The following is a 56,457-nucleotide window of genomic DNA, read 5'->3' as shown; positions in this document are numbered from 1 at the left end:
GTCGGTCGGACTGCCCGGCTCTGCGCACGGCGGGACCGGGCGACGCGGCCGGCCGGGGTTGGCTGGTCGGTGTCGGCGAGCCGATCGCTGCCCCCGCGCTCGATCCGGCCGGGGCAACCGTGGTGGGTGAGCAGGCCGTGGTGGTGCTCGACGGAGTGGTGGTGGGTCGGTCGGCGCGTACGGGCGCGGAGTTGTGGCGGTCCGCCGACCTCGGTGCGGCACGGGTCCTGGCCGCGCAGCCTGGTCGGGTGCACCTGCTGACCGACGCCAACGAGCTGGTGACGCTGGACCCGGCGACCGGTGGGCGGCTGTCCCGCTTCTCGCTCAACGTCGGACGGGACGGGACGGGCTGGGTGCCCGGGGCGGTGGGGGCGGTGGGCGGCTATGTCGCGGTGGAACGACTCCGCAGGCCGGTCGATCCTGCCGCTGACGACCGGCGCTACTACCTGACGGCGGAAGCGGTGATCCTGGCCGCCACCTGATCGTGGTGTCTCCGGCACCCGCAGAGCTGAACCCTTCATACCCTTTGTTGGTCAAAGGTATGTTTTTCACGGTTCAGGTTTCCTCGGGAAGGGTCGGCGCATGGGCAGGACAGCAGCCAACTACCTCGTGGGTGGCGCACTCGCCGCCGCGGCGAGTCTCGCGCTGGCGCTTCCGCCGGTGCTCAACGCCGATCCCGCGTCGGCGCGCGGGTTCGGTGCCGCCCGGGTCGCGCCCTCGGCGGACACCGGCGTCACCTTCGAGATCCTGCCGGCGTCACCGACGCCCACGCCGACACAACCCCCGCCGCCCACGCCCACCCCCACGCAACCCACGCCGGCACCACCCCAGCCGACGCCCAGCCACGGCGGCCGACTGCCGGTCACCGGTTCCGGCGGGTCGACGTTGCTGCTCACCGGGCTGGGCGTGACCCTGCTGATCGTCGGTGGGTTCGCCGCCCGCCGCAGGCGGGCCTGACGTCCGCCTGCCGTCGGTGCGTCACCCGGCCGCCGTGTGGTGTCAGCGTCCGGCCGGGACCCGCTCCCGTGGCCTGCCGGTGGGGGGTCGACGGGACTGGCGAGAGCGGCGGACCAGCACCGCGAGGCCGGCGAGGAGCAGTAGGCCGGCGACGGCCGCCGTCACGGTCCAGCCGGATGTCATCCGGGAGATGACGTTGCCCCGCTTGCCCACCTGACCCGCGTCGGGAAACTCGATCTGCGCGCTGATGCTGCGCTTCACCAGCCCGCTCTCCAGTTTCACCTCGATCTTCCAGGGCCCGTTCGGCAAGGCGGCCGGCAGCCGGGCGATGACCTGCCCGGAGCCACCCGGCGGTAGCGTGATGCCCTGCCCGACCTGGAAGGGGCCGGCTCGGCTGCCGGCTGGTCCGTCGCTGAGGGTGACCGAGCCGGTCAGGTCGATGGCGCGGCCGCCGGTGTTGGTGACCTGGGCGGTCACCGAGGGCTCACCCGCGGGGCTGCGGGCCGGGCGAAGCTCGCCGATCGAGAAGTCCGAGACTGGCTCGCCACCGGGTCCGACGTCGAGGTACATGCGAACGCCGACCCGGTGGATCTGGATGACCTCCCCGCCGGCCCGGGGCGCGGAGGTTGCGGACGCCCAGATCACGCCGTACCGCTCGCCCCGCGAGGCGGCTGCCGGCACCGCGACGGTCGCCAGGACCCGGGCCTCACCCCACGCCTCCACCTCGACGGTCGACGTGTCGAGGGTGATCCAGGAGGTCAGCTCGTTGGACGCGCGGCCCTCACCGAACGTGAACTCCGAACCCCGCACGCTCGCCGCCGCCGCGTACACGTCGATGCGGCGGGCCTCGTCGGTGCGATTGCTGATCAGCAGTTGCCGTTTGACGGTGGTGCCCGGCGGCAGGTGATCGACGATGTAGCGCAACGCCCGGGGGTCGTCGCGGCGGTTGCTCGGGGCCTCCAACAGCCGGATTCCGAGGCGGTCGTCGGCGTCTGGCTCGGCCGCGCCGGCCCGGGTCGACAGACCCGGACCGGCGAGGACGAGCAGCGCCAGCGCGACCGCGACGGTCGACCGGCCGTGGCGGCTAGGCCACCGAATGCGTCACCGTCCCGGTGTAGACGCCCGCGATGCTGTCGAGGGGCACGTTGACGACCAGGGTGGGGTTCCAGGTCGCCGTGTTGCCACCCGTGCCGCCCCCGTGGGTGAACGCGGTGAGCGGGGTGACGCTGCTCAGTGGTGCGGCGGCGCCGGCGTTGGCCTGACCGGGCGTGAAGGTGCCGGTGCCGGTGGTCGCGGTGGCCGGGCCGGACCAGTAGTTGATCTCCTCTGGAAGGACCGTCTCGGGAGGACTGCCGCCGCCGGTCTGGAAGACGCTCGCGGTCACCGAGGCGACCCAGGAGGCGTCCGTCGCTCCCCGGGAGTCGGTGACCGTGACCGGGCCGAGTTGGCCGGTGATGGTGCCCCCGGGCGCGCCGGTGCCCAGGTCGGCGGTGGCCGGCGCGTCGATGTCGAGGGTGCCGGCGAGCACCTCGAAGGTGACGGTGGTGGTGTCTGTCGGCGCGGCGGTGGCCGGTGCGGCGAGGAAGCCCACCATCGCGGCGGCGGCCACCCCGGCGAGACAGATCTTGGCAGTACGCACTGTTTGTTACCCCGTTTTCTCGAAGTGAGCCGGTGTGATTCCTCGACACAACCAGCTACTTCGGAAGATAGGGCAGTAAGCGGACTTAAGCGGACAAACAGAGCTTATGACCCGATTGAGTCAGGTCAGTGCCGACTCCGCGGCGGCCAGGAACGCGTCGTTCTCGGCCGGGGTGCCGATGGTGACCCGGACCCCGTCCCCGGCGAACGGTCGCACGATCACCCCGCGTGCCTCGCACGCCTTGCCGAACGCCACGGCCCGCTCGCCCAGCGGCAGCCAGACGAAGTTGGCCTGGCTCGTCGGCACCTCGGGCACGAACTTGCGCAGCGCCTCGGTGACCCGGTCCCGCTCGGCGACGACCAGGGCGCAGCGACGCTCCATCTCCGTCACCTGACCCAGCGCGGCGAGCGCTCCGGCCTGGGCCGCCGTGCTGCTGGAGAACGGGGTCGCCACCTTGCGGATGGCCGCGGCCACCACCGGCTGGGCAACCAGCCAACCCATCCGCAGGCCGGCCAGACCCCACGCCTTGGACAAAGTGCGCAACACCGCCACGTTCGGTCGGTCCAGGTAGTCGAGACCGTCCGGCACCTCCGCGTCGGTGACGAACTCCCGGTACGCCTCGTCGATCACCACCAGCACGTCGTCCGGCACCGCGTCGAGGAACCGGTCCAACTCGGCCCGGCGCACGGCCGTACCGGTGGGGTTGTTCGGGTTGCAGACGAAGATCACCCGGGTCCGTTCGGTCACCGCCGCGGCCATCGCCGCCAGGTCGTGCCCGTGCCCGGCGTCGTTGGGCACCCGCACGCTCGTCGCGCCGCTGGTCGCCACGATGATCGGGTACGCCTCGAAGGACCGCCACGAGTACAGCACCTCGTCGCCGGGCAGGCAGGTGGCCCGCACCAGGTGCTCGGCGAGCGCCACGGACCCGCAGCCGGTGGCGATCCGGTCGGCGTGCACCCCGTACCGCTCGGCCAGCGCGTCCCGCAGCGCGACCACGCCCATGTCCGGGTAGCGGTGCGAGGTGGTGATCGCCTCGGTGACCGCCTCCACCACGCCCGGCAGCGGCCCGTACGGCACCTCGTTGCTGGCCAGCTTGATGGCCTCCGGCAGGCCCAACTCCCGGGCCAGGTCGGCGGGACTGCGGCCCGGCACGTAGTTGGGTAGCGCGTCCAGGTCGGCGCGGGTCAGCCGCAGCGCCGGCTGGTGACGTCCGGAGTCGGTCATGGGGTGTCTCCCGGGGGCTGGTTACGGTCGTTCGAGGGGGTGGAAGCGACGCCGTGCGGAACTTCGACGACGACTGTCTGCGCGCGCTTGTCGTGCAGCGCCTGGCGCAGCGGGTGGTCGAAGAGCGGCGAGAGGGCGTCGACGAGTTGCAGCACCAGACCGATTCCGGCGCAGTACCAGAACAGCGTCGGCAGACCCAGCAGACTCCACCGGCTCAGCGACCGAACCATGCCCAGCGGCTGGTCAGCGGCGATCGGCACCGCTCGGATCCGCATCAGCCGCTTGCCGACGGTCTGCCCGTTGGCGGCCATGGCCGGCACCTCGTACGCCAGCCAGAGCGCCGCGGCGATCAGCAGGATCACCAGCAGGAGCGAGTTGGCCTGCTCGCCGGGCAACGGCAGGCCCTCCGCGGAGGTCTCGCCCCGCTCCGCCCGCCGGAAGATCTCCCGCCAGTACGGGGCCCACTCCTGCGCCCAACGCCAGACGAACCAGCCGTTGGCCACGATGTTCAGCGCGAAGACGATGCCGAAGTCGATCAGCCGAGCAACGAACCGGCGGCCGTAACCGGCCAGCACGAAGCCGTGCGGACGTGGCTCGGGCGGTCGCATCGACCAACCGGGGTGCCCAGGCGGCGGCGCCCAGCCAGGTTGGCCACCGGGAGGCACCCAGCCCGGCGGACCGCCCTGCGGACCCCAACCAGGAGGGCCGGCAGCCGGTCCCGAGCCTGGGTCGGCGCCCGACTGCGGGCCGTACCCCGGTGGGGGGCCGTACCCCGGTGGCGGGCCGTACCCCGGTGGGGGACCCGGTTGCGGCGGCCCGCCGGAGACGACGGTCGCCGGGTCCGGGGTGCCCGACGCCGCGGGCGCGACCGGGGTGACCGGCGCGGGCGGCGGCTCGACCGGCGGAGGGCCGTCCGGCGGAACGGCGTCGACGGGAATGGGCGCGCCGAGCCACCCCTCGCCGTCCCAGTAACGCCTGGTGTCGGTGTCGGCCGGGTCCACGTACCAGCCGGGTTGAACGCTCACGCCGCCGCTCCGCTTCGCTGCGCGCCGGCGCGAGGCGCCACGCTCCTGAGCCTGCTGGTTCGCTCACTGCGCTCGCTCACGCCGCCGCTCCGCTTCGCTGCCTGCTGTTTCGGTCGTTGCGCTCGCTCACGAGGACACCTTAACGACGACCGTGTCGGCGAACTTGTCGTGGAGGCACTGCTGCCACGGCTTGTCCCAGAGCTGCCACAACCCGTCGACGTAGGCACCCCCCGGGACCAACGAACCCCCCAGGTACTGCACGAGCCAGCGCCGGCCGGCCATCCGTCGGTCCAGCGTGCGGCTCGGGTCGATCGGCACCACGCGCAGATTCAGCACCTTCTTGCCGAGCGTCTGACCACCGCGCTTGAGGTACTCCACGTGGTAGAGCCAGTAGAGCCCGAGCGTCACGACGAGGAGCCCGAGCTGCAGCAGCAGGATCGGCAGGAGGAACTCGACGAAGAAGGTCGCCGTGTCGGGTTCCACAAGTGAGCCGTCCGGGTGGGTCCGGGTCATCTCGGTGAACATCCGCCACCAGAGGATGAAGAAGACCGGCAGGAACAGCACCAGCGACACGGCGCTGACCAGCGCCGTGTCGATCAACCAGGCCAGCAGCCGGTCGGCGAAACTCGCGAGCGGCTGACCGCCCGGGCTCAGCGGCGGAGGCAGCGGGCCGGGTGGTCCGGCGTGCCACGGTGGCGGGGCGTAGCCGGGTGGGGCGTACTGCGGCGGCGCCGCGTACCCGTGGGGGTGTGGTCCGGGCGGCGGCGCTACGCCGCCGGCGGCGGGCTGAGGCCCACCGACCGGCGGCGTCGGGTACGACGGAGGCTGCGTCACGCCCGCAAGTGTTACAGGTTGCCGCGGGCTTCCTGCTCCCGCTCGATCGCCTGGAACAGCGCCTTGAAGTTGCCCTTGCCGAAACCGAGCGAGCCGTGCCGCTCGATCAGCTCGAAGAAGACCGTGGGACGGTCCTGCACCGGCTTGGTGAAGATCTGGAGCAGGTAGCCGTCCTCGTCCCGGTCGACCAGGATCTTGCGGGCCTTCAGCTCCTCGATCGGCACCCGCACCTTGCCGATGCGGGCGCGCAGCTCGGGATCCTCGTAGTACGAGTCCGGCGTGTCCAGGAACTCCACGCCGGCGGCCCGCATCGCGTCGACGCTGGCCAGGATGTCGTTGGTGGCGACGGCGATGTGCTGCGCCCCGGGGCCCTGGTAGAACTCCAGGTACTCGTCGATCTGGGACTTCTTGCGGGCGATCGCCGGCTCGTTGAGCGGGAACTTCACCTTGCGGGTGCCGTTCGCGACGACCTTGCTCATCAGCGCCGAGTAGTCGGTGGCGATGTCGTCGCCGACGAACTCCGCCATGTTGGAGAAGCCCATGACCCGCTTGTAGAACTCGACCCACTCGTCCATCCGGCCCAGCTCCACGTTGCCGACCACGTGGTCGACGGCCTGGAAGAAGCGCTTCGGCTGGATGCCGGCGGCGATCATCGGCTGCCGGTCCACGATCGGGCCGCGAGCGGCGAAGCCGGGCAGGAACGGGCCGGTGTAGCGGGACCTGTCGACGAGCGTGTGCCGGGTGTCGCCGTACGCGGCGATGGCGGCCATCCGGACCGTGCCGTGCTCGTCGGTCACCTCGTGCGGCTCCACGACGCTGGCGGCGCCCTGCGCGATGGCGTGCGCGTACGCGGCGTCCACGTCCGGGACCTCCAGCGCGATGTCGCTGATCCCGTCGCTGTGCTTCGCCACGTGCTCGGCGCCGTCGGCGTCCGGGCGCACCGCGCCGGTCAGCACGAACCGGGCCGAGCCGCTGGTCAGCACGTACTGGGCGTGGTCCCGGTAACCCTGCTCGGGGCCGCGGTACGCCACGCAGGTCATGCCGAACGCGGTGGAGTAGTAGTGCGCGGCCTGCTTGGCGTTGCCGACCAGGAAGTGCACGTGGTCGAGGCCCCGGACCGGGAACGGGTCGTGGCTGATGTCGTGGTCGACAGCGCCGACGAGCCGGTCGATGTCGACGTCCTCGGTCGACTGGGGTCGGTCGATCGCCTGGGTCATGATGGCCTCCCTCGCGTACCGGCCGGCCTCGTGGGCCGGTTGTGACCGAAGGATCGCGGTGCGGGCATCGGCTGGGCAACTGTCCGGGTAAATGCTGGTCAGGTTGCGCATTCGGTATGGTCTGGGTCCATGAATGGTGAGCAGAATGTACAGCTCGACGTCCTCGACGTTCGCTTGATCGAACTGCTCGCCCAGGAGCCCCGGATCGGGGTGCTGGAGTGCTCCCGCCGGCTCGGGGTTGCCCGGGGCACCGTGCAGGCCCGGCTGGACAAGCTCGTCGAGCGGCGGGTCATCGTGGGCTTCGGCCCGGAGATCGCACCGGCCGCGATCGGGTTCGGGGTGACCAGCTTCGTCACCCTGGAGATCAGCCAGCGGCACGGCCACGACCCGGTCACCGCCCACCTCGCCGCCATCCCCGAGGTGCTGGAGGCGCACACCATCACCGGCTCCAGCGACCTGCTCTGCCGGATCGTGGCCCGCTCCAACACCGACCTGCAACGGGTCATCGACCAGATCGTCTCGTCCGCCGGCATCACCCGGGCCTCGACGATCATCGCGTTGGCCGAGCAGATCCCCTATCGCACGCTGCCGCTGGTGCGCAGCGCCGTGCGGGCGTCCTCGTAACACCTTCGCGCGCAGAAAGCGCGGCGACACGGCGGCGCGGGCGTACGGAAGATCCGTGATCGTGGCTACGGTGTGCGGGTGGCGAAGGGGAGCGTGCGCGGCGGGCTGCTGCTCGGCCTCGCCGTGGTCGTCGCGCTCGCCGCGACCGGCGTGTGGAATCCCTTCCCCGGCCTGTGGGACTGGGTGGACCGCAGCGAACCCATCTCCGAGCCGGACGTGGTCTGGCAGCAACGGATCGGCGGCACACCGCGCAGCGTGACCATCGCCGGCGACGCCGTCGTGGTCGAGCAGCGCACCCGGGTGGAGGCCCGCAGCCTCGCCACCGGCGCGCAGCTCTGGGAACGCAAGGCGGACTGGTCGGCGGTCGCGGGCGGCGACCGGGACGCGGTCGTCGCCGTGGGCAAGCTCCTGGTCAAGGGGTACGAGCTGCTCGACCCGGTGACCGGGGCGACCCGGCGACGTGACGGCGACGCGGTGGCCGTCTGGACGTACCGCAACCTGCTCCTCGACGCCCGCTGCACGGAAGCCACCGACTGCACCCTGAGCGCCTGGGACCCACGCGGCACCGCGCCACTCTGGACAGCCTTCCTGCCCGGGGTGCACAGCGGCCTGCTCGCCGACAACCCGGGTCTGCGCGGCACCCGCCGGCTCACCGCCACCCGGGTCGACGACGGGGTGGCCGGGGCGGAACGAGCGCCACCACTGCTCGGCTTCCCGGTGGACGGTCGGGTGCACGTCGTCGACACCGCCACCGGTCGCGTGTTGCAGAACGTCGAACCTGGGCGGGACGAGCGGCTGTCCGTGGTGGGCGGCCGGATGCTGCGGATCGCCGCCCGATCCCAGGACGGCACCTGTTACTTCGCCATCTCCGCCCGGGACCCGGCGACCGGGCAGGAGGCCTGGCAGCGGGCCGGGGTCAACCTGCGGACCGCCGACAGTGCCGGCTGCGTGCAGCGCGAAGACCCGCAGGGTGCGCGGAACGTGCTGATCGGTGTCGGCCCGGACAGCCGCGAGGCCGTCGTCGACGGGTACGACGGTCGGCTGCTCTGGGTCGGCGAAGCGGGCACCAAGCTGATCGCCGTCGACGACCGCTACGCGGTGTTCCGCGCCGCCGACAAACGTTCCGTGGTCGCCCGTCAGCTCGGCACCGACCGGGTGCTGTGGACGCGGCCCGCCAGCGGCAAGGCCGGTGCCGCGCTGACCCCGTACGCGGCGGTGGTCGCGGACGAGAAGCCGTCCCGGTTGGCCGCGGTCGACCCGCGCAACGGCCGGGAGTTGGCAGTGCTGCGCACCTCGGCGAACGCCCTCGCGGTCGGGTCGCAGGGCATGATCATTGGTGAGGGACGTGAGATCGGCTACGTCCGCTTCGGCGCTGGCGGGGGCACACCGGCCCGCCCGCCCGGCGACGGCGGGACCCCCGGTCCGGGCGGCACCGGCCCCGGCGCGCCGAACAACGGCGACTGCGGACCGAAGGGGGAACTCTGCCCCGAACCGGACGGCGGCAAGGACGGCTGAGGGCCTGGTCGTCCGATCGCTGAGCGGGCGGCGGGACCGCGGGATGAGAGCGGCGTCCCAGGACCCGCCCGGCGGGTGGGAGTGATCGACCGGTCTGCCCTAGGCTTGCCGCTCATGAGCAGTGCCGCCGCATTCTCGTACGCCCCCCTGCTGCCGACCGGCCCCGACCAGACGGACTATCGCCTGGTCACCGACGAGGGCGTCGACGTCGTACACGGCCCGGGAGGCCGCCGGTTCCTCACCGTGGAGCCGTCCGCGCTCACCGCGCTGACCGCCGAGGCGATGCACGACATCGCGCACTACCTCCGCCCTGCGCACCTGGCCCAGCTCCGGGCGATCATCGACGACCCGGCCGCCTCGCCGAACGATCGGTTCGTCGCGCTGGACCTGCTGCGCAACGCCAACATCGCCGCCGGCGGGGTGCTGCCGATGTGCCAGGACACCGGCACCGCGATCGTGATGGGCAAGCGCGGCCGGCACGTGCTCACCGACGGCGCCGACGCCGAGGCCATCTCCCGGGGCGTCTACCAGGCCTACACGAAGCTCAACCTGCGGTACTCCCAACTCGCCCCGCTGACCATGTGGGACGAACGCAACACCGGCAGCAACCTGCCGGCCCAGGTCGAGTTGTACGCCGAGGACCCGGACGGGCACCCCGACGCGTACAAGTTCCTGTTCATGGCCAAGGGTGGCGGCTCGGCCAACAAGTCGTACCTGTACCAGGAGACCAAGGCGCTGCTCAACCCGACGCGGATGATGCAGTTCCTGGAGGAGAAGCTGCGGCTGATCGGCACCGCCGCCTGCCCGCCGTACCACCTGGCCATCGTCATCGGCGGCACCTCCGCCGAGTACGCCCTGAAGACCGCGAAGTACGCCAGCGCGAAGTATCTCGACGCGCTGCCGACCTCCGGCTCGATGAGCGCGCACGGCTTCCGTGACCTGGAGCTGGAGGCGGAGGTGTTGGAGCTGACCCGCAACTTCGGCATCGGCGCGCAGTTCGGCGGCCGGTACTTCTGCCACGACGTACGGGTGGTCCGGCTGCCCCGGCACGGCGCGTCCTGCCCGGTGGCGATCGCCGTCTCCTGTTCGGCGGACCGGCAGGCGGTTGCGAAGATCACCCCGTCGGGCGTGTGGCTGGAACGACTCGAAACCGACCCGGCGCGGTTCCTGCCCGATGTCACCGACGACGCGCTCGACGCCGAACTGGTCGTCCGGGTCGACCTGAACCGGCCGATGGACGAGATCCGCGCCGAGCTGTCCAAGTACCCGGTGAAGACCCGGCTGTCGCTGTCCGGCCCGCTCGTGGTGGCCCGGGACATCGCGCACGCCAAGATCGCCGAGCGGCTGGACGCCGGTGAGCCGATGCCGCAGTACCTTCGCGACCACGCCGTCTACTACGCCGGGCCGGCGAAGACCCCCGAGGGCTACGCTTCCGGCTCCTTCGGTCCGACCACTGCCGGCCGGATGGACGCCTACGTGGAGAAGTTCCAGGCCGCGGGCGGTTCCCAGGTGATGCTCGCCAAGGGCAACCGGTCCGGCCAGGTGACCCGTTCCTGCCAGCAGCACGGCGGCTTCTACCTCGGCTCGATCGGCGGCCCCGCGGCCCGCCTCGCCCAGGACTGCATCAAGCACGTCGAGGTCCTCGAATACGCGGAGCTGGGCATGGAGGCGGTCTGGAAGATCGAGGTGGAGGACTTCCCCGCCTTCATCGTTGTCGACGACAAGGGCAACGACTTCTTCGCCGAGGTCACCAAGCCGGTGCTCACCGTCGGCCGCCGCTGACCCCACCGGCACGGCAAGGGGCGTCGAGCGAATCCGCTCGACGCCCCTTCTGTCGCCCGTGCTGTAACCGACATCGGTGCGCCCGCCCCACCGTGGGGCAGCGGGGCGTGCGCACCGCCCCCGTCGGATGCCGTCACCGACAACTCGGGAGTGAGTGTCCGATGGACCGCTGCCGATCCGCTCTCACATCGCTATCGCCTGACTGAGCCGATCTGTCACCGCCGGACTACGCTGCTGAAAGTCGGGCCACTGAGGCGGGGGAGCAGATGCGGTTCGGGATCCTGGGGCCTCTGCGGGTCGGCGGTGGCGAGAGCACTGTCACCGCTGGTCGAGACCGGATCGTGCTCGCCATGCTGCTGTTGCGGGCCGGCCGGCTCGTGCCTGTCGAAGAGCTGGTCGACGCGGTGTGGGAGGAACGCCCCCCGGCCACCGCCCGGGCCCAGTTGCAGACCTGTGTGTCGCGGTTGCGACGCCGGTTCGCCGAGCTTGGGCTGGCACCGGAGGCCATCGTCACCGATCCGGCGGGGTACGGCGTCCGCACCGGGCCGGACGACCTGGACGTCGAGGTCTTCGCCCGGGGTGTGGAGACGGCCCGGGCCAGCGCGGAGGCCGGTCGCCTGGACGACGCGCGGACGGAATACCGCGGTGCCCTGGCGCTCTGGCGAGGACCGGCGCTCGGCGGTATCCCGAGCCGGAGCATCCGCCGCCGCGCGCAGGCCCTCGACGAGCAGCGCCTGACCGCGGTGGAGGAGTGCGTCGACGTCGAGTTGCGTCTCGGCCGAGGCGCCGAGTTGATCGACGAACTCGCCGAGAGCATCGACCAGCATCCGCTGCGAGAGCGACTGCGCGGCCAACTGATGCTCGCCCTCTCCTCGGTCGGTCGACAGGCCGACGCGCTCGCGGTCTACCGGGAGGGTCGGCGGTTCTACGCCGACGAACTGGGCATCGAGCCGGGCGCCGAGCTCCAGAAGCTGCATCAACGCGTACTCGCCGGCGATCTTGTCCTGGCCGGTCGGGCGTCGTCGCCGATCCAGCCGGTCCGCTCGCTGCCCCGGGCGATCGGCGACTTCACCGGTCGGCAGCAGACGCTGGCCCGCCTCCGGAAGGACGTGGAGGCCGGCGCGCGAATCCAACTCATCGACGGAATGGCCGGCAGCGGCAAGACCACCCTCGCGGTGCACGTCGCCACCGCGCTGGCCGACGACTACCCGGACGCCCAGCTCTACATCGACCTGCACGGGCACAGTGAGCGCACCCCACTGACACCGGCCGCGGCGGTGGCCACGCTGCTGCGGCAGCTCGGCCTGCCCGCCGAGCGGGTGCCGACGAACCAGGACGACCGGTTGGCGCTCTGGCGCACCGAGTTGGCCGGCCGACGGGCACTGCTGGTGCTGGACAACGCGGCCACCGCCGACCAGGTGACACCCCTGCTGCCCAACGGCTCGCGCTGCCTGGTCCTGATCACCAGCCGTCGCCGGTTGGTCGGGGTGGACGAGGGGCGACCGTCGTCGTTGCCCGTGCTCGACACGGACGAGGCGATCGAGCTGCTCGGCCACGTGGTCGGCGTCGACCGGGTGGCGGCCGAGCCGGAGGCGGCCACCGAGGTCGTCCGCCGTTGCGGCCACCTGCCACTCGCCATCCGGCTGGCCGGTGCCCGACTGGCGCACCGGCCCCGTTGGCGCATCGCCGACCTGGCCGAGCGGCTGACGAGCCGACCCGATCCGTTGGCCGAGTTCGAGGCGGGCGAGCGGTCCGTCGGTCGGGCCTTCGCCCTGTCGTACGCCCAGGTGTCACCGGTGGCGCAGCGTGCGTTCCGGCTGCTCGGCCTGCACCCGGGGGTACGGTTCGACAACTCGGTCGCCGCCGTCCTCGCCGAGCTGCCCCTGCCCGACGCCCAGGATCTGCTCGACGAGTTGGTCGACGCGAACCTGGTCGAGGAGGCCGAGCCGGGTCGGTACCGGTTGCACGACCTGGTCCGGGAGTACGCGCGGACCCTGGTGTCCGAGCCGGGCCGGGAAGTCGAGCGGCGGCACGGGATCGAACGGCTGCTCGACCACCACCTGCACGTCGCCACGGCGATCGCCCGCAAGAAGGAGCTCTCCTCGCTCCACTCGCTGATCGTGGTGGCGGAACCGCTCCGCCCCGACCTGGTCGCGCTCGTCGCCGCGCAGGGCCAGGCCTGGCTCGACGAGAACCTGGCCGTGTGGACCGCCCTGGTCCGGCTGGCGGAGACCGAGGCATTCCTTGGCTACTGCTGGCAGTTGACGAGGGCGTGCTGGTACGCCCAGTTCGAGGGCGGTCGGCTGGACGAGCTGATCGAGACACACACCATCGGCCTGCGCGCCGCCGAGGCGCTGGGCGACGACCGGGCAGTGGCGACGATGCTCAACTATCTGGCCTCGGCCCACTACCGACTGGGCAATTTTCCCGAGTCGATCCGGGTCATGGAGAGGTCGCTCGAAATCTTCCGCCGGCTGGGTCTGCGCAGCGGGTTCCGCAACTCGCTCGGCAACCTGGGCAGCTCGTACGCCGCCAACTTCGAGTTCCGCCGCGCCCGGGAGTGCTTCGACGAGGCCCGCGCGGTGGCGACGCGGATGCGCGACAAGGAGGCGCTGACGAACGAACTCAACAACCTGTCGATGACCCTGCTGCTGTGGGGACGGCACGACGAGGCGCTGCGCATGGCTCGACGGCACCTGAGCATCGCTCGCGAGGTCGGCGACCCGCGCCGGCTCGGCAACGCCCTCGGGCATCTCGGGATGATCCGGCATCGGATGGGTGACGTGGGACCGGCCAGCCGGTTGCTGCGGGTGGCCCTGCGTTTCAAGCGGCAGATGGGCAACCGGTTCGGTGAGGGTGAGGTGTTGAACGAGATCGGGATGATCGAACGGGAGGCCGGGCGCCCGGAGAAAGCCGCCGACCTGCACCGCGCGGCACTCGTCGCGATGACCGAGGTGGGGGACCGCGTCGCCCAGTGCGGCTCGCGCAACCTGCTGGCCCGGGCCATCCTGGACCAGGGGGACGTGACGAGCGCACTCGACCTGCATCGCCGGGTGCTCGCCGATGCCACCGGGCTGGGAGCCCGTAACGAGCAGGGCCGGGCGCTGGCAGGCATCGCCCGGTGCCTGCTGCCGACCGACCCGGCGGCGGCGCGCGCACACCTGACCCGGGCGCTGTTCCTGTTTCGGCAGATCGAGTCGCCGGACCAGCACGAGGTGGCCAGCCTGCTCGCCGAGTTGGGCTGACGGATCATCTGCGAGTCGGCGACGGGCGCGGCAGGATGGTAAGTGTGACGACTCCAGAGGCGACCGGTTACCGGATCGAACGCGACTCGATGGGCGAGGTGGAGGTGCCCGCCGAGGCGCTGTGGCGGGCACAGACCCAGCGTGCGGTACAGAATTTCCCAATCTCCGGCCGCGGCATCGAGCCGGCCCAGATCAAGGCCCTCGCCCAGATCAAGGGCGCGGCGGCCGAGGTCAACGGCGAGTTGGGCGTGATCGAGGCCAACGTGGCCGCCGCCATCGCCGCGGCCGCCGCGCACGTGGCCGATGGCGGTTACGACGACCAGTTCCCGGTGGACGTGTTCCAGACCGGATCGGGCACCTCGTCGAACATGAACGCCAACGAGGTGATCGCCACGCTCGCGGGCCGGGAACTGGGCTCACCGGTACACCCGAACGATCACGTCAACGCCTCCCAGTCGAGCAACGACGTCTTCCCGTCCTCGATCCACCTGGCCGCCACGCAGTTCATCGTGGAGGATCTGCTGCCGTCGCTGGGCCACCTGGCCTCGGCTCTGGAGGCCAAGGCGGCGGAGTTCGAGACCGTGGTCAAGGCCGGGCGCACCCACCTGATGGACGCCACCCCGGTCACCCTGGGCCAGGAGTTCGGTGGGTACGCCGCCCAGGTTCGCTACGGCATGGACCGGCTGGAGGGCGCGTTGCCCCGACTGGCCGAGCTGCCACTGGGTGGCACCGCAGTCGGCACCGGGATCAACACCCCGCTCGGCTTCGCCGCCGCCGTGATCGGCAAGCTACGTGAGTCGACGGGGCTGCCCCTGTCCGAGGCGCGCAACCACTTCGAGGCGCAGGGTGCCCGGGACGCCCTGGTGGAGACGTCGGGGCAACTGCGGACCGTGGCGGTCGGTCTTTACAAGATCGCCAACGACATCCGGTGGATGGGTTCCGGTCCGCGTGCCGGCCTCCGCGAACTGCGTATCCCCGATCTCCAGCCCGGCTCGTCGATCATGCCCGGCAAGGTCAACCCGGTGGTCGCCGAGGCGATGCGGCAGGTGTGCGCACAGGTGATCGGCAACGACGCGACGGTCGGCTTCGCCGGCTCCCAGGGCGACTTCGAGCTGAACGTGATGCTCCCCGTGATGGGCCGCAACCTGCTGGAGTCGATCCGGCTGCTCTCCGCGGTGAGCCGACTGTTCGCCGACCGGCTGGTGGTCGGCCTGGTCGCGGACGCCGAGGTCTGCCTGGCGTACGCCGAAGGCTCACCGTCGATCGTCACCCCGCTCAACCGCTACCTGGGGTACGACGAGGCCGCCTCGATCGCCAAGGAGGCGCTGGCCAAGCAGACCTCGATCCGCGAGGTGGTGATCTCCCGGGGGCACGTCGACTCCGGCAAGCTCACCGAGACCCAACTCGACGAGACGCTTGACCTGCTCCGGATGACCCACCCCTGACCTCCGGCCGGTCCGGCTCAGCGGGCGTCGCGTGGCCTGGCCCAGCCGAGGAAGCGGGTGAAGAGCGCCGCCGGGTCCGGGCCGTCGTACGGGTTGAGTCGGTACAGGTCCGCAGCCGCCTCGTGCAGGACCGCGCACAGGTAGACGCTCAACCCGACCCGGTCGTGGGCGTACTCCTGGCGGAGGGTGAGCCGTGCGACCGGGCACGGCCAGGGTGCGGCGCAGACCCGGCACAGCCAGAGCGGGCGCAGGGCCAGGTGCGGTCGACGTGGAGTCGCGGCAGTCGTGGCGCGGTCGTCCGGGGCGGTCCGGGACATGCTGAGGCCCTCCTTGTCGGGCTGTGCCGGGGCGGGCCAAGATCGCGCTCGCTCCTGGATGTGGTTGCTCCCGCACCTCAGGACCCCACTGCTTCCACGATCGAGCACGATCTTGCGGGTCGGTCGGGGTGGACGGCGTGATTGGGGTCTGGGAGGTGGGACCGCCCGGCACGGGGGAGCGGGCGGTCCCGTGCGGCGCCGACTGGCCCGGGGGACGGGGAGCGGCGTCGCACTTCACAGTCTGGTGATCAGACGACTACGGTCGGAAGGGTTTGGCCGCGTCGTCAGAGCCGCCCTGCGTCGGGTGGCGTCGCCGCTGGCGGCCGACTGGAGTTGATCGTCAGCGGGGTGGAGGGCGGCAGGCATGGCCGATGGGCAGATGACGGCGGCGGCGTTCCTGGTCGCGGAGCTGCGTCGGGCGCGGGCTCGGCGGGGCTGGAGTCAGGACGAGTTGGCCAAGGCGGTCAACTACTCCGCGTCGATGGTCAGCGCCATCGAGCTGGGCCAGCAAGCGCCCACCACCAAGTACCTGGAACTCGTCGACCGCGCCCTGGACACCGGCGGCCTGTTCGGCCGAATGGCCACCAAGCTGGTCAGCCTGGACCGGGCACAGCCCTGGCTACGCGGTTGGCAGACGATCTTCGAGCAGGCGCGGGCGGTTCGGTTGTACGAGCACCTCTACGTGCCGGGTCTCTTCCAGACGGAGGACTACGCGCGTGCGGTCTTCGAGGCGGGTGGCCTGCTCGCTCCCGACGAGGTTGAACGGCGACTGATCGCCCGGATGGAGCGTCAGGAGGTGCTGCACAGCGAGCGTGCGCCGCAGATCGTGGCGGTGCTGGACGAGGCGGTGCTGCGGCGACGGGTGGGCGGGCGAAAGGTGATGCGCGACCAGACGCTGCACCTGGTCGGCATCGCCACCGGGCACCCGCGGATGCGGCTGCACGTGGTGCCGCGATCCGCCGATGAATATCCGGGGCTCGGCGGACCGTTTGCGCTTGCTGCCCTGCCCGATGGCACCGAACTGGCCTATCTGGAGTGCCAGGTCCGCGGCCAGGAGCTGGACCAGCCGCGGGATCTGTTGCGGTTGCAGCGGGTCTGGGAGGCTACCTTGGGCGAGGCCCTGCCCCCGCAGGCGTCCATCGAGTTGATGAACGAGGTGGCCGAGTGGTGGAGCTGACCGGCGCTCGCTGGCGCAAGAGTAGTCGCAGCAACCAGGACAACTTTTGCGTCGAGGTGGCGACGAATATGGGGGACGTGGTCGGGGTGCGCGACAGTAAGGACTCGGACGGGCCCGTGCTCGTTGTCGACGCGTACTCCTGGCGGCTCTTCGTGGTCGCGCCCCCGCGCTGACGCGACCACCTTGCCCGCGACGGTGGTCGCGGGGTTCTGGCCGCAACTTCACCGATGTTGCTGTCTCGTGGTGGCCTGAGGCAGCAAGTTCCCCGATGTTGCGCGGATCTTGGGCTGGGCGGTGGGGGTAAACGGCTCGACGGTGGTGAGGGGCGGCGGGATGATCCCGTCATGAGTGACCTGCCTCGGACCGAGCGGTTGTGGTTTCGGCGGCTGACCATGGCTGACGTCGACCTGTTGGTCGAGTTGGACAGCGATCCTGAGGTGATGCGGTTCCTCAGCGGTGGTGTCGCCACGCCACTGGCCACGGTCCGCGACGAGCAGTTGCCCCGGCTCCTCGGCCAGTACGAGCGGCATCCCGGCCTGGGTCGCTGGGCGGCGCTCGACCGGGAGAGCGGCGACTTCCTGGGCTGGTTCGCGCTCGACCCTTCGGCGGACGGCACCGAGGCCGAGTTGGGCTACCGGCTGCGCCGCTCGACGTGGGGTCGGGGGCTGGCTACCGAGGGGTCGCGGGCGCTGGTCCGGTACGCCTTCGACACCGTCGGGGTGCGGCGGGTCCGGGCCGAGACGATGGCCGTCAACGAACGCTCGCGGCGGGTGCTGACCAAGGCGGGTCTGCGCCATGTGCGGACCTTCCACCTCCAGTGGGACGACCCGATTCCGGGGACCGAGCAGGGCGAGGTGGAGTACGAGTTGCGGGCCGAGGAGTGGGCGGCCACCGCTCAGGAGCGACCGGTGGCCCGACGGGCGCGGTAGGCGGTCACCGCGGCGCGGTTGCCGCAGCCGGCCTCGCAGAACCGCCGGGACCGGTTGCGGGACAGGTCGACGACGACGTTGTCGCAGTCCGGGTACTCGCAGATCCGCAGTCGGCTCAGCTCGCCCATCCGGACCAGGTCGGCGATCGCCATCGCCGCCTCCACCGCGATCCGGGTGGCCAGCGGGGCGTCGCGGGGCACGGCGTGCAGATGGTACGGCTCGTCGTCGTGCTCGATGAGCTGCGGCAGCGCGCGGTGCTCCAACAGCAGGCCGTTGACGATGGCGACGATCTCGGGCGGCTCGGCGTCCCAGATGCGGCGCAGCCCGGGCCGCAACCGCTGGACGGCGCGTAGCTCGGCGTCGGTGTGCTCGTGCCGCCCACTGTAGGAGTGGCGGACGAAGAACGCGTCCAGCGCGGCAACGTCGGGCAGCAGTTCGCCGGACCGACCTGCCGTGTTCACAAGCGCGGCGGCAGCGATCAGGGAACACTCGGTGTCATGAGCAAAGAGCATCTTGACTCCTGTCAGAGCTTCCGCCTAGCGTCATCAGCACAAGGATAGTTTGCTCATGACACGGTGCCGACCCGAGGAGCGCGACATGCACTCACGACCTGCCGCCGGGGCCGCGTTGGCGCTGCTCTCCGCAGTCACCTTCGCCACCTCGGGCACCTTCGCGCGATCACTCATCGAGGCCGGCTGGTCGGCCGAGTCGGCAGTGATCGCCCGGGTCGGCATCGCCGCCCTGGTGCTGGCGATCCCTGCCCTGCTCGCGATGCGGGGGAGGTGGGCCGTCCTGCGCAGCAACGCCACGTCCATCGGGCTCTTCGGGCTCCTCGGCGTGGCGCTGGCCCAGGTCTGCTACTTCAACGCCGTGCGCTACCTGCCGGTCGGTGTCGCGCTGTTGCTCGAATACCTGGGCATCATCCTCGTCGTGGGGTGGATGTGGCTGCGGCACGGGCAACGACCCCGCCGGCTCACCGTGGCCGGGTCGGTAGCCGCCCTGATCGGACTGGCGTTCGTGCTCGACCTCGCTGGCACCGCCGACTTCCACCCGGTAGGTGTGCTCTGGGGGCTGGGCGCGGCATTCGGCCTGGCCGGGTACTTCGTGCTCGCCGGACGGGTCGACCCCCGGCTGCCCTCGGTCGCCATGGCCAGCGGCGGAATGGCCGTCGGTGCCGTCGTGCTGCTCCTCATCGGGCTGACCGGTCTGCTGCCGCTGCGCGCCACCTTCGGCGAGGTCACCTTCGCCGGGCAGTCCACCAGTTGGTTGCTGCCCATCGCCGGGCTTTCGCTGGTGGCCGCCGTCATCGCGTACCTGGCCGGCATCGCCGGCAACCGGATCCTCGGCCCCCGGCTGTCGTCGTTCGTCGGGCTGACCGAGGTGCTCTTCGCGGTGCTGATCGCCTGGCTGTTCCTGGACGAGTTGCCCACCGGCTGGCAGCTCCTCGGCGGCGCGATGATCGTCGCCGGGGTCGCGCTGGTCCGACTCGACGAGCTGCGCAGGACTCCATCAGCGTCCGCGTCCGACCCAACCGAGCCGGCGCTGGCGCTCGACGGTCGGTGAGACAGTGGGCAGCGTGCTGACCACAGTGGTGTTCGACGCCGACGAAACTCTGCTCGACCTGCGCCCCGCGGTGACCGGCGGGCTGGTGGCCGTCCTCGACGAGATGCGACGGCGTACCCCTGCGGCGACCGAGGTGACGCTCGCCGAACTCGAATCGGACTGGGACGCGGTCTTCGGTGACCTGTCGGCTGCCCCGGTCATGGAGATCCGCCGCGCCGCACTGGCCCGGTCGCTGGCCCGCGCCGGCCTGAACGACGACCTGGACGACATCGCCGACCTCTTCTTCGACCGCCGGTTCGCCCTCACCAGACCCTTCCCGGACGTGCCAGCGGCTCTGGCCACGCTGCGCTCCCGGTACGCCCTGGGCTTCGCCACCAACGGCAACAGCCGCGCCGAGCGCTGCGGGCTCACCGGAGAGTTCGCCTTCGAGGTGTACGCCCACCAGAACGGCCTGCCCAAGAAGCCGGCCCCGGAGTTCTACGCGGCGGTGGTCGCCGCAGCCGGGGTGCTAGCCGGGCAGATCGTGTACGTCGGGGACTCGTGGGAGCACGATGTGGTGGCACCCCGGCGGGCGGGCTTGCGATCGGTGTGGGTGAACCGGCACGGGCTGCCTCGTCCGCACGGTCACCTGCCCGACGCCGAGGTGTCCAGCCTGGCCGACCTGCCAGCCGCGCTCGCCAGCCTGCCAGCCGGGCTGACCGACGTGCCGGCCGAGCCGGCCGGGCTGACCGATGTGCCGGCCGTGCCGGCCGGGCTGACCGATGTGCCGGCCGTGCCGGCCGGGCTGACCGATGTGCCGGCCGTGCCGGCCGGGCTGCGGGCTTGATCGACTCGGTTTTCCTGAAGACGGGGTGTCGAGGTGCGGTGGAAGGCGCGGTTTGCAGGAACCCGAGATGATCATGATCATGTGGACGATCCCCGTCGCCATCCGCGGCTGACCAGCGCGTCCCGCACCTCCCGAAGCACCGCCGGGAACTCGCCGTGCAGCCGTCGGCTGGTCACGTGCAGGACCAGCCAACCCGCGTTGACCAGCAGGTTTAGTCGACGGCGGTCGCGGTGCAGTTGCTCTGCGTCGGAGTGCCACTTCCCGTCGTACTCCACCGCCACCCGATATTGCGGCCAGGCCAGATCGGGGTGCAGGACAACGCCGATGGGTAGGCGTACCGGATGTTGAACCACGGGGCGCGGCAGCCCGCCCAGCACCAACCGCACGCGTAGGTGCGACTCCGGTGGAGATTCGGCTCCGCCGTCGGCCAGGTCGAAGACCCAGCGCGCTCGTCGCCCACCAGGCCGGTCGGCGTTGCGGGCAGCCAGTGCGGCCAGGGTGTAGCGATCGGCCAGCCCCTGCCCGAGCAGCGAGTCGACGATGGCGACGGCCCGAACCGGATCGAGCCAGACAGCCGTTTCCCAGGCGGCCCGCCCAGGGTCGGACCGGGGGATGGGGGCATCCTGCTCTCGGGACCCGATTGTGCTGGCCGCCGCCCACCCAACGCCCGGCCGGGCCGTCACGATTGCCCCTGCTCTGATGGACGCTGCCGCCGGGCGGGACAGTTGTCGGGCTGGGCGTGGTGACGTTCCGCCGGCAGGCGGGCGCCCTGCTCCCATAGGTCGCGCCGCATCACGTGGCCGTCCTGCGTCCGGCGGCCGGCTCGCGTCTGGCGGCCGGCTCGCGTCTGGCGGCCGGCTCGCGTCTGGCGGCCGGCTCGTGTCTGGCGGCTGGCTCGTGTCTGGCGGCCGTCCTGCGTCTGGCGGCTGGCTCGCGTCTGGCGGCCGTCCTGCGTCTGGCGGCTGGCTCGTGTCTGGCGGCCGTCCTGCGGCTGATGGTCGTCTTGTGCCTGGCAGTCGCCGTGTCGTTGGTGGGGGTGTGGCCGGCTCTGGGGTGCCGCTCGCCGTGAGTGGGGTGAGGGCGTTGACGTGCACGCTGAGGCCGCGCTGTGGGCCGACCCGCAGTGATCGGGGCACGAGGACGTGCACGTCGTCGGTGAAACTCGCGGCGTGTTGGACGCCGTGCAGGTAGGCGGCCGACGGGCCGCCGACGACCACTCCGGGCGGTAGCCGGAGGAGTGCGGCGCGACACGCGAGGGCGTGGTCCCGCTCCAGCCGCGCATCGGCGTAGATGTCGTGGCGCAACCGCACCCAGGCGGAGTTGCGCAGCTGATGTTCGGTAAGCAGGCCGTCTCGGACGGCGTCGGAGCCGCGGAAGACCTGCCAGGTCAGGGCATCGGGGCGATGCGGACGTGGTGGCATGCCCAGCAGCCTGCCGACCACCGACTGGCCACCGAAACCCCTGTGGACAACCCGGCCCGCGCGTGCCGCCGGACCTGTGGACAACCACGAATCCGCCTGCCGATTGTGCTATGGCCCCGGCCGGATCGACCGACACCTGAGTCATTTGGACCGCCCGCCGGCGATGATCCACTCGCGTTCCTGAAAGTCGGGCGGTCGTTGGCCTTGAGACACCGCGACTTTCATGAACCCGAGTTGATCAATGGCAGTGCGGGGTCGGGTGCGAGGTGGTGGGGCGGCATAGGGGGCGGCGGTCGGGATCAGCTCAGGGCGGTGGTGATGGCTGTGGCGGCGGCCAGCACCTGGGGGCCGATCTTGTCGACGTCCAGTGGGGCGAGCGCGACCACGCCGACGCTGGCCTCCAATCCGGGTACGCCGAGCACCGGTGCGGCCACCCCGTACGCCCCGGCCTGCAACTCCCCGCTGCTGCTCACCGGCGTCGCCTCCCCGGCTCGGCCGGCCAGGATGGCTCGGCCCGCCGCCCCTCGGTCCAGCGGGTGCCGTGCCCCGGCGCGGTACGCGACGTGGAACGACGTCCAGGTTGGCTCGACCACGGCCAGGGCGACGCCCTCGCCCCCCTCGACGACGGTCAGATGTGCGGTTGCGCCGGCCTGCTCGGCGAGGCGGCGTAGCGCGGGCAGGGCACCTTCAGCGAGCAGCGGCTGGGCGCGTCGGGCCAGGTGCAGCAATCCGGCGCCGAGGCGCAGTCGGCCGTCGCCGTCGCGGCGCAGCATGCCGTGCCCGGTGAGTGGGCCGACCAGCCGGTAGACGGCGGCCCGGCCGATGCCGAGCCGGTTGGCGGCCTCGGTGACGGTGAGGCCGCCCGAGGCGTCGGCAACCAGGTGTAGCAGCCGTAACCCTCGGTCGAGGGTCTGCGACATCTCCCCGGGGCGTCCCGCCACGGCATCGGCACGCCCGACCGCGCTGGCTTGTCCGACCGCGCTGGCTTGTCCGACCGCGCTGCCTTGTCCGACCGCGCCGGCTTGCCCCGGCACAGCGTCGGTGGGGGCTGGAGTCTCGCCGGAGCGTGCGGTCGCGTCCACGCCTGGCAGCGTACGACCCGGCACCGGCAGGTCCGGACAGGCACGGACAGCTACCCTTGTACGGTGACACTACGCCTGTATGACACCGCCACCCGATCGGTGCGGGACTTCGTCCCCCGGGAAGCCGGCAAGGTGGGGGTCTACCTGTGTGGTCTCACCCTCCAGTCTCCGCCGCACATCGGTCATCTTCGCTCCGGCGTCAACTATGACGTGCTGCGACGGTGGCTGCAGGCCGCCGGCTACGAGGTCACCTTCATCCGCAACCTGACCGACATCGACGACAAGCTCCTGGTCAAGTCGGGCGAGCAGGGGCGACCGTTCTGGTCGATCGCGTACGCGAACGAGCTGCTCCTGGCCGAGTCGTACCGGGCGTTGAACGTACTGCCGCCCACCTATGAGCCGCGCGCCACCGGGCACATTCCGGAGATGCACGAGCTGATCACCAAGTTGATCGCCGACGGGCACGCGTACCCGGCCACCGACGGCTCCGGCGACGTCTACTTCGACGTGGCGTCCTGGCCGGCGTACGGGTCGCTGTCGGGCCAGTCTCCGGACGCGATGCAGTCGGCCGGGGACGCCCCCGACCGGGGCAAGCGGGACCCGCGCGACTTCGCGCTCTGGAAGGGCGCCAAACCGGACGAGCCGGCGGACGCCTACTGGCCGTCGCCGTGGGGTCTCGGCCGCCCGGGTTGGCACATCGAGTGCTCGGCGATGTGCTGGCGGTATCTCGGTCCGGAGTTCGACATCCACGGCGGCGGGCTGGACCTGACGTTCCCGCACCACGAGAACGAGATCGCCCAGTCCAAGGCCGCCGGTCTGCCGTTCGCCCGCTACTGGGTGCACCACGGTCTGCTGAGCATCGGCGGGGCGAAGATGGGCAAGTCGGCCGGCAATGCGCTCGACCTGGCGTACGTGGACGCGCTCGGGGTGCGGCCGGTCGAGCTGCGTTACTACTATGCCGCCGCGCACTACCGCTCGCTGATCGACTACTCGGAGGACTCGCTCCGCGACGCCGCGACCGCGTACCGCCGGATCGAGGGTTTCGTGCAGCGGGCGGCCGAGCGGGTCGGCGTCGGCCAGCCCGGCGAGCTGCCCGGCGGCTTCGTCGCGGCGATGGACGACGACCTCAACACGTCCGCCGCGCTGGCCGTGCTGCAACAGCACATTCGGGACGGCAACACCGCGCTGAGCGTCGGCGACGATGTGACCGTCCGCACCACCCTGGCCGCGGTGCGGGCGATGCTGGATATCCTCGGGGTCGACCCTCTCAGCCCGGCCTGGACCGGTGGTGGCCGCACGGATGATCTACGTGCCGTGGTGGACTCCCTGATCGCGTTGGCCCTGGAGCAACGCGCGCAGGCCCGGGGCCGCAAGGACTGGGCTGCCGCCGACGCGGTACGGGACCAGCTCAAGCTGGCCGGTGTGGTGGTCGAGGACACCCCCCAGGGCCCCCGTTGGACTATTGGAGAGCAGGACTGATGGCCGGCAACTCGCAGCGCCGTGGCCGGCGACTGACGTCGAAGGCAGGCGCCCCCAAGGGCACCGGCGGCAAGAACAAGGACTCGTTGGCCGGGCGGGGGCGCACCCTGCCCGCCGACGAGCGGCCGTGGCACAAGGGCTACTCGGGCACCGAGAAGCTGCCCCAGCGCACCGCCTGGAAGCAGGACAAGGAGCGTCGCGCGGCGGCTGAGGAGGGGCGCGCCCCCAAGATCGGTCAGCCGGGCAGCAAGGACACGACCTGGGGCCGGGGCGGCGGTCGGGGCGTACCGGGCGGCCGGGGTGCCGCCACCGGTAGGGGTGCCACCGGCGGCCGGGGTGCCACCGGCGGTCGAGGCGGCCCTCGGGTCGCGCCGGGACGCAAGTCCAACCCGAGCAAGGACACGCCGGAGCTGCTGGTCGGGCGCAACCCGGTGCTGGAGGCGCTGCGCGCCCAGGTGCCGGCGACTGCGCTCTACACCGCGCAGGGCATCGACATGGACGACCGGATCAACGAGATCATCCGGACTGCCGCCGACCGGGGCATCGCCAACCTGGAGATCAGCCGGGCCGAGCTGGACCGGATGACCGGCGGGGTGCTGCACCAGGGCGTCGGGTTGCAGGTGCCGCCATTCGCGTACCAGCCGTTCGAGGACATGGTCGCCGCCGCCCTGGAGCAGCAGGCCCCGCTGCTCGTCGCGCTGGACGGTGTCACCGACCCGCGCAACCTGGGCGCCGTGATCCGCTCGGCCGCCGCGTTCGGCGCGCAGGGTGTCTTCGTACCCGAGCGTCGTGCCGCCGGGATCACCGCGACCGCCTGGCGGACCAGCGCCGGCGCGGCCGCGCGGGTGCCCGTGGCGCAGGTGACCAACCTGACCCGGTCGCTGAAGGCGTGCCGGGACGCCGGCTTCATGGTGGTCGGCCTGGACGCCGACGGTGACACCGACCTGTACGACCTGGAGGCCGCCGTCGGTCCGCTGGTGGTCGTGGTCGGATCCGAGGGTCGCGGGCTGTCCCGCCTGGTCGGGGAGACCTGCGACCTCACCGTCAGCATCCCGATGATCTCCGAGGTCGAGTCGCTGAACGCCAGCGTGGCCGCCGCGGTCACCCTCGCCGAGGTCGCCCGCCGCCGCTCGGTCGAGCTGTAACGACGTCGACGAGGCCCCCTTCCGCCCGGTGCGGGAGGGGGCCTCGCCGTCAGATCTGCCGGGTCCAGGAGACGAAGAGCAGCGCCCCCGCGAGCGCCATCAGCAGGGTGGCCGGGAGTAACCAGCGCGGACCTCGCTCCCCGTCCAGGCGCCGGGTCAGCCGTTGGTGCACGGCGGCGATCCCGATCAGCGCGGCCAGGCCGGCGGCAGCGATCGGCAGGCCGACGAGGAAGTGCACCAGCCACGCGCCGGCCCGGGTCGGACCACCCCAGGCATCGTCGTACGGCCCGGAGACCACCACGCCGTAGAGCACGCCACGCAGCACCAGCAGCAGTTGGACGCCGAGCGGCAGCAGGGCCACCGCGCCGAGGAGCAGGCTGAGCAGCGCGTGGCCCAGCACCGCGACCGGGCCGGGTCGTCGGCCGGGCACGGGCGTCGGGGGTGCGCCGAGCAGTCCGGTACGCAGGGACCGCCACCGCGCGACGGCGGCACCGGCCCCGCCCCACGGGGTCGTCACCAGCGCGAACAGGGCGACCGGCACCAGCGTCGCGCAGTAGACGAGGCTGCGGCCGGCCAGGCGGACCAGCAGGTACGACCGGGAACTGTTGATCGGTTGAGCGGTGGCGGACACGGCGTCTCCTCGGGTCGGGCGTGCCGCGAGGTTACGAGCGCGACCCGCCGTGCCGAGTCACCCCAGAGAGCCACATCCGCGCTGGCTCCCCGGGGTGAAGAGCCACCACCGGTACGACGACAGGGGCAGCCCGCCGAAGCGGACCGCCCCTGTCGGTTGCGCGTTACGTCAGATCCGGCCGCCGGTGGCGGCGTGGAAGACGTGGCTGCGGCCGGTACGCGGCTTGACGAACACGGTGTCACCCATGTTCGGCATGGTGCGCCGGTCCGTGCGGACGACGAAGCGCTCCGAGCTGCCACCGAGTGCGGCGTGGCCGTAGACGTTGGCGTCCGAGCCGAGGTCCTCGACCAGCTCGACCACGACCGGCATGCCACCCTCGGTCGGGCTGACCAGGTCGCAGTCCTCCGGGCGGAAGCCCACGGTCACCTTGCCGTCGCCACCCTCGGCGCGGGCCGCCGCGACCTGCTCGCGGGTCAGCGGGATGTTCAGCTCGGCGAACTCGGCGCCCTGCTCGTTCAGCGCCACGGTCTTGATGTTCATGGCCGGGGAACCCATGAAGCCGGCGACGAACACGTTCGCCGGGGTGTCGTAGAGCGCGCGGGGGGTGTCCACCTGCTGGAGGACACCGTCGAGCAGCACGGCGACGCGGTGACCCATGGTCATGGCCTCGACCTGGTCGTGCGTGACGTAGACCGTGGTGACGCCCAGCTTGGCCTGCAGGGACGCGATCTGGGTACGGGTCTGCACACGCAGCTTGGCGTCGAGGTTCGACAGCGGCTCGTCCATGAGGAAGACCTGCGGCTCGCGGACGATCGCGCGGCCCATCGCGACACGCTGACGCTGACCACCGGAGAGCGCCTTCGGCTTACGGCTGAGGTATTCCTCCAGCTGCAGCAGGGCTGCCGCTTCCTTGACCCGCCGGTCGATCTCCGACTTGGAGGTCTTGCGCAGCTTGAGGGCGAACGCCATGTTCTCGTACACCGTCATGTGCGGGTAGAGCGCGTAGTTCTGGAAGACCATCGCGATGTCACGGGCCTTCGGGGGAAGGTGGGTGACGTCACGCTGGTCGATGTAGATCGACCCGGCGTCCACGTCCTCCAGGCCAGCGAGCATCCGCAGGCTCGTGGACTTGCCGCAACCGGAGGGGCCGACCAGGACGAGGAACTCGCCGTCGCCGATCTCGAGGTTGAGCTCGTTGACGGCGGGACGCTCTTGGCCCGGGTAGACCCGGGATGCCTTGGAATAGGTGACCGTAGCCATGGTGAAGCGCTTCCTTTCACCGGCAGGAACGTGCCGGACGATCCGAGTGAAGGAGCGACCGGCACGTATCCGTGCCGGTCAGCGGACGGCGGCTCGGCGCGCGAGGGCGCCGGGCTGTCTCCCGTGTCAGTGAACCGTAAACGGGTTTCCCCCTGCTGCCAAGGCAGGACGGCACCCAACCTGGCCCACGTCCTACGCATTTCGGGCAGTCGGGCACGCTCAACCATCAACCGACACGCCCGTGCACCCTTGCGCGTCGGCTTGTTGACGTTTCCAATGCTCGGGAGGCCTCGCGAGCGGGATATCCGGACGTCACTCGCTATGCTGACCTCGACGCACGCGCCCCTGTAGCTCAGCTGGCCAGAGCACTCGCCTTGTAAGCGAGATGTCGCCGGTTCGATCCCGGCCGGGGGCTCCAATTCCATCAGGCATTTCCCGAGGGGCACTGCCGCGAGGCGGCCGGTGGACAGCATCGGTCTGCTGCCGTTCCTGGTGTCCGAGGAAGGTGAGCCAGGGCAACTCGGGCAGCGGCAAGATCACCTCCGAGTCCTCGGTCATGGCGTTCTGCTCGTGGAGCTGCCCGGCAGCCTTCTGCCCGGCGACCCGCCGCACGATGTGCTGTCGCCGTAGTGCGCCATCGTCCGAGTCGAGATCCGGTGTCAAGGCAGCCTTGACGTGGCGTGCGGACTGGAGCAACTTTCCCTATGAACGGGACGCTGGTAGGCGGATCGGTTGGTGACGAATGCCAGGTAAGTTACAAACGCCCAAATGGTCCATCTCGGCTAACGCTTGAAGTGATATTGTTCAATCGAGTAGTAAGTGTGCGCGGTCTGTGCGGAAATCGGGAAAGATGCTGGAGGTGAAATGGCCATCGCGCAACGCGACCCCGAGGACGATGCTATCGCCCAGCAGCGAATTGTATCTCGATCATTCTTGTTTGTTTATGTGCCTTTGATCTTCATCGTCATCTTGTCCGCCAACTTGGCGTGGGTAGTTTATCGCCAAAATTCAAACAGCCCACAGGCTTCGGATGCCGGCATGAAGTTCTTGAGCATTGATGCGAGCGCGAGTCTACTCGCCTTGGCGGTTGGATTGCTGTTAACTCGATTGCAATGGGCTAGCGCAAATCGTCCCTCTATGGCCTTTGCGATCGATGATGAAGGGGCGCAGTTCAGTAAGGACAGCACGTCTTGGAGGATCTGGCTACACAACGGCGGGCCGGGCCACGCAGTTATCCGCGACTTCCGTTACACGATCAGATTTGTCGGTCAGCCCGCTTCCACGCTGTGCCGCCTTTCGGAGATCAACCAAGCCCTTGCCTCCAGAGGCCTTGTAGATGGCCGGGACTACTTCATCAGATGGCTTGAGCGGGGCGCTCCCAGTCCTCCCATCGGGCACTATGACCAGGGATTGAAAGTTGCCTGGTTTAGCCTAGAGGCGCTTGCGGAGCTTGCGGAGTTCAACATCCACATCACCTTGGTGGACGGGGCGGGCGACGTCCATGCGGTGGATCTGTTTGCTATCGACAAAATGCCGAGTGTTGCAGTAAGGCGATTCATGGAGTTGCGAAATTCGAAGACGGTAACTCCGTAACACTCCCTGCCGATGCTCGCCACTAACGCCGTTGCTCAAGATCCTAGGTTCTCGCTCGACGGGTTTGTTGATCTTCTAATTCGACGCAACACGCAGGTCGGTACAACGTGACAACGGGTCACCCTGCCTGCATCGACCGTGGCTATGCCAGTCAAATTGGGTGACTAGCTTGACAGTCCCGGGGTAGGGACGTCGGATTTCGGTGGCGCTCACGAGCAGGTCATATTTCCCTTGTGTAGCAGTAAGCTGCTGAAGATGGCCGGCAACTAAGCGCAGCAACGATGCCAGGTAAGCAGTCCGGGCCAGCCCTTTGTCTTCCGGCTGGCAACGCGTTGTCTTTGTCGGTTCGCTCCGAGGGGCAGCCCGGCGTCGGCCAGAGCGCCGGCGGTAGCCTGGGCACCGGCAGCGAGCGGAGCGGGGGCGGCCGATGAGTCGCGCAGTGGAGGAGTCGAACCGGGCGATGCTGCGTGCTCGGGACGCGATGGACCGGGCGTACGCCAAGCCGCTGGACATCCCCGCGCTGGCCCGCATCGCGTACGTCTCCGAGTCGCACTTCATCCGCACCTTCCGGGCCACGTTCGGTGAGACCCCGCACCGTTACCTGCAACGCCGCCGGGTGGAGCGGGCGATGATGTTGCTGGTGGAGTCCGATCGGGACGTGACGGACATCTGCTACGCCGTCGGCTTCAGCAGCCTGGGCACGTTCAGCCGGACATTCCGTCAGATCGTCGGCGAGTCACCCTCGGATTTCCGGCGGCACCGCGTCGCGCCGGGCAACGTGCCGTCGTGCTTCGCCAAGGCTTGGACCCGACCAAGTAGTTTTGGATAAGCAGCAGGTCACGGGCGCCCTCTAGCGTCATGGGCATGACGATGAACGCGATCAGCCGCTCCCAGATCTACGTCCTCGACCAGGACGAGGCGCTCGATTTCTACGTGAACAAGCTCGGCATGGAGGTCAACACCGACCAGGATCTCGGCTTCATGCGGTGGCTGACGGTCAACCTGCCCGGCGACCCGGAGCGAGAGATCCTGCTGGAGAAGCCGGGCGCACCGGCGCTGGACCCGGCCACCGCCGAGCAGGTCCGCGAGCTACTCACCAAGGGCGCCCTGGGTGGGTACCTCTTCATGACCACCGACGACGCCCACAAGACGCACGAGGAACTCGTGGCGAAGGGCGTCGAGATCACCGACGAGCCGACCGAGCGCCCGTACGGGATCGACTTCGGCATCCGGGACCCGTTCGGCAACCGGATCCGCATCGGCCAGATGTTCCCGCGCGCGTAGGGGGAGCGGACGCGAGCGGCGTCCGGCCGGGTCGACTGGGCTGACGGCCGCAGGACGGGGAGGTGCGCGGTGGAGCCCGCACCTCCCGGTGTGTTGGGGTGGGCGGCATGCTGACCCGCCTGCTGTACCTCGCCCGACACGCCGAGCAGGACCTGACCGCCGTGCGGGAGTCGGATGCCGGAGAGCCGGACACGGGCCTGACGGAGCGCGGCCGGCAGCAGGCCGAGCTGCTCGGCGAGCGCCTGCGGGGCCGCCGGTTCGCCGCCGTCCACCATGGGCCGTTGCGCCGGGCCGCGCAGACCGCCGAGCTGGTCGCCGGGTCGCTGCCCGAGATCCCGGTGTACGCGTCGGAGCTGGCCGGCGACCACCTCCCACACGACACGGACCCGGCCGGCCTGCCGCCCGCGTACGCCAAGTTTCTGGCGCAGTTTTCGGCGGCCGAACGGGTCGGCGGGCCGCGGGTGACGGCGGCGGCCGTGCGGCGGTTCGCCGGCCCGGTTCCAGGGGAGGCCCCCGACGGCGAGCCGGTCCGCGAGCTGGTCGTGACGCACAGCTTCCTGATCGCCTGGCTGGTGCGGCACGCGCTCGACGCGCCGGAGCGGCGTTGGCTGGGCTTGAACCTGCACAACGCGGGCCTGACCGTGATCCGGTACGGCCCGGCCGGCCCGCCGAATCTGATCGCCGTCAACGACGTGGCCCATCTTCCGCCGGAGTTGCGGGGCACCGGCCTGCCCCCGGACTACCTGGTCTGAGTGCCGGTTGCCTGCAGGAGCAGCTTGACCAGGGCCTGGGTGGCCGGCGGTGGGGCGGCGTCGGCCGGGCAGTCGACGTAGCCGGTCTCGATGCCGCCCACGGTGAGGCGGTAGCTGAACGCGTCCGAGCAGGTGGTCGAGCGGGTCGGCTGCCGTGCCTCGGCGGCCAGTCGGGGGTCGGCGGCCAGTCCCGTCAGGCGGCCGAGGTCGGCGGGGGTGAGCTGGCCGGTACGTCGACTGCCGGCCCGGTCGACCGCGGTCCACCGACCGTCCGGCTCGACGGTCACGGCGTCACCGCGGCCGGCGAAGCCGCCGGAGGTTCGCAACATGACCTGGGTGGGTGTGCCGCTCGTCGCGGGGCCGCCGGTGGGGGCGACGGTCGGCGGCGGGGTGGCGGTGTCGGCCGGGCCGGGAGCGGTGGTGGTCGGGGTGGTGGGAGCTCGGTCGACGCCTGTGCAACCGGTCAGGAGCGCGGCCAGGAGTGCGACCGTGACAGCACTCGTCGATGCGGGTCTCATGTCCGTCGGACGCGCGACTCCAACCGCTGGTTCCCCATCCGAGTCTGCGCCGTTCCGCAATCTTGGACACAGCCCGCCCGCGCTAACGGAAACTATCCAAGATTGCTTCGTCAGCGCGCCTGCGGCGGGCCTGACCGATCGTCTTCGCTATCGTCGCCGCAGCGGCGCGCGGCGCGGGCGGCCGGACCGGCGCGCGGCGCTGGCGGCGTCGCTCCACGGTGGCGCGGAAGGAGCGGACGTGTCGGACGCGGAGTTGACCGTCGAGGTGACCGGGCCGGTCGCGACGGTGGTGATCCACAACCCGGCCCGGCGCAACGCGATGACCGCCGCCATGTGGCGTCAGCTCCCGGAGTTGCTCGACCGGCTGGAACCCGACCCCGACGTGCGGGCGCTGGTGCTCACCGGCGCGGGCGACGCCTTCTGCGCCGGTGCGGACCTGGGTGATCTGTCCGAGCTGCTGGACGCCGGCGACGCCAGCATCGCGGTGGCCGCCGAGGAACGGTTGGCCGGCTTCGCGAAGCCGACCGTCGCGGCCATCCGGGGTGCCTGCGTCGGCGGTGGTGCTCAGCTCGCGGTCGCCTGTGACCTGCGGATCGCGGCGCAGGACGCCCGTTTCGGCGTACCCCCGGCCCGGCTCGGTCTGGTCTATCCGGCACCGACGACCCGCCGGCTGGCCCGGCTCGTCGGCCCGTCCGCCGCCAAGTTCCTGCTGTTCACCGCCGAGCTGATCGACGCCGAGCGGGCCCTGCGGGTCGGCCTGGTCGACGAGGTGCTGCCACCGGACCGGCTCGCCGCGCGGGTGGACGAGTTGACCGCGATGATCGCCCAACGGTCGGCGCTGAGCGTCGCCGCGGCGAAGGAGATCATCGACGACCGGGCCGGGGCGGCCCGGATCGCCTGGTGGCATCGGAAGGTGCTGACCACCGGCGAGGCCCGCGAGGGGGTCGCGGCGATGGCCGAGCGGCGTGCGCCGCGCTTCGCCTGGCGGCCGCCGAGCGACGACTGAGTGCGCGGGCTACCGGCGGGGAGGGGGTGGTCCGCTGCCGGCCGGTACGGCAGGCTGTCCGTCGTGCAGCGTGATCAGTTGCTTGCGGGCCGCTATCGGCTCCTGGAGCGTCTCGGCAGTGGCGGAATGTCGGTGGTGCACCGGGCGTACGACGAGGTGCTCGAACGAGATGTCGCGGTGAAGGTGCTCGTCGCCTCGGACACCTTCGCTCGGCAGCGGATCCGCGCCGAGGCCAAGGCGGCTGCCCGACTGTCGCATCCGCACGTCACCGGCGTGTACGACTACGGCGAGTCGCCCGTGGACGGTTCGCCGGTCCCGTTCGTGGTGATGGAGTTGCTCGGCGGTCTCACTCTCGAACAACGGCTGGCGACCGGGCCGCTGCCGCCGCGTGCCGGCTTACGGGTCTGCGCCGAGGTGGCCTCCGCTCTCACGGCCGCGCACGTACAGGGGTTGGTGCACCGGGACATCAAGCCGAGCAACGTGATGCTCACGCCGACCGGCGCGAAGGTGCTCGACTTCGGCATCGCGGCCGTCGCCGGCGAGTCGGAGATCGACTTCGAGGGGCGGCTGCTGGGCACTCCGGCCTATCTCGCCCCGGAGCGACTGGAGGCCGGCGAGGTGCTGCCGGCCTGCGACGTGTACGCCCTGGGCCTGCTGCTGCACCGGGTGCTCACCGGCGGGCTGCCGTGGTCGGCCGAGACGCAGACCGGGATGCTCCGCGCGCACACGCACGTCGAGCCGGACCCGCTGCCGGAGATCGACGGCGTGCCGCCCGAGGTCCACCGGCTCTACCGCTGGTGTCTGGCCCGCGACCCCGCCGACCGGCCGCCGGCGGCCGAGGCGGCCCGCATCCTGCTCGCCGCCATGACCGGAGCGACGTCCGAGGAAACGGGCGTCACCGCGGCACCGGGGGTCGGCTCAGAGGAAACGGGCGTAACGGCGGCGCCGGAGGCCGGCTCAGCCGAGCCGACCGACACCGCGACCGCCGACTCGGCCGCTCCGACGAGACGCCTGTCGTGGCGTCGGCGTCGTCGTCGGGCCATCCTGGCGGTCGGCGGCGCGGTGCTCACCGCGATCACGATGGCCGGGTCGCTCGGCGACTTCGGCAATCGTCGACCGGGGGAGGGTCCTCCCCCGACCGGCCGGGGCCCGGGCACCACCGCCGTGGGGATGTCACGCGCCCCGGAGCCGGCCGACGAGATCACGACCGGGCCGTCCGCCGTCCCGCCGGCCCAGGACACCGCGGCTGCTGCCCGGACCGGCCCCCCGACCGGTCCGGGCCCGACGGCGACCCCCGCCCCGACAGCGGCCCCGACCGCCACCGCGCCCGGCCCCACGCCGACCACGCCCGGCCCGGCCGCGTCGACGCCCACCCTTTCCGCGGACGTGCCCGTGCAGGCGCAAGGAGGGACGATCACCGTCCGCTGCGTGGGGAAGTCCGCCGAGGTGCTCGCGGTGGCACTCGCGCCCGGATTTCGGGCGGAGGCCTACGACCCGGGCCCGGCGAAGCAGATCCGGGTCGAGTTGACCTCCACCGAGCACCGCAGCGAGATCCGGGTGAACTGCCCCGACGGCCGCCCGAACCCGCAGGTGAAGGAACGCGCCGCCTGACCCGGGGGCCGACGGGTGCCGCGCTCCGGGACGTGCCCGGGACGCGGCCCCCCGTTCCCGCCGGCCGGTCCGTCACCGCCCGGCGAGCGCTCCCCAGCCCGGGTTCACCGGCTCCCGGCGCAGCGGCATGCCCGCCTCCGCCGGCGTCCGGTCACCCTTGCGCTGGTTGCACCCGTAGCAGGCGGCGGTGGTGTTCCGCCAGGTGTTCCGGCCGCCGCGCGAGCGGGGCAGGATGTGGTCGATGGTGGAGGCCGCCCCACCGCAGTACGCGCAGCAGCGGTCGTCGCGGCGCATGACCCCGGCGCGGGACCAGGCCGGCCCGGCGCTGAACCTCCACCTGGTGACGACGTAGCGGACCAGCCGCACCACCCGGGGCATCGGGAAGACGCCGATTACCTGGTCCGGCTCGGCCTCGTGGATCTCGGCGACCCGGCGGCAGAGCATCCGGACGGCATGTTGAACGGTGACCCGGTGCAGCGGGCCGAGGTCGGCGTTGATGACGAGGACGGCGTCCACCGGGGCTCCTTTCACGATGGTGACGGACAGCGAAGAGCCGCCCGGTCCGGTTGGTGGACGGGGCGGCTCGGCGCGTACGGGTACGCGTCAGTCGGGCCGGCCCGCCCGGGGACCTTCCGCTCGGCAGCCGTCGCCGGGCAGCGTCGACGGCACGGTGCTGACGTGCGACATCGTCATGATCTGCTCCCGCGGCGGTGGTTGACCTTGCCTGATCACGGTAGGTCCGGGCGGGTGAGGGGGGCAACGTATTTCGATCGGCCGCCCGGCTCCTCCGGGCGGCGGGGACGGCGGGTCCGGGGTGCGACGACCGCCGTGCGCCGGGCGGCGGTCAGCGGCCGGTCCAGCCGCAGGGCCATGCGCGCGGTGAGTTCGCTGTCCAGCAGGGGCCGGTTGACCTCGCCGGCGACCGCCAGCGCCGGCCCGGAGACCGACCGCCAGATCGCGGCCAGGCCGGCGCCGAGACCCACCAGGGCTACGGTGGCCCGGGTGGTGGGTGAGCCGGCGGCCGCGGCGGCGCTCACGCCGACCACCGCGAAGAGCACCAGCAGCAGGGGTACGAGCACGGGCCAGAAGATGCCCCGCGCCGCCTGCGCCACCAGCCGCCGATCCCGGATGATCAGGTTCCGGGCGATCACCGCGTAGTCCTCCTCGTCGAGCAGGTCGCGGGGGTGCAGGCCGCCGGTGAGCACGTCCCGCCAGAGGTCACCCTGGCCCCGCAGGGCCCGGCTCAGCTCGGCGGGCGCCGGTTCGGCCGGGTCCCCGTGGCCGGCCCGGTCCACCGCGGTCGCCCAGGCGGCCAGCGACCGGCGCACCACTGCGGCCGAGTACGGCGGCAGCACGCTGGCCAACTCGTCCAGCCAGCGGCTGATCTGGATCTGCCGCCCCCCGAACTGCTTCAGCAACTGGGCGGCGTCGCCGGCTCGGACGGTGTCGGCCACTGATCGGCCCAGCCGGTAGGCCAGCCCGACCCGGTGGTTGGTGGCCATCGCCCAGCGCAGCACCTCGACGTTGAGGTCGTCGAGGGCGAGCAGCAGTGGTACCGGATCGGCCGGGTCGGGCCGACCCGGGTCGGGCAGCAGGGTCCGGGCGGCGGACGTGTCGGGCACCGCCCCGGTGTGCCGGGTGAGTTCGGCGATCTGGGCCAGCGCGACGTCCACCCCGTCGAGGTACATGCGCATCCGCCGGTGGGCGGACATCTCGGTGAGGTTGGAGAGCTTGGCCGGCGGTACGGATGGTCGGGCCTCGACGGGGGCGCCGAACTCGGTGTGCTGCCCGTGGTGGTAGGCGTCCGCCATCCACCAGCCCAGGCGCAGTGCGGTGACGATGCAGGCGCGTTCGTCGCGGATCAGTGGGTACGCGTCGTCGCGGCCGATCTCGCCGATTGGTGGGCGGTTCTCCGCGCCGGCGCGGTGCAGTGGCGACATCCCCCGCTGCCCTCCCGCCCGGTCGATCGACGGTTGATCAACCAAGCGTACGACAGCGCACCGATGCTTATGTTGTGTTTTGTCGGTTTGGGGTGCCGCGACCGGCCAGCAACCCCCGAGGCCGGATCGACCGCACCGGCTCCGCCGCGCCGCCCTCCGCACGCAGGATGTGGTTCGCGGCGACGATGCCCGTCGCCGCGGAGCGTTCCATCAACGCGCTCGGGAAGTCCGTGGCGATGCCGTCACCGGCCAGGTAGAGGCCGGACGCGTCGGTGCGTACCCCCGGTCGCCACGCGTGGCTGCCCGGCGTGAACGCCGGCGCCTGCGCCTCCACCCGGGCCCGCAGCTCGCGGACCCGCAGGTCGCCGGCCTCCGGCCAGAGCGCGACCAGCTCGCAGCGCATCCGCTCGGCCAACTCCTCGGCCGGCACCCCCGGCTCGCAGGCGTACGCGTGCAGCTCGATGATCGACCCACCGGTCTGTCGCGCCCAGCGCCGCGACTCGTTCTCCAGCCGGTGGTAGAGCGTCACCGAATCCAGCGTGGGCTGGCGGGACACGCCGCTGAACACCGCCCGCTCGGCGGCCACGTCCCCGTCGCACCAGTACCGGGCCACCGCGTACGGCGGGCCGGGGCGGCCGAAGGCGGGCATCCGGGCGGCCAGCTCCGGTGCCTGCTCGACCAGGTCGGGGGAGGCCGCGACAAGCGCCGCGAGCGCCGGCGGGTCGACGGCCAGCACGACGTGACCCGCCGGATGACTGCCGCCGTCGGTGGTCGTCACCCGCCAGCCCTCGGCGTCCCGGTGCACCCCGGTCGCGGCGCAACCGGTGCGGACCCGACCGCCGTGCTTCTCGACGTGCCGGGTCAGCGGCTCCCAGATCGCCGTGGCGTAGTCCTCGTCCGGGCAGTCGAACGCCAACCCCTCCGGGTTGCCGAGCAGATAGAAGTGGAACTGGGCGACCATCTCGGCGGCCGACATCTCCGCCTCGTGGTTGAAGAACGAGTGCGAGAAGACCTCGAACAGCATCGCCCTCGCCCGGTCCGGTAGCCGCAGCGACGCCAACAGTTCGTCGGCCGTGGTGTCGTCCAACTCGGCGTAGGTGCGCACCGGGTCGTAGGTGAGCAGCGGCAGCGCGGCGTCCCGGTCCATCAGGCGCAGGTCGCCCAGGCGCAGGCTGGGGCTGCGCAACAGCAGCGCGAGCAGGTTCGCCGGCGGTGCGGGCGGCAGCCTGCCGAACTCCTCGGTCGGCCACTGCGCACTGAGGATCGGGTAACCCGGAATGGGCTTGAGGAAGCCCAGGTCGGGATCGATCCGGCGGAGGATGGACCGCCAGTTGTAGTACTGCCGGAAGAACGCGTGGAAACCGTGCTCGTTCTGCTGGCTGCCCTCGGCCAGCGCCTCCGGCCAGGCGCCCAGTCGGCCGCCGAGCGTCGGTGCCGCCTCCAGCACCGTGACCGCCACGCCCCGCTCGGCGAGCACCACCGCCGCCGACATGCCGGCGATGCCGCCACCCACCACCACCGCCGCGCTCGGTCGCGGCACGCGGTCCGCGCCACCGCCGCCCGGGTCCACCAGATGTTGGCGTACGCCGATGAGCCGACCCGCCACTTGCGACAGCGCCATGGACACCTACCTCTCTCTGCCCAGTCTCCTCTACGCGAGGCAGCGGCGCGCGCGGTCCGAGGCGGGCCAGACGTACTCCAGGTCCGGCGGAACGTCGTCACCGAAGAGGGGCCGGTAGTGCTCGGGATCCTTGCGGACCAGCGACGAGCGGTGGCTCAGGTGCAGGTCGTCGCGACCCAGCCACGGCGGCAGCTCACCAGCCTCGGCCAGCTCGTCCTGGGTCCGTACGACGCCGGCCCCACAGGCGGCCGCGAGGTCCACGGTCATCGTGGTGGCGCAGGTGTCCGCCCGCCCCGGCTCGGTCCACACGGCGCACATGTCCAGCCCGTAGCGGGTCAGCGCCTCCTCGTACCCGGCCCACATCTTCACCGCCGGGTGGTTACGCCAGCCGTACCCGGGTCGGGTGAGCCCCCGCAGCACCTGGATGGCCTCCACCCGCTGTTTGCCCAGCCGCTTCTGGTCCAGCGTGCGGGCGCTGGCCAGGAAGTCCGGGTACGGGAGGAACGTCTGCATGCGGCTGCACTACCCGTCGCGGGAGCCGGCATGCCTGGGCGCGGGATGATCCGGACGGGGTCGCCCACCGTGGCCGTGCTGATTACGATCCGGGCATGGCGGAGCCGTGGCGGGACCGGGCGCGACGGGCGGTCGAGTGGAACTGGCGGCTACGGTCGGTAGGTGATCCGCGCCCGCACTACGTGATCTGCGGGAAGGACGCGCTCGCCTACTACGTGGCCCGGGCGATGCTCGAATCCGAGCTGCCGGCCGGCGGGGCGCGGGTGACGGTCGTGGTGCCGGAGCGTTACCGCAGCAACGGCCCGGACGTGGCGGGGTTGCGCGGTCTTCGGGTGGTCCGCTCGGATCGGCTGGACGTGGCCACCTTCGAGGCCGCCGGCCTGGCCGGGGCGACCGGGCTGGCCCTGCTGCACCAGGACGACGTCGGCAACCTGCACGCGGCGCTCTGCGCGCAGGCCGTCGATCAGCAGGTCCGCCAGGTGCTGCGGATGTTCAACGGCACCCTCGCCGACGGTGTGCGCAAGCTGATCAGGGCCCCGGTCGAGGTGCTCTCCGACGCCGAGATGGCCGCGCCGGCCTTCGTGGCCGCCGCGCTCGGCGAGGTCGACCCCAGTTCCTTCCAACATCGGGACAAGACGCTCCGGGTGGCGCGGCGCGCCGACGTCCGCCCGCAGGACGTGGTCTGCGCCCTGGCCCACCTCACCGAGGCGCAGGGGGTGGAGCTGCTGCCGGCCGAACAGGCCGGCGCGGACCTGGTGCTCGCCGAGGCGACCGGTCAGCCGCCGGGCACCGAGGTCGCCGCCCGTCGGCTGGTCCGGGCCCGCCAGCGACGTCGTCCGGTCACGGTGCTGCTGGGAGCGGTACGCGGCTTCGCCACCCGCAAGATCGGCGTCGCGGTGATGTTGGTGCTCGCGGTGATCGCGGTGCTGGGGGCGCTGATCTCCCGCACCGAGGAAGCCTCCCCACTGGAAGCCCTGTACCTGACCCTGGTCACCACGCTCAGCGGCGCCGACCCGGACACCACCAAGTCAGCCGGCGCGCAGATCATGCAGGTGGTGCTCAACCTGGCCGGCTTGGCGCTGATCCCGCTGATCACCGCCGTCGTGGTGGACGGCATCGTCAACGCCCGGCTGGCCCTGCACACCGGCCGGGTGCAGCCCGCGCGGGCCGGGCACGTCGTACTGGTCGGCCTGGGCAACGTCGGCACCCGCGTCATGGCGCAGCTCCGCGAGTACGACGTCGAGGTGGTGGCGATCGACAAGGATCCGGAGCCGCGCGGTGGTGCCCTGGCACGTCAGCTGGGGGTGCCGCTGATCGTCGGTGACGCCGCGCTGCCGGAGACGCTGGCCGCCGCGTCGGTTGTCGACTGTCAGGCGCTTGTGGTGGCGTCCACCGACGACGTGGCCAACCTGGAGGCTGCGCTCGCTGCCCGCGACCTCCGCGCCGACCTGCGCGTGGTGCTGCGGCTCTTCGACGGTGACTTCGCCGAACGGGTGGAGGAGACCTTCGCCCTCGGGGTGTCCCGCTCGGTCTCCTACCTGGCCGCCCCGGCCTTCATCGGGGCGCTCACCGAACGCGCGGTGATCACCACGATCCCCGTCGACCGGCACGCGCTGCCGGTCGCCGAGGTGCCGGTCGCCGCCGGCTCCGAGCTGGACGGCCGACCGCTGGGTGTGGCCAACCGGGACGGGCAGGTCCGGCTGATCGCCCGCACCCCGGCGGGCGGCACCAAGACGATCTGGTGGAAGGACCTCGACCCCCGACAGGTGATCTTCGCGGGTGACCGGTTGACGGTGGTTGCCCGTCGGCGCGGCCTGGACTGGCTGACCAGGCAGTGCGCCCCGCCCGCCCCGGGCAGGGTGCCCGTGCCATCGGGTCACGTCGGGTCGATGCCGCGCGGTGTACCCACCCCGTCCGGTGCCATTTCGGCTGGTCGCGCCGTCGGCGGGGAGTCGTCCGCGCCCGCGGTGTTTTCCGGAACGCCGGCGGCGCCTACCGATCAGGAGGTCGCCGCCTCGGCACCCGGCGCTGCCCACCCGGTGCCGACCTCGCCGTCGCCGGCGGACGATGGCCCGGTGCCTCCGGCCCGAGGCGCGGGGGCGGAGCACCGACCGAGCGAATCGTAGTAACCAGCAACTACGGCCAGAGCGACAGCGGCAGGGACGACTCGACCAGCGCCCCAGTTACCTGGTCGAGCGGTATACCTGTGAGTCATAACTATGACTCACAGGTATACCGCTCAGCAGCACGAACGCGGGCCGGCACGATGGCGGGCCAGTTGGCCGCGCCGGCTTGCCCGGGGGCACGTGGTGCGGGACTTCGACCGCTCTCGGCGGCGAGCGAGCTTCGACGGCCAGCGGCTTCGTCGGTCGTTGCCACTGAGTGACAATCAGTGCCATGCGTTTCCGCGTCCTGGGGCCGACCCAGGTGTTGCTGGCCGACGGGCGTGAGATTCCCGTCGGCGGTCCGCGGCTGCGCGCGCTACTGGCGCTGCTGCTGCTCGACGCGGGCCGGGTGGTGTCCGCCGAGCGGCTGATCGACGGTCTGTACGGCGAGCACCCGCCGCGGGGGGCCGCCAACGCGCTCCAGTCCCTGGTGTCGCGCCTGCGTCAGGCGCTGCCCGCCGAGCACACCCCCGTCGAGTTCCACCCGGCCGGTTACCGGCTCGCCGTGGATCCCGCGGACGTCGACGCGTACCGGTTCGAGCGGCTCACCGAGGCTGGGCGTCGCGCGCTCGCCGGCGGTGACCAGCCGCGCGCGGCGGCCGTGTTGCGCGAGGCGCTGGAGCTGTGGCGCGGTCCCGCCCTGGCCGACGTCATCGACGTGGCTGGCGTACCCGCGCAGGCGGCCCGGCTGGACGAGCTGCGGCTGGCCGCCACCGAAGACCGGATCGAGGCGGAGTTGGCGCTGGGCGGGCACGCCGAGCTGGTCCCGGAGCTGCGGCAGCTCGTCGTGGCGCAACCGCTGCGGGAGCGACCGCGAGGCCAACTCATGCGCGCCCTGTCCGCGCAGGGCAGGCCGGCCGAGGCGCTGGCCGAGTTCGAGGACGCCAGACGCAGCCTGGCCGAGCAGCTCGGGGTCGACCCGTCGGCGGCGCTGGCCGCGATCCACCTGGCCGTGCTGCGCGGCGACGACAGCTCTGCCGTGCTGCGCGGCGACGAGAGTTCCGCCGTGCGTCCGACGACCGAGCGGGCGCTGCCGAGCCAGCTCACCACGTTCGTCGGGCGGGAGGAGGAGCTCAAGCGCGTTGGGGAGTTGCTCGGCGAGCGCAGACTGGTCACCCTCACCGGCCCCGGGGGAGCGGGCAAGACCCGGCTGGCCATCGAGGCGGCGGGCCGCGCGGACGGCGAGGTCTGTTTCGTCGAGCTGGCCGGGCTGGCCGACGGGTCGGACGTACCGCAGGCGGTGCTGAGCGCGCTCGGTCTGCGGGACGCGGGTCTGCGGGCCCCGGCTGAGCCGGGCCGACAGTCCACCGACCGGCTGGTCGAGGCGCTTGCCGAGCGGCGGCTGCTGCTGGTGCTCGACAACTGCGAGCACGTCATCGCGGACGCGGCCCGGCTCGCCGCACGACTGCTGGGCGCGTGCCCGGCGCTGCGGGTGCTCGCCACGAGTCGCGAGCCGCTCGGGCTGGCCGGCGAGGCGTTGTGCCAGTTGTCCGGGCTGACCCTGCCGCCAACGGACACGTCGACGGAGGATGCGGACGACTACGCGGCGGTCAGCCTCTTCGTGCAACGGGCGGCTGACGTCGCACCCGACTTCACCGTCACACCGGCCAACGTCGACGTGGTGCTGCGGATCTGCCGTACCCTCGACGGCCTGCCGTTGGCGATCGAGTTGGCCGCCGCGCGGCTGCGGGCGTTGCCCGTCGCCGAGGTGGCCGCCCGTCTCGACGACCGGTTCCGGTTGTTGTCCATGGGCAGCCGGGCCGCGTCGCCCCGACACCGCACCCTCCGGGCCGTGGTCGAGTGGAGCTGGGACCTGCTCGACGACGCCGAACGGAGACTGGCCCGCCGACTGACCGTCTTCGCGGGAGGCGCGACGCTGGAGGCCGCCGGGAGCGTCACGGGCGTTCCCAGCGCCGAGTTCGTCGACGCGCTCAGCGGTCTGGCCGACAAGTCCTTCGTGGAGTTGAGCGGCGGCCGTTACCGGATGCTCGAAACGGTGCGCGCCTTCTGCGCCGAACGTCTCGCCGAAGCCGGCGAGGCCGACCAGCTACGCCGTGCGCACACCGCGTACTTCCTGGAGTTCGCCTGGACCGCCAGCGACCACCTCCGGCAGGTCGAGCAGTTGCACTGGCTGCGGCGGCTCGACGCCGAGCGGGACAACCTGCACGCGGCGCTGCGCCGTTCCACCGCGGCCGGTGACGCGCCCGAGGCGGCCGGGCTGGTCGCGGCCCTGTCGTTCTACTGGTGGCTGCGTGGCATGCGGGGGGAAGCGGCCCGGTTGGCCGCCGCCGTCCTCGACCTGCTGGGGGACGAAGCGCCGTCCGGGCTGCACGAGGAGTTCGCGCTCTGCGTCTACAACACCTCGCTCGCCGGCGCCGGCCACCTGCCGTCGCTCGGCACCCAGCGGTCCGTGATCCGCAGCCTCGACCGGCCACCTCGACAACCGTTCCTGCTGTACCTGTCGGGGATCTCGACCGGGCCGCCTCCCGGCGGCGCCGACCACGTCGAGGAGCTGATGCGGGAGCTGCGGCAGCTGGTCGGCCCGGACGTGTGGATCAACGCGCTCGGCGCGATGGGGAACGGCTCGGCGCTGATGTGGAGTGGCGAGTGGGACCGGGCCAGGGCCGCGCTGAACACCGCGCTCGACGACTTCCGGAGCACCGGGGACCGGTGGGGCTGCATGATCACGCTCGGTGCGCTCGGTGAACTGGCTGCCTGGCAGGGTGACCCGGAGACGGCGGGCGCCCACATGGACGAGGCCATGGGACTGGTCGAGGAGCTCGGGTCGGCCGTCGACCAGGCCGACATGCTGCGGACCAGGGGCGAGATCCGGCTGCGGGCCGGTGACCTCACCGGGGCGCGGGACGACTTCGCCGGTGCGCTGCTCCTGGCGCAGCGCAGCGGCGCTCCCGAGTTCGTGGCCAGTGCCCGTCTCGGCCTCGCCCAGGTGGCCCGGCTGCGCGGCGACCTGGTCGAGGCGAGACGGTTCTGCGAGGAGGCCCTGGTGGGTGGGCTCACCGGGTGGTACGTCGGCGAGGCCACCCGAGCGGAGATCATCTTGGCCCTCGACGAGATCACCAAGGCGGAGCGGGCCGGAGCGGCGGGCCGGCCCGGTGCGCCGCCGTCAGCGGACGGTGCGTGATCCGTCAGCGCCCGACCGCACCCTGGCGGCATGACGACATTCGACGTGACAGCCGAGGGGCTGGGCAAGCGGTACGGCCCAACGCGGGCACTGGACACCTTCGACCTGGCCGTACCGACCGGCACGGTGTACGGACTGCTGGGGCCGAACGGCGCCGGGAAGACGACTGCCGTACGGATCCTGACCACGCTGCTGCGCTTCGACGCCGGCCGGGCCACCGTGGCGGGGTTCGACGTGCGGCGTCAGCCGGACGAGGTGCGTGCCCGGATCGCGTTGACCGGTCAGTACGCCGCGGTCGACGAGATCCTCAGTGGCCGGCAGAACCTGGAGTTGTTCGGCCGGCTGTTCCGGCTGGGTCGGCGGGCGGCCCGCCAACGCGCCGACGAACTGCTGGAACGGTTCGGGCTGGACGAGGCGGCGAGTCGGTCGGCCGGTGAGTACTCGGGTGGGATGCGCCGCCGGTTGGACCTCGCGGCCAGCCTGATCCGTACACCGCGGGTGCTCTTCCTCGACGAGCCGACCACCGGCCTGGACCCGCGTAGCCGCAACCAGGTGTGGGACCTGGTCCGTGGCCTGGTCGCGGACGGGACCACGGTCCTGCTCACCACGCAGTACCTGGAGGAGGCCGACCAGCTCGCCGACCGGATCTCGGTGATCGACGCCGGTCGGGTCGTCGCCGAGGGGTCGCCGGACGAGCTGAAGTCGATGACCGGCGGCGACCGGATCGAGGTGGTGGTGCGGGATGCGGCCGACCTGACCCGGGCTGCCCGCATCGTCGCGTCGATCTGTGCCGCGGAGCCGGAGCGCGATCCGGAGGTGCGGCGGCTCAGCGTGCCGGTGGCCGACCGGGTCGCCGGGCTCATCGACGTGGTGCGGGCGTTGGACGAGGCCGGTGTCGCGGTGGAGGACATCGGCCTGCGGCGCGCGACGTTGGATGAGGCGTTCCTGTATCTGACCGGGCACCGACCGGACGAGGCCCGCGAGCCCGTCGGCGTTGGCGGAAAGGCGGACGTGGCATGACGGCTGCGGTGACCGACGGCTGGACGATGACCAGGCGGAACATGATCCACGTGATCCGCGCACCGGAGGAGCTGATCCTCTACTTCTCGCTGCCGATCATGTTCGTGCTGGTCTTCGGGTACGTGTTCGGCAGCGGCATGCAGGTGGCGGGTGGTGGCAACTACCGCGAGTTCCTGCTGCCCGGGGTCTTCGTGATGACGATGCTGTACGGCCTCGGCGCCACCGCGACCGGCGTGGCGCTGGATCTCAGCCGGGGTGTCGTCGACCGGTTCCGGTCGATGCCGATGGCCCGGTCCGCCCTGATGACCGGCCGCAGTGCCGCCGACCTGCTCCGCGCCCTGCTGGAGATGTCCACCCTGCTGGTTTGCGGCCTGCTCGTCGGGTGGCAGTGGCGGCAGGGTGTCGGCAAGGCGTTGCTCGCGGTCGGGCTTCTCCTGCTGCTCCGGATCGCGATCACCTGGGTCGGGATCTACCTGGCGCTGCTGGTTCGCAACCCGGACACGGTCGGCGTGATCGTCTTCCCGGCGGCGTTTCCGTTGAGCGCGATCTCGAATGTCTTCGTGTCGCCCGAGTTGATGCCGTCGTTCATCGGGACGATCTCGGAGTGGAACCCGTTGTCGGCCACCGTCGCGGCGATCCGCGAGCTGTTCGGCAACCCGGGCCTGGGTGGCGACTCCTGGCCGGCGGAGCACGCCGTGCTGTTGGCGGTGCTGTGGCCGGTGCTGCTGATCGCGACGTTCGCGCCGCTCGCGGTGGGACGGTACCGGCGGCTGAGCCGCTGACCCCTGGCCGCCGGTGGCCTGCTCAGGTCACCGGCGGGCGGGGCGCAGCGCGTACCAGGCGGCACCGGCGGCCAGCACGCCGAAGCCGGCGAGGACGCTGCCGGTCGGCAGGTTGACCGCGAGCAGCAGACACCCGAGCAGCCCCACCCCGGCGAGTACCTGTACGGGCAGCCGCCGGCCCGGCTCCCGGCCCAGTGTCAGCGCCGCCGCGTTGGTGATCGCGTAGTAGACCAGCACGGTGCAACTGGAGAAGCCGATGGCACCGCGCACGTCGCCGAGCAGCACCACCACGATCACCACGGCGGCGACCGCCAACTCGGCCCGGTGCGGCACCCGGTGCACCTGGTGCACGGCGGCCAGCGCGCCGGGCAGGTCACGACGGCGGGCCATCGCCAGGGTGGTCCGGCCGACCCCGGCGACCAGGGAGAGCAGGACACCGACGACCGCGATGGTGGCCCCGGCGCGGACCACCCAGGCCAGGCCGGGCAGCCCGGCGGCGGTCACCACGTCGACCAGGGGCGCCGCGGAACCGGCCAGCCGGTCGGCGCCGAGCACACCGAGTGCGATCACGGCCAGCACCAGGTAGCTCGCGAGCACCACCCCGAGCGCCAGCGGCACCGCCCGGGGGATGGTCCGCTGCGGGTCGCGGACCTCCTCGCCGAGCGTGGCGATCCGCGCGTACCCGGCGAACGCGAAGAACAGCAGCCCGGCGGCGGTGACCACGCCCCGGGCGGAGCCGCCGGGCTCGCCGAGCCGTTCCAGGTGCACCGGCCCGCCCACCAGGCCGACCGCCGCGACCAGGGCCAGCACCGCGAGTACCAGCGCGACCAGGGCTCGGGTCACGGTGGCCGTCTTGCCGATGCCCCGCAGGTTCACCGCGGTCACCGCGAGCACCGCGCCGACGGCGACCAGTCGGGCCTGCCCCGGCCACAGGTACGCCCCGATGGTCAACGCCATCGCCGCACAGCTCGCCGTCTTGCCGACCACGAAGCCCCAGCCGGCCAGGAAGCCGGCGAACGGCCCGAGGCGCTCCCGGCCGTAGACGTAGGTGCCGCCGGACTCCGGGTAGCGGGCCGCGAGCCGCGCCGAGCTGGTCGCGTTGCAGAAGGCGATGAACCCCGCCAGCACCAGCGCGGGCAGCAGTCCGGCGCCCCCTGCCGCCGCCGTGGCCGGGCCGAAGACCACGAAGACGCCCGCGCCGAGCATCGAGCCCAACCCGATGACAACCGCATCGGGTACGCCGAGCCGCCGCGACAGTTGATCCACAGCCCGAAACCTAGGGGTACGAGGTGAACGGCCGGTCCCAGGCGCGTAGCCGGCCGGGGAGCGGCACGTCGTCCCACGGCACCCGGTGCAGCAGCCGGTCCAGGAACAGCCCGATCAGCAGGGCTGCCACGCCGTCGGTGAGCCAGTGGAAGTTCAGGTAGGTGGTGGTGACCAGCAGGATGGCCGGCGGGGCGAACCGGATCAGCCGGTGCACCCTCGGGTGCAGTCGCCCAGCCGTCAGCGCGGTCAGCAGGACGGCTATCACCCCGTACCAGAGGATCGCGTTGACGACGTGCCCGGACGGGTAGGACAGGTCGTACTCGGTGGGCGGCAGGTCGTTGAAGATCCGAACCGACTGGGTCGGCGGCAGATCGGAGCTGGGCGCGGCCCGGTCGGTCAGGACCTTGAGTGGCCCGACCGTCAGGTAGAGCAGCACGAAGGCTCCCGCCACCAGCAGCAGCGGCCGCACGGTGCGGCCCCGCCAGGCCACCGCCACGGCGAGCGCTCCGGCGAGGGGCGTCAACAGCCAGCCCCCCTGGCCGATGAGGTTGAACGCCCGTGCCGTCCAGTAGATCGGTGCCGGGTGGTGGGCATACGCCCATTCCCGGACCGCCAGGTCCAGCCCGAGCAACGCACCTGTGGCGAGGGCCACGGTCACCGCACCGAATCCGACCAGCAGCAGGGCGTCGAACCACCAGCCGGCCGGGCGGACGGGCCGTAGCCGCAGGTCACGTCGTACCGCCGTGGGTTTGAGCACGCGACCACGCTACCGGCCCGGCGCGAGGCCGGGGTGTTCGGCGCTGTGTGCCCAACCACGATGTGAGGCGGATGTGGGGGGCGAGGCGTCATGCTTGTGCCCGTGCGGATCACGTCTGCCCTCGTGGACCCGGCGCTGCTCGACCTGCCCTGGTCGACACCGCTGGAGGAGTGGCCTGCCCAACACCTGGTGGCTCTGCCGCAGGGCATCTCCCGACACATCGTCCGGTTCGTCCGGCTTGGCGACTACGTCTACGCGTTCAAGGAGACCCGCGAACGGATCGCCGAGCGGGAGTACGACCTGCTCCGGGCCCTGGAACGGATCGACTTCCCGTCGGTCGAGGCGGTGGCCGTCGTCGCCGACCGGCAGGCCGAGGACGGGGAACCCCTCGAATCGGTGCTGATCACCCGGCACCTGCAGTTCTCCCTGCCGTACCGGGCGCTGTTCTCGCACACCCTGCGGCCGGAGACGATGAGCCGCCTGCTCGACGCGCTGGCCGCGCTGATCGTGCGGATGCACCTCACCGGCTTCTTCTGGGGTGACTGCTCGCTGTCGAACACGCTGTTCCGGCGGGACGCTGGCGCGTTCGCCGCCTACCTGGTGGACGCGGAGACGGGCGCGTTGCACAACTCGCTCTCCAACGGTCAGCGCGGTGAGGACCTGGAGATCGCCCGGGTGAACATCTTCGGCGAGGCGTTGGACCTGCAGGCCGCCGGACTGCTGCACGAGTCCATCGACCCCGAGGTGGTCTGCGAGGAGGTCGTGCAGCGCTACGAGCGGCTCTGGCACGAGATCACCTACGAGCAGGCGGTCGAGCGGGAGGCCCGCCACGACATCGAGGGTCGGATCCGCCGCCTCAACGAGTTGGGCTTCGACGTGGCCGAGGTGGCCATGTCCTCCATCGACGACGGGCGTTACCTGGTCCGGCCGAAGGTCGTCGACGCCGGCTACCACACCCGGCGGCTGCTGCGGCTGACCGGTCTCGACGCCGAGGAGAACCAGGCGCGCAAGCTGCTCAACGACCTGGACGCCTACCGGGCGGAGAGCGACCTGATCGACGAGCAGCAGGCCGCGCACCGCTGGCTCACCGAGGTCTTCGAGCCGGTGGTCCGGGCCGTTCCCGCGCACCTGCGCCGCAAGTTGGAACCGCAGGAGCTGTTCGCGCAGATCATCGAGCACAAGTGGCTGCTGTCCGAGCAGGCCGGTCGGGACGTCGGGATGCGCCACGCGGTTCAGTCCTACCTGGCCGACGTGCTTGTGCACCGCCCCGACGAGCAGGCCGTCCTCGGCGTCGACGTCCCGGCTTTGAGCTGATCCTCCGCTGGCCCTCCGCCTCGGGCGGTCCGACCTGCCTTCGTTAAAACGGGCTGGATCGCCGGGCAGGCTGGGGTGACCAGTGTGGTTGGTGGCCCCTGTAGAGCTGCCCCAGATATGGGGCAGCTCTACAGGCCGCCAAACAGGCATGGCTTCCGGCGTCGCGGCGGCCGGGCATGGCCCGTGGCGTCGCGGCGGCCGGGCATGGCCTGTGGCGTTGCGGCGGTCAGGCACGGCCTCCAGCGGCAGACTGCCGTCGAGCGCTGTCACGCAACCGATGGCGGCAAGCGCGCAAGAAGGGCTCGCGCTCACTCCACCCAGGTGCCGCCGCGGAGGACCCGGACCACGTTCAGGTCGGCGTCCAGCACCACCAGGTCGGCGCGGAGGCCAACCTGGAGGGAGCCCACCCGGTTGCCCAGGCCGATAGCGCGTGCCGGGGTGGTGGCCACCATCCGCGTCGCGTCGGCGATCGGGATTCCGGCACTCACCGCGTGCCGCAGCGCGGCGTCCATGGTCAGCGTGCTGCCGGCGATGGCACCGTCCCGGGCGAGTCGGGCCACCCCGTCGGTCACGGTGACGGCCTGGCCGCCCAACTCGTACTCGCCGTCGGGCATTCCGGCGGCGGCCATCGCGTCGGTGATCAGTGCCGCACGGTCCGGACCCGCGGTCGCGGCCACGAAGGTCAGCATGCCGTCGTGCAGGTGCACCCCGTCGGCGACCATCTCGCAGATGACGGTGGGCGCGTCGAGCAGGGCCACCACCGGCCCCGGCTCGCGGTGGTGCACCGGGCGCATCCCGTTGAACAGATGGGTGCCGACACTCGCGCCGGCGGCGACCGCGGCGCGGGTCTGTTCGTACGTCGCGTCGGTGTGCCCTACCGCCGCCACCACCCCCTGTGCGGTGAGCAACTTGATCGCCTCCAGCGCGCCGTCGCGTTCCGGTGCGAGGGTGACCATCCGGACAGCGCCCCGGCCCAGCTCGATCAGCTCGGTCAACTCGTCGGTCGACGGGTCGCGGAGGTACTCCGGGTTCTGCGCCCCACACCGGGCCGCGGAGAGGTAGGGGCCTTCGAAGTGGACTCCGGCCAGCACACCCTCGTCGACCAGCGGGGCGAACGCCTCAGTGGCCGTGCGCATCAGCGGGAAGGGCGCGCTGACCAGGCTCGCCAACAGGGTGGTCGTGCCGTGTGCGAGGTGGAACCCGGCCGCCGCTCGGGCCTCGTCGGCGTCCCCGGTGGTGAAGGTGTGCCCACCACCGCCGTGGGTGTGCATGTCGACGAAGCCGGGCAGGATCCAGTTGCCGTCCCGGACCGACGGATATTCGGCGACCGCGGTGATCCGATCGCCGTCCCACTCGACGCAACCCTGTCGGATGACACCGTTCGGGGTCACCACTCGGCCGTCCACCCGCACGGTCATCGCTCCTCCTGATTGTCACGGACGCGTACGGCGTCATGGTCACGGACGCGTAGCGCGTCATGGTCACGGACGCGTAGCGCGTCCAGGGCGAGCAGGGCGGCGCCGAGGCAGCCGGCCTCGTCGCCGAGGGCTGCCGCGACCAGCCGCGGCTCCCGGTGGAAGGTCATCCGCTCGTGCAGCGCCGCCCGCAGTGGGACAAGCAGCCGGTCCCCGGCCTGGGCCAGACCGCCGCCGAGCACGATCGTCGCCACGTCGAACAGAGCCTGCCCGGTGGCGAGGCCGTCGGCGAGCGCCTCGACCGCCTCCTGCCAGACCTGGCCGGCGAGTTGTTCGCCGGCTGCGGCCCGTTCGGCGACATCGGCCGCCGACACGGGAGCGCCCGCTGCCTCGCCCGCCAGTTCGGCGTAGCGGCGGCCGATGGCGGCGGCCGAGGCGACCGTTTCCAGGCAGCCGGGCCGACCGCAGCCGCAGCGCGGGCCGTCCGGCCGGACCAGGATGTGGCCGATCTCCCCGGCGGCGCCGTGCGCGCCGACGGACGCCGAGCCGTCGACCACGTGGGCGGCGGCGATGCCGGTGCCGATCGCCACGAACAGCACGTGCCCGGTGCCGCGCCCGGCACCGAGCCGTGCTTCGGCGAGGCCACCGACGCGCACGTCGTGACCGAGTGCCGTGGGCAGTCCGAGCCGTGTCATCGCCAGGTCCCGCAGGGGTACGTCCCGGAAGCCCACGTTCGCCGACCAGACCGCGACGCCGCGCGCCTCGTCCACCACCCCGGGTACGGCGATGCCGACCGCGATCGGCGTGAGCCCGTCGGCGCGGGCCTTGTCGGCCAGCCCGGCAGCCACGTCCAGGATCGTGTCGACCACGGCCGCCGGGCCGCGCGCGGCCTGGGTGGGGTGCCGCTCGGTGCGTACCGCGACGCCGTCCGGTCGGACCAGGGCGCACTTCATGCCGGTGCCGCCCACATCCAACGCGACGACGACCTGGCCGGTGGCCCCGGCGTCGCCGCTGGTCACGCCAGCACCACCGACCGGGTCAGGTGTCGGGGCGCGTCCGGGTCGAGGCCTCGGCTGGTCGCCAGCGCGACCGCGAAGCGTTGCGCCAGGATCAGGTCGGCCATCGGGTCGACCGGGGTACGACCGGCGGACCAACTGCCCAGCACCGTGCGCCAACCGTGCGTGCGGCTGTGCACGAAGGCCGCCCCGGTGGCGGCCACATCCTCGGGTAGTCCGTCGGGTAGCTCGCCGAACGCCCAGACCAGTCTGCCGGGCGCACCGATCGAGATGGGGCCGTGCCGGTAGTCCATCGCCGGGTACGCCTCGGCCCAGAAGGTGGCCGCCTCACGGCACTTCAGCGCTGCCTCCTGCGCCAGACCGATCGTCCACCCCCGACCGAGGAAGGTGGCCTGCCCGATGGTGGCCGGGTCGATCGGCAGTGGGGATCGCACCGCCACCTCGGCGTCGGCGGCGAGCGCGGTCACCGGGTCGCCGAGGTGAGCCCGGAGCAGGGCGAGTGCGGTGGTCGCGAAGCGGGTCTGCACCACCGACCGCTCGTCGGCGAAGGGCATGGTCACCGCGGCGGTGGCCAGCTCGACCGCCGGGGACGCCGGGTCGCCGACGATGACCGTGGTGGGGGTCTGCCCGCGCAGCGCGGCGAGAAGCTCCAGCACCTCCGTGGTGGTGCCGGAACGGGTGATCGCGATCAACCGGTCGTAGCGGCGCCCGGCGGGGAACTCGGACGCCTGGAACGCGTCGGTCTCGCCCTGGCCGGCCTGCTCGCGGCGGCCCGCGTACGCCATCGCCATGAACCACGACGTGCCGCAACCGACGACGGCCACCCGCTCGCCGGGGCGGGGCAGGTCACCGTGGACGACGCCGGCCAGTACGGCTGCCTCCCGCCAGCAGTCGGGCTGGCTCGCGATCTCCGCGTCCACGTACGCCATGGGAACTCCTCGCCGGTGCGCAATACGGCTCGTTAGGCACGCATTTCGCGCGTCATTCTGCGCGAACGGCGGTGGTCGTGGCAACTGGCCGACCGATCGCGCAGATCAGCCTTTTGCGTAAGCCTAGTTTCGCGCACTAGTGTGCACGCAATCAATCACCGTCCGTGCTGTCACTGGGAGGACCCCCGCGGTGGACCGGTACGCCAGATGGAACGCCCTGCTCGAGATGCTGACCGACAACGGCCGGGTCAGCGTCGAGGCGGCAGCCGAGCGGCTGGACGTCTCCCAGGCCACCATCCGGCGTGACTTCGACCAGCTCGCCCAGCAGCAGATGATCACCAGGACCCGGGGCGGCGCGGTCGCCAACGGCGTGTCGTACGACCTGCCGCTGCGCTACAAGACGGCCAAGCACTCGGCGGAGAAGCAGCGGATCGGCGCTGCCGCCGCCGCGCTCGTGACGCCGGGCACCGTTGTCGGTCTGAACGGCGGCACCACGAGCACCGAGGTGGCGAGGGCGCTGGCCGTGCGTCCGGACCTGAACACCAGCGCCGAGGGCGCCCAGCTCACCGTGGTGACCAACGCGCTGAACATCGCCAACGAGCTGCTGGTCCGATCGCGGATGAAGGTCGTGGTGGCCGGCGGGGTGGTGCGCCCGAAGTCGTTCGAACTCGTCGGCCCGCTGGGTGGGGCGCTGCTGCGCGAGGTCACTCTGGACGTCGCCCTGCTCGGCGTGGACGCCATCGACCCGCAGCTCGGCGCGGCCGCCCACCACGAGGGGGAGGCCGCGATGAACAACCTGATGGTGGCCCGGGCCAAACGCGTGGTGATCATCGCGGACTCGTCCAAGCTGGGCGGTCACGCCTTCGCCCGGATCTGTCCGGTCGAGCGGGTCGAGACCCTGGTGACCGACTCCGGCGCCGCCCCGGAGGTCGTGGAGGCGTTCCGTGCCGTCGGCGTACAGGTCATCTGCGCCTGAGCGGTGACGCTCCGTCGATGAGGTGACCCATTCGGCGCGTCGATGCATACCCCGTATTGAACGTCTCTGCATACCGCGTATGGTGTCGGCTGTCACGCCCACCCATCGGGGGAGGTGCAGCTTGCCAGCTGTCCTGGAGATCGAAGGTCTACGTAAGACGTACAAGAGTCGTCGACGCGGTTCCCGCAACGCGCTCGACGGCTTCGACATGCGGGTCGACGCAGGGCAGGTGCACGGCTTCCTGGGCCCCAACGGGTCCGGCAAGACGACCACGCTGCGTACCCTGCTCGGCCTGATCCGACCCGACGGCGGCCGGATGTCGCTGCTCGGGCACGAGGTCCCCGACGCGCTGCCCACCGTCGCCGGCCAGGTCGGCGCGATCGTGGAGAGCCCGCAGTTCTTCCCGCACTTCACGGCACGGGACACGCTGTCCCTGCTGGCCGGGGCGGGCGGGGTGCCGGCCGTCCGGGTCGACGAGGTGCTGGAACTCGTCGGGCTGCGCGACCGGGCCGACGAGCGGGTCAAGACGTACTCGTTGGGCATGAAGCAGCGGCTCGCCGTGGCCTCGGCCCTGTTGAAGAACCCGAAGCTGCTCATCCTCGACGAGCCGGCCAACGGCCTCGACCCGGGCGGCATCCGGGAGATGCGCACGCTGATGCGCGGTCTCGCCGAATCCGGGATGACGGTGCTGCTGTCCAGTCACATCCTCGGCGAGATCCAGTTGATCTGCGACTCGGTCACCATCATCTCGCTGGGCCGGCGGGTCGCGTTCGGCCCGGTCGACGAGGTGCTCGCGCAGCACTCGTCCGGCGCGGTCCGAGTCCGGCTGGAAGCGGTGAGCGACCTGCCGGCAGCCACCGAGGCGCTCACCGCGGCCGGTATCGGGGTCACCGGTCACCCCGACCACCTGATGTTGACAGGCGTCGACAAGCCCGCCTCGGTGACCCGCCTGCTCGCCGAGCGCAACCTCTACGTCAGCGAGTTGGCGCCGATCGCCGTCGATCTGGAGAGCGTCTTCCTCGAACTGACGTCCACCGCACCGGTCCCCGGTCAGCACCGGCAGGTCGACGAGTCCATGAAGGTCGGTGGCACGGGTCAGCCCGGCACCGCCGGGGGAGGGTGGGGCGCGTGAGCCTCTTTCGTACGGAGCTGCGCCGACTCACCAAGCGGCGCTTCACCAGGTACATGACGCTGCTCGGCCTGCTGGTGCTGGCCGCGATGATGGTCGGGGTGTTCTTCACCAACCAGAAGATCGGCGCCGAACAGTACGCGAAGGCCGAGCGGCAGGCCGAGCAGGATTACCAGAAACAGGTGCGCTGGAGCGAGCAGGCGCGGGCCGACTGCGAGCGGGCCAAGGCGGCCGGTACGACGAACGATGACCGCTACCCCGAGGACTGCTCGCAGATCACGCCGCCGCCCCGGGACCAGATCCAGGCGCAGTGGTTCCTGCCCTCGACGTTCGACTTCCGGGATACGTTCGACGAGACGCTGATTCCGTTCGCGGCGATCCTCGCGCTTGTCGGGTTCGTGGTCGGCGCGTCCTTCATCGGTGCCGAGTGGAGCACCGGCGGGATGATGAACCTGCTGCTCTGGCGTCCGAAGCGACTCACCGTACTGCTCACCAAGCTGGCCGCCCTGCTCACCGGCATGCTGGCGGTGACGCTGCCCGCCGCGGTGCTCTGGTTCGCCGGGTTCTGGGGGGTCGCCACGTTCCGTGGCAGCACCGAGAAGATGACCTCCGGCGCCTGGCAGTCGTTCGTGCTGACCGGAGTGCGGGGTGTGGTCCTGGTGCTGGTGCTCACCACCATCGGCTTCGCCCTGGCGTCGCTGGGTCGGCACACCGCGATGGCCCTGGGTGGCGTGGTGGCGCTGATGGTGGTCGGCCAGTTCGGCCTGGGCATCCTGCTGGGGTTGGCGAACGTGCGCTGGCCCGAGGCGTACCTGCTGCCCACGTACCTGCTGGCCTGGGTGTACAAGAGGGTCAAGTTGCAGGACTGGGACTCCTGCGAGGCGACCTTCAACGGGTCGTGTGAACCGTCGACCCTGGTCATCACCTGGCAGCAGTCCTCGGTGCTGCTCTCGGTCGCGGTGGTGGTGATCCTCGGAGCGGCGCTCTGGGCGATGCGTCGCCGCGACATCTCCTGATCCGACCGGTCTGACGCGGCGCGGCCGGCCCGGCCGTCGGGATTCCCGGCGGCGCAGGGTCGGCCGCGCCGGCTGGTGCGACCCAGGTCGTCCCTGGCTAGGCTGAGGACCATGTCCGCCGACGCCACCCCGGCCACCCCCGAGCCGTCCACTGACGCTCGTCGGGGTGACGTCGCGGGTGGGGTCGCGCCGTCGGTTCCGACTCCGCGGCCGGTGCCGCCCATCGAGAGCACCGATGATCCCGACCCGGGCGACGGGGTCGCCGTTGCGCCGAGCGCGCCGACAGCCGTCGGGCTGACCGAACGGGAACGGGCCATCCTGGCCTTCGAGCAGCAGTGGTGGCGGCACGCCGGTGCCAAGGAACAGGCCGTCCGGGACACCTTCGGGCTCTCGTCGACCCGCTACTACCAGTTGCTCAACGGGCTGCTCGACAACCCGGCCGCGTTGGCCGCGGACCCCGTGCTGATCGCCCGGCTCCGCCGGTTGCGCTCGTCGCGCGCCCGCAACCGGCGCCGCTGAGCGCCACCGTCCGGCAGGAATGTAGCCGGGTCCACGGGGTACGCGGGGAGCGCTTCGGGGCCGCCGCTGGGCGGGTGGCCGGAGGTTGACGGAGGGGGCGGGCGATGGCGGGCACCAATCCGACGTGGGAGTGCCGGTGATGCGGGTACGCTCCGCGTCCGCACCGGCCCCCGGCCGGCCGGTCAACGAGGATCTGGTCTTCCAGATCGGTCCGCTGGTCGGTGTCCTGGACGGCGCGACCGTGCCGGAGGGCTTCGACACCGGCTGCGTGCACGGGCCGGAGTGGTACGTCCGGCACCTGGCCGCCCGCCTCGGCGTCGCCGAAGCGGTACGCCCGGCGGCACGGCTGACCAGCAACCTGGCGGCGGCCATCCTCGCCGTGCGCGCCGACCACGGAGGGCAGTGCGACCTCGACCATCCCGGCACCCCGTCCAGCACCGTGTGCCTGCTGCGGGACTGCGGCGACCAGGTGGACTACCTGGTGCTCTGCGACAGCCCCCTGGTCCTGGACGCCGGCGGTCAGGTCAGCGTGGTCACCGACAACCGACTGGACGCGGCGATGGCCGAGCTGCGGGAGACGGTGGCCGTCCTGCCCGGCGGCGCGGCGGATCCGGTCACCCAGTTCCGGCACGCCGTGAGCGTGCAGCGGGAGCGGATGAACCGTACCCACGGCTACTGGGTGGCGGCCGCCGACCCGGACGCGGCCTTCCACGCGGTGACCGGGTCGATGCCTCGGCGAGGTCCGACGGCGATCCGCCGGGCCGCGCTGCTCAGTGACGGCGCGTCCAGTGCGGTGGAGCAGTTCGAACTCACCGACTGGGCCGGACTGCTGGACC

52 protein-coding genes, 1 tRNA gene and 1 pseudogene (2 of these 54 only partly in view) are annotated in these 56,457 nt (G+C 71.7%); 32 read left to right on the top strand and 22 right to left on the bottom strand.

Features of this window, described 5'->3' with window-relative positions; translation table 11 throughout:
• Together AB0C25_RS07900 and AB0C25_RS07895 are read left to right on the top strand one after the other, a co-directional pair.
• Positions 1 to 482, top strand: the final stretch of a protein-coding gene (locus AB0C25_RS07900) for a PQQ-binding-like beta-propeller repeat protein (RefSeq protein ID WP_357370720.1). Its footprint begins 775 nt before the window's first position; 482 of the gene's 1,257 nt are visible here — the last part of the coding sequence; the start codon falls outside the window, past its left edge; the stop codon is at positions 480 to 482.
• 100 nt (positions 483 to 582) lie between these two features.
• Complete coding sequence (locus AB0C25_RS07895; RefSeq protein WP_357370718.1) at positions 583 to 957, top strand: LPXTG cell wall anchor domain-containing protein; 375 nt, start codon at positions 583 to 585, stop codon at positions 955 to 957.
• A gap of 42 nt (positions 958 to 999) precedes the next feature.
• Here AB0C25_RS07895 and AB0C25_RS07890 read toward each other — a convergent pair whose 3' ends face one another.
• The 6 genes from AB0C25_RS07890 to hppD all read right to left on the bottom strand — a co-directional run bounded on the left by AB0C25_RS07890 (position 1,000) and on the right by hppD (position 6,896).
• Entirely contained in the window at positions 1,000 to 1,920 is a 921-nt protein-coding gene (locus AB0C25_RS07890) for a hypothetical protein (protein WP_357370716.1), read from the bottom strand.
• Positions 1,921 to 2,041: 121 nt separating this feature from the next.
• Positions 2,042 to 2,596, bottom strand: a complete 555-nt coding sequence (locus tag AB0C25_RS07885) for a hypothetical protein (protein WP_357370714.1) — start codon at positions 2,594 to 2,596, stop codon at positions 2,042 to 2,044.
• 120 nt (positions 2,597 to 2,716) lie between these two features.
• Positions 2,717 to 3,820: a histidinol-phosphate transaminase gene (hisC, locus tag AB0C25_RS07880; RefSeq protein ID WP_357370712.1), complete on the bottom strand. Its 1,104-nt coding sequence runs from the start codon at positions 3,818 to 3,820 to the stop codon at positions 2,717 to 2,719.
• Entirely contained in the window at positions 3,817 to 4,845 is a 1,029-nt protein-coding gene (locus AB0C25_RS07875) for an RDD family protein (protein WP_357370710.1), read from the bottom strand. Before AB0C25_RS07875 ends, hisC begins: the two co-directional genes overlap by 4 nt.
• Before the next feature lie 126 nt (positions 4,846 to 4,971).
• Positions 4,972 to 5,679, bottom strand: a complete 708-nt coding sequence (locus tag AB0C25_RS07870) for an RDD family protein (RefSeq protein WP_357370708.1) — start codon at positions 5,677 to 5,679, stop codon at positions 4,972 to 4,974.
• 11 nt (positions 5,680 to 5,690) lie between these two features.
• Entirely contained in the window at positions 5,691 to 6,896 is a 1,206-nt protein-coding gene (hppD, locus tag AB0C25_RS07865) for a 4-hydroxyphenylpyruvate dioxygenase (RefSeq protein ID WP_357370705.1), read from the bottom strand.
• A gap of 129 nt (positions 6,897 to 7,025) precedes the next feature.
• Between hppD and AB0C25_RS07860 the strand changes: the two genes are divergently transcribed.
• The 5 genes from AB0C25_RS07860 to AB0C25_RS07840 all read left to right on the top strand — a co-directional run bounded on the left by AB0C25_RS07860 (position 7,026) and on the right by AB0C25_RS07840 (position 15,507).
• Entirely contained in the window at positions 7,026 to 7,520 is a 495-nt protein-coding gene (locus AB0C25_RS07860; protein WP_357370703.1) for an Lrp/AsnC family transcriptional regulator, read from the top strand.
• A 105-nt stretch (positions 7,521 to 7,625) separates the two neighbouring features.
• A complete protein-coding gene (locus AB0C25_RS07855; protein ID WP_357371070.1) occupies positions 7,626 to 9,035 on the top strand; it encodes a PQQ-binding-like beta-propeller repeat protein in 1,410 nt (469 codons plus the stop codon).
• A 114-nt stretch (positions 9,036 to 9,149) separates the two neighbouring features.
• Positions 9,150 to 10,817: a fumarate hydratase gene (locus AB0C25_RS07850; RefSeq protein WP_357370701.1), complete on the top strand. Its 1,668-nt coding sequence runs from the start codon at positions 9,150 to 9,152 to the stop codon at positions 10,815 to 10,817.
• Between the two features lie 266 nt (positions 10,818 to 11,083).
• Positions 11,084 to 14,062, top strand: a complete 2,979-nt coding sequence (locus tag AB0C25_RS07845) for a BTAD domain-containing putative transcriptional regulator (RefSeq protein WP_357370699.1) — start codon at positions 11,084 to 11,086, stop codon at positions 14,060 to 14,062.
• Positions 14,063 to 14,097: 35 nt separating this feature from the next.
• Positions 14,098 to 15,507 (top strand): class II fumarate hydratase, encoded by a 1,410-nt coding sequence (locus AB0C25_RS07840; RefSeq protein ID WP_357370697.1) that lies wholly within the window; start codon positions 14,098 to 14,100, stop codon positions 15,505 to 15,507.
• Between the two features lie 17 nt (positions 15,508 to 15,524).
• Here AB0C25_RS07840 and AB0C25_RS07835 read toward each other — a convergent pair whose 3' ends face one another.
• A complete protein-coding gene (locus AB0C25_RS07835; protein ID WP_357370695.1) occupies positions 15,525 to 15,824 on the bottom strand; it encodes a hypothetical protein in 300 nt (99 codons plus the stop codon).
• Between the two features lie 364 nt (positions 15,825 to 16,188).
• Here AB0C25_RS07835 and AB0C25_RS07830 point away from each other — a divergent pair, with 364 nt between their 5' ends.
• From AB0C25_RS07830 to AB0C25_RS07820, 3 genes are all read left to right on the top strand, one after another.
• Positions 16,189 to 17,001: a helix-turn-helix transcriptional regulator gene (locus AB0C25_RS07830; protein WP_357370693.1), complete on the top strand. Its 813-nt coding sequence runs from the start codon at positions 16,189 to 16,191 to the stop codon at positions 16,999 to 17,001.
• Complete coding sequence (locus AB0C25_RS07825) at positions 16,989 to 17,174, top strand: DUF397 domain-containing protein (RefSeq protein ID WP_357370691.1); 186 nt, start codon at positions 16,989 to 16,991, stop codon at positions 17,172 to 17,174. Before AB0C25_RS07830 ends, AB0C25_RS07825 begins: the two co-directional genes overlap by 13 nt.
• A 171-nt stretch (positions 17,175 to 17,345) precedes the next feature.
• Entirely contained in the window at positions 17,346 to 17,930 is a 585-nt protein-coding gene (locus AB0C25_RS07820) for a GNAT family N-acetyltransferase (RefSeq protein ID WP_357370689.1), read from the top strand.
• Here the strand turns inward: AB0C25_RS07820 and AB0C25_RS07815 are convergent.
• Positions 17,897 to 18,442 carry a CGNR zinc finger domain-containing protein gene (locus tag AB0C25_RS07815; protein WP_357370687.1) on the bottom strand — a complete coding sequence of 182 codons (546 nt, stop codon included), beginning with the start codon at positions 18,440 to 18,442 and terminating at the stop codon, positions 17,897 to 17,899. The two genes, AB0C25_RS07820 and AB0C25_RS07815, sit on opposite strands and share 34 nt — an antisense overlap.
• A gap of 85 nt (positions 18,443 to 18,527) precedes the next feature.
• Here AB0C25_RS07815 and AB0C25_RS07810 point away from each other — a divergent pair, with 85 nt between their 5' ends.
• Both AB0C25_RS07810 and AB0C25_RS07805 read left to right on the top strand, forming a co-directional pair.
• Positions 18,528 to 19,493, top strand: a complete 966-nt coding sequence (locus AB0C25_RS07810; protein WP_357370685.1) for an EamA family transporter — start codon at positions 18,528 to 18,530, stop codon at positions 19,491 to 19,493.
• A 13-nt stretch (positions 19,494 to 19,506) separates the two neighbouring features.
• Positions 19,507 to 20,208, top strand: a pseudogene (locus AB0C25_RS07805) (HAD family hydrolase); the annotation flags it as partial.
• Between the two features lie 188 nt (positions 20,209 to 20,396).
• On the opposite strand, the gene AB0C25_RS07800 reads toward AB0C25_RS07805, so the two are convergent.
• Complete coding sequence (locus AB0C25_RS07800) at positions 20,397 to 21,002, bottom strand: DUF559 domain-containing protein (protein ID WP_357370683.1); 606 nt, start codon at positions 21,000 to 21,002, stop codon at positions 20,397 to 20,399.
• Between the two features lie 1,037 nt (positions 21,003 to 22,039).
• Positions 22,040 to 22,660 (bottom strand): helix-turn-helix domain-containing protein, encoded by a 621-nt coding sequence (locus AB0C25_RS07795; RefSeq protein ID WP_357371068.1) that lies wholly within the window; start codon positions 22,658 to 22,660, stop codon positions 22,040 to 22,042.
• 225 nt (positions 22,661 to 22,885) lie between these two features.
• Here AB0C25_RS07795 and cysS point away from each other — a divergent pair, with 225 nt between their 5' ends.
• Both cysS and rlmB read left to right on the top strand, forming a co-directional pair.
• Positions 22,886 to 24,301 carry a cysteine--tRNA ligase gene (cysS, locus tag AB0C25_RS07790; protein WP_357370680.1) on the top strand — a complete coding sequence of 472 codons (1,416 nt, stop codon included), beginning with the start codon at positions 22,886 to 22,888 and terminating at the stop codon, positions 24,299 to 24,301.
• Positions 24,301 to 25,446 (top strand): 23S rRNA (guanosine(2251)-2'-O)-methyltransferase RlmB, encoded by a 1,146-nt coding sequence (rlmB, locus tag AB0C25_RS07785; RefSeq protein ID WP_357252691.1) that lies wholly within the window; start codon positions 24,301 to 24,303, stop codon positions 25,444 to 25,446. The genes cysS and rlmB overlap by 1 nt, the downstream gene beginning before the upstream one ends.
• Positions 25,447 to 25,495: 49 nt before the next feature.
• On the opposite strand, the gene AB0C25_RS07780 is transcribed toward rlmB, so the two are convergent.
• Together AB0C25_RS07780 and ugpC are read right to left on the bottom strand one after the other, a co-directional pair.
• Positions 25,496 to 26,077: a hypothetical protein gene (locus tag AB0C25_RS07780; RefSeq protein WP_357370678.1), complete on the bottom strand. Its 582-nt coding sequence runs from the start codon at positions 26,075 to 26,077 to the stop codon at positions 25,496 to 25,498.
• A 168-nt stretch (positions 26,078 to 26,245) separates the two neighbouring features.
• On the bottom strand, positions 26,246 to 27,337 hold the full coding sequence (gene ugpC, locus AB0C25_RS07775; protein WP_357370676.1) for a sn-glycerol-3-phosphate ABC transporter ATP-binding protein UgpC: 1,092 nt from the start codon (positions 27,335 to 27,337) through the stop codon (positions 26,246 to 26,248).
• A gap of 341 nt (positions 27,338 to 27,678) precedes the next feature.
• On the opposite strand from ugpC, the gene AB0C25_RS07770 reads away from it, so the two are divergent.
• The 6 genes from AB0C25_RS07770 to AB0C25_RS07745 all read left to right on the top strand — a co-directional run bounded on the left by AB0C25_RS07770 (position 27,679) and on the right by AB0C25_RS07745 (position 30,966).
• A tRNA-Thr gene (locus tag AB0C25_RS07770) sits at positions 27,679 to 27,755 on the top strand.
• Positions 27,756 to 27,799: 44 nt separating this feature from the next.
• Complete coding sequence (locus tag AB0C25_RS07765; protein ID WP_357370674.1) at positions 27,800 to 27,967, top strand: hypothetical protein; 168 nt, start codon at positions 27,800 to 27,802, stop codon at positions 27,965 to 27,967.
• A 234-nt stretch (positions 27,968 to 28,201) separates the two neighbouring features.
• Positions 28,202 to 28,930: a hypothetical protein gene (locus tag AB0C25_RS07760; protein WP_357370673.1), complete on the top strand. Its 729-nt coding sequence runs from the start codon at positions 28,202 to 28,204 to the stop codon at positions 28,928 to 28,930.
• 427 nt (positions 28,931 to 29,357) lie between these two features.
• Positions 29,358 to 29,759 (top strand): helix-turn-helix transcriptional regulator, encoded by a 402-nt coding sequence (locus AB0C25_RS07755; protein WP_357370671.1) that lies wholly within the window; start codon positions 29,358 to 29,360, stop codon positions 29,757 to 29,759.
• A gap of 35 nt (positions 29,760 to 29,794) precedes the next feature.
• The gene (locus AB0C25_RS07750) at positions 29,795 to 30,214 is read left to right on the top strand and encodes a VOC family protein (protein WP_357252672.1); all 420 of its coding nucleotides are present in this window, start codon (positions 29,795 to 29,797) and stop codon (positions 30,212 to 30,214) included.
• A gap of 107 nt (positions 30,215 to 30,321) precedes the next feature.
• On the top strand, positions 30,322 to 30,966 hold the full coding sequence (locus AB0C25_RS07745) for a histidine phosphatase family protein (RefSeq protein WP_357370669.1): 645 nt from the start codon (positions 30,322 to 30,324) through the stop codon (positions 30,964 to 30,966).
• Here AB0C25_RS07745 and AB0C25_RS07740 read toward each other — a convergent pair.
• Positions 30,954 to 31,484 (bottom strand): hypothetical protein, encoded by a 531-nt coding sequence (locus tag AB0C25_RS07740; RefSeq protein ID WP_357370667.1) that lies wholly within the window; start codon positions 31,482 to 31,484, stop codon positions 30,954 to 30,956. The two genes, AB0C25_RS07745 and AB0C25_RS07740, sit on opposite strands and share 13 nt — an antisense overlap.
• A 238-nt stretch (positions 31,485 to 31,722) precedes the next feature.
• Here AB0C25_RS07740 and AB0C25_RS07735 point away from each other — a divergent pair, with 238 nt between their 5' ends.
• Together AB0C25_RS07735 and AB0C25_RS07730 are read left to right on the top strand one after the other, a co-directional pair.
• On the top strand, positions 31,723 to 32,490 hold the full coding sequence (locus AB0C25_RS07735; RefSeq protein WP_357370665.1) for an enoyl-CoA hydratase/isomerase family protein: 768 nt from the start codon (positions 31,723 to 31,725) through the stop codon (positions 32,488 to 32,490).
• Positions 32,491 to 32,553: 63 nt separating this feature from the next.
• Positions 32,554 to 34,101, top strand: a complete 1,548-nt coding sequence (locus tag AB0C25_RS07730) for a serine/threonine-protein kinase (protein WP_357370663.1) — start codon at positions 32,554 to 32,556, stop codon at positions 34,099 to 34,101.
• Between the two features lie 72 nt (positions 34,102 to 34,173).
• Here the strand turns inward: AB0C25_RS07730 and AB0C25_RS07725 are convergent, their stop codons facing one another.
• The 4 genes from AB0C25_RS07725 to AB0C25_RS07710 form a co-directional block, all read right to left on the bottom strand.
• Positions 34,174 to 34,617, bottom strand: coding sequence for an HNH endonuclease (locus tag AB0C25_RS07725; protein WP_357370661.1), 444 nt, complete (start codon positions 34,615 to 34,617; stop codon positions 34,174 to 34,176).
• 212 nt (positions 34,618 to 34,829) lie between these two features.
• A complete protein-coding gene (locus tag AB0C25_RS07720) occupies positions 34,830 to 36,041 on the bottom strand; it encodes a hypothetical protein (protein ID WP_357370659.1) in 1,212 nt (403 codons plus the stop codon).
• Between the two features lie 67 nt (positions 36,042 to 36,108).
• The gene (locus AB0C25_RS07715; RefSeq protein WP_357370657.1) at positions 36,109 to 37,662 is read right to left on the bottom strand and encodes an FAD-dependent oxidoreductase; all 1,554 of its coding nucleotides are present in this window, start codon (positions 37,660 to 37,662) and stop codon (positions 36,109 to 36,111) included.
• Positions 37,663 to 37,692: 30 nt separating this feature from the next.
• Complete coding sequence (locus tag AB0C25_RS07710) at positions 37,693 to 38,175, bottom strand: MSMEG_6728 family protein (RefSeq protein ID WP_357370655.1); 483 nt, start codon at positions 38,173 to 38,175, stop codon at positions 37,693 to 37,695.
• A 95-nt stretch (positions 38,176 to 38,270) separates the two neighbouring features.
• Here AB0C25_RS07710 and AB0C25_RS07705 point away from each other — a divergent pair, with 95 nt between their 5' ends.
• The 4 genes from AB0C25_RS07705 (at position 38,271) to AB0C25_RS07690 (ending at position 45,284) form a co-directional block, all read left to right on the top strand.
• Positions 38,271 to 40,301, top strand: coding sequence for an NAD-binding protein (locus tag AB0C25_RS07705; protein ID WP_357370653.1), 2,031 nt, complete (start codon positions 38,271 to 38,273; stop codon positions 40,299 to 40,301).
• A gap of 271 nt (positions 40,302 to 40,572) precedes the next feature.
• Complete coding sequence (locus tag AB0C25_RS07700; RefSeq protein ID WP_357370651.1) at positions 40,573 to 43,482, top strand: BTAD domain-containing putative transcriptional regulator; 2,910 nt, start codon at positions 40,573 to 40,575, stop codon at positions 43,480 to 43,482.
• Between the two features lie 30 nt (positions 43,483 to 43,512).
• Positions 43,513 to 44,502, top strand: coding sequence for an ATP-binding cassette domain-containing protein (locus tag AB0C25_RS07695; RefSeq protein ID WP_357370649.1), 990 nt, complete (start codon positions 43,513 to 43,515; stop codon positions 44,500 to 44,502).
• The gene (locus AB0C25_RS07690; RefSeq protein WP_357370647.1) at positions 44,499 to 45,284 is read left to right on the top strand and encodes an ABC transporter permease; all 786 of its coding nucleotides are present in this window, start codon (positions 44,499 to 44,501) and stop codon (positions 45,282 to 45,284) included. The genes AB0C25_RS07695 and AB0C25_RS07690 overlap by 4 nt, the downstream gene beginning before the upstream one ends.
• A gap of 27 nt (positions 45,285 to 45,311) precedes the next feature.
• Here the strand turns inward: AB0C25_RS07690 and AB0C25_RS07685 are convergent, their stop codons facing one another.
• On the bottom strand, positions 45,312 to 46,550 hold the full coding sequence (locus AB0C25_RS07685; protein WP_357370645.1) for an APC family permease: 1,239 nt from the start codon (positions 46,548 to 46,550) through the stop codon (positions 45,312 to 45,314).
• 10 nt (positions 46,551 to 46,560) lie between these two features.
• The gene (locus AB0C25_RS07680; RefSeq protein ID WP_357370644.1) at positions 46,561 to 47,307 is read right to left on the bottom strand and encodes a phosphatase PAP2 family protein; all 747 of its coding nucleotides are present in this window, start codon (positions 47,305 to 47,307) and stop codon (positions 46,561 to 46,563) included.
• A 102-nt stretch (positions 47,308 to 47,409) separates the two neighbouring features.
• On the opposite strand from AB0C25_RS07680, the gene AB0C25_RS07675 reads away from it, so the two are divergent.
• Entirely contained in the window at positions 47,410 to 48,621 is a 1,212-nt protein-coding gene (locus tag AB0C25_RS07675; RefSeq protein ID WP_357370642.1) for a DUF4032 domain-containing protein, read from the top strand.
• Positions 48,622 to 48,929: 308 nt separating this feature from the next.
• Here the strand turns inward: AB0C25_RS07675 and nagA are convergent, their stop codons facing one another.
• From nagA to AB0C25_RS07660, 3 genes are read right to left on the bottom strand one after another with little or no spacing between them, the layout of a single operon-like run.
• Complete coding sequence (gene nagA, locus AB0C25_RS07670; RefSeq protein ID WP_357370640.1) at positions 48,930 to 50,039, bottom strand: N-acetylglucosamine-6-phosphate deacetylase; 1,110 nt, start codon at positions 50,037 to 50,039, stop codon at positions 48,930 to 48,932.
• Complete coding sequence (locus tag AB0C25_RS07665; RefSeq protein ID WP_357370637.1) at positions 50,036 to 51,055, bottom strand: ROK family protein; 1,020 nt, start codon at positions 51,053 to 51,055, stop codon at positions 50,036 to 50,038. The genes nagA and AB0C25_RS07665 overlap by 4 nt, the downstream gene beginning before the upstream one ends.
• Complete coding sequence (locus tag AB0C25_RS07660; RefSeq protein WP_357370635.1) at positions 51,052 to 51,981, bottom strand: sugar isomerase; 930 nt, start codon at positions 51,979 to 51,981, stop codon at positions 51,052 to 51,054. The genes AB0C25_RS07665 and AB0C25_RS07660 overlap by 4 nt, the downstream gene beginning before the upstream one ends.
• A gap of 190 nt (positions 51,982 to 52,171) precedes the next feature.
• Between AB0C25_RS07660 and AB0C25_RS07655 the strand changes: the two genes are divergently transcribed.
• The 5 genes from AB0C25_RS07655 to AB0C25_RS07635 form a co-directional block, all read left to right on the top strand.
• A complete protein-coding gene (locus AB0C25_RS07655) occupies positions 52,172 to 52,957 on the top strand; it encodes a DeoR/GlpR family DNA-binding transcription regulator (RefSeq protein WP_357252614.1) in 786 nt (261 codons plus the stop codon).
• Positions 52,958 to 53,078: 121 nt separating this feature from the next.
• Positions 53,079 to 54,089 carry an ATP-binding cassette domain-containing protein gene (locus AB0C25_RS07650; protein ID WP_357370634.1) on the top strand — a complete coding sequence of 337 codons (1,011 nt, stop codon included), beginning with the start codon at positions 53,079 to 53,081 and terminating at the stop codon, positions 54,087 to 54,089.
• Positions 54,086 to 55,102 (top strand): ABC transporter permease subunit, encoded by a 1,017-nt coding sequence (locus tag AB0C25_RS07645; protein WP_357370632.1) that lies wholly within the window; start codon positions 54,086 to 54,088, stop codon positions 55,100 to 55,102. The genes AB0C25_RS07650 and AB0C25_RS07645 overlap by 4 nt, the downstream gene beginning before the upstream one ends.
• A 111-nt stretch (positions 55,103 to 55,213) precedes the next feature.
• Positions 55,214 to 55,621: a DUF3263 domain-containing protein gene (locus AB0C25_RS07640; RefSeq protein ID WP_357370630.1), complete on the top strand. Its 408-nt coding sequence runs from the start codon at positions 55,214 to 55,216 to the stop codon at positions 55,619 to 55,621.
• A 139-nt stretch (positions 55,622 to 55,760) separates the two neighbouring features.
• Positions 55,761 to 56,457 carry the 5' portion of a hypothetical protein gene (locus tag AB0C25_RS07635; RefSeq protein ID WP_357370628.1) on the top strand. 137 nt of this gene lie beyond the right edge of the window, so the window shows 697 of its 834 coding nt (coding positions 1-697); it begins with the start codon at positions 55,761 to 55,763; its stop codon lies off the right edge, out of view.

Origin of the sequence: Micromonospora sp. NPDC048839 (assembly GCF_040649915.1) — a bacterium.
Lineage (GTDB): Bacteria > Actinomycetota > Actinomycetes > Mycobacteriales > Micromonosporaceae > Micromonospora.
Note: the sequence above shows the minus strand (reverse complement) of the source record. Positions and strands in the feature narration are given on the sequence as shown.

Excerpts from the sequence above, each read along its gene's own strand:
- AB0C25_RS07850 (WP_357370701.1), top strand. The coding sequence starts at position 9,150 with ATGAGCAGTGCCGCCGCATTCTCGTACGCCCCCCTGCTGCCGACCGGC.
- AB0C25_RS07745 (WP_357370669.1), top strand. The coding sequence starts at position 30,322 with ATGCTGACCCGCCTGCTGTACCTCGCCCGACACGCCGAGCAGGACCTG.
- AB0C25_RS07710 (WP_357370655.1), bottom strand. The coding sequence starts at position 38,175 with ATGCAGACGTTCCTCCCGTACCCGGACTTCCTGGCCAGCGCCCGCACG.
- ugpC (WP_357370676.1), bottom strand. The coding sequence starts at position 27,337 with ATGGCTACGGTCACCTATTCCAAGGCATCCCGGGTCTACCCGGGCCAA.
- AB0C25_RS07810 (WP_357370685.1), top strand. The coding sequence starts at position 18,528 with ATGCACTCACGACCTGCCGCCGGGGCCGCGTTGGCGCTGCTCTCCGCA.
- AB0C25_RS07835 (WP_357370695.1), bottom strand. The coding sequence starts at position 15,824 with ATGTCCCGGACCGCCCCGGACGACCGCGCCACGACTGCCGCGACTCCA.
- AB0C25_RS07740 (WP_357370667.1), bottom strand. The coding sequence starts at position 31,484 with ATGAGACCCGCATCGACGAGTGCTGTCACGGTCGCACTCCTGGCCGCG.
- AB0C25_RS07715 (WP_357370657.1), bottom strand. The coding sequence starts at position 37,662 with ATGGCGCTGTCGCAAGTGGCGGGTCGGCTCATCGGCGTACGCCAACAT.
- AB0C25_RS07640 (WP_357370630.1), top strand. The coding sequence starts at position 55,214 with ATGTCCGCCGACGCCACCCCGGCCACCCCCGAGCCGTCCACTGACGCT.
- AB0C25_RS07840 (WP_357370697.1), top strand. The coding sequence starts at position 14,098 with ATGGTAAGTGTGACGACTCCAGAGGCGACCGGTTACCGGATCGAACGC.
- AB0C25_RS07845 (WP_357370699.1), top strand. The coding sequence starts at position 11,084 with ATGCGGTTCGGGATCCTGGGGCCTCTGCGGGTCGGCGGTGGCGAGAGC.
- AB0C25_RS07860 (WP_357370703.1), top strand. The coding sequence starts at position 7,026 with ATGAATGGTGAGCAGAATGTACAGCTCGACGTCCTCGACGTTCGCTTG.
- AB0C25_RS07830 (WP_357370693.1), top strand. The coding sequence starts at position 16,189 with ATGGCCGATGGGCAGATGACGGCGGCGGCGTTCCTGGTCGCGGAGCTG.
- AB0C25_RS07755 (WP_357370671.1), top strand. The coding sequence starts at position 29,358 with ATGAGTCGCGCAGTGGAGGAGTCGAACCGGGCGATGCTGCGTGCTCGG.
- AB0C25_RS07720 (WP_357370659.1), bottom strand. The coding sequence starts at position 36,041 with ATGTCGCCACTGCACCGCGCCGGCGCGGAGAACCGCCCACCAATCGGC.
- nagA (WP_357370640.1), bottom strand. The coding sequence starts at position 50,039 with ATGACCGTGCGGGTGGACGGCCGAGTGGTGACCCCGAACGGTGTCATC.
- AB0C25_RS07895 (WP_357370718.1), top strand. The coding sequence starts at position 583 with ATGGGCAGGACAGCAGCCAACTACCTCGTGGGTGGCGCACTCGCCGCC.
- AB0C25_RS07795 (WP_357371068.1), bottom strand. The coding sequence starts at position 22,660 with ATGTCGCAGACCCTCGACCGAGGGTTACGGCTGCTACACCTGGTTGCC.
- AB0C25_RS07815 (WP_357370687.1), bottom strand. The coding sequence starts at position 18,442 with ATGCTCTTTGCTCATGACACCGAGTGTTCCCTGATCGCTGCCGCCGCG.
- AB0C25_RS07660 (WP_357370635.1), bottom strand. The coding sequence starts at position 51,981 with ATGGCGTACGTGGACGCGGAGATCGCGAGCCAGCCCGACTGCTGGCGG.
- AB0C25_RS07760 (WP_357370673.1), top strand. The coding sequence starts at position 28,202 with ATGGCCATCGCGCAACGCGACCCCGAGGACGATGCTATCGCCCAGCAG.
- hppD (WP_357370705.1), bottom strand. The coding sequence starts at position 6,896 with ATGACCCAGGCGATCGACCGACCCCAGTCGACCGAGGACGTCGACATC.
- AB0C25_RS07750 (WP_357252672.1), top strand. The coding sequence starts at position 29,795 with ATGACGATGAACGCGATCAGCCGCTCCCAGATCTACGTCCTCGACCAG.
- AB0C25_RS07700 (WP_357370651.1), top strand. The coding sequence starts at position 40,573 with ATGCGTTTCCGCGTCCTGGGGCCGACCCAGGTGTTGCTGGCCGACGGG.
- AB0C25_RS07690 (WP_357370647.1), top strand. The coding sequence starts at position 44,499 with ATGACGGCTGCGGTGACCGACGGCTGGACGATGACCAGGCGGAACATG.
- AB0C25_RS07705 (WP_357370653.1), top strand. The coding sequence starts at position 38,271 with ATGGCGGAGCCGTGGCGGGACCGGGCGCGACGGGCGGTCGAGTGGAAC.
- rlmB (WP_357252691.1), top strand. The coding sequence starts at position 24,301 with ATGGCCGGCAACTCGCAGCGCCGTGGCCGGCGACTGACGTCGAAGGCA.
- AB0C25_RS07695 (WP_357370649.1), top strand. The coding sequence starts at position 43,513 with ATGACGACATTCGACGTGACAGCCGAGGGGCTGGGCAAGCGGTACGGC.
- hisC (WP_357370712.1), bottom strand. The coding sequence starts at position 3,820 with ATGACCGACTCCGGACGTCACCAGCCGGCGCTGCGGCTGACCCGCGCC.
- AB0C25_RS07820 (WP_357370689.1), top strand. The coding sequence starts at position 17,346 with ATGAGTGACCTGCCTCGGACCGAGCGGTTGTGGTTTCGGCGGCTGACC.